The sequence below is a fragment of the Janthinobacterium sp. TPC_1 genome (assembly GCF_056037845.1).
In genome coordinates, this window is sequence record NZ_CP195157.1 from 171292 (window position 1) to 227280 (window position 55989).

Genomic DNA, 55989 nt, shown 5'->3' on the forward strand with positions numbered 1-55989 from the left:
AGCAAGCTCAAGCACCCGCACCGGCGGCCCGCCCAGCCAGCCCTGCCGCCACGCCGTCCCCCGCGCCCCAGGCGCCCGCCAGCGAAGCGAAGCCGGCGCAAGCGGGCACCGAACCGGCGGCCGGCAGCGAGCAGCCGCCCGCCCCGGTTGCCGAGGCGGCCAAACCAGCCAATGGCGATGCTTCCAGCACCGCGGCCGAGGCCAGCGTGCCCGCCGAAACCGCACCGCCAGCCGATCCGGCCGCCGACATGCTGGCCCTGGTAGGCAGCATCCAGCTGGCCATCCAGCCGCCGGCAGCCAAGGCCGTGCCGGAACAGCCCGCGCGCGCCGGCATCAAGGCCGATGCCAAGGGCCTGGCCACGGGGCCATTGCTGGCAGCCGGCCAGGGCAGCGGCAAGGCAGCCGCCGCCACGCCAGCGGACAGCGGCGACTTTGCCGCCAGCCTGGGCCAGGCCCAGGGCAAGGCAGTTGCCGGCAGCAGCCAGCCAGGCGCCAGCTTGCCAAGCGGCAAGGCCGAGGCAGGAAAACTGGCCATCGATGCCCAGTTGGCCGCCACCGCCAAGGCCGGCGCCGCCGTGGCCGAACCGATTCTCAAGGAAACGCCTGCCGACCTGAGCCGCCTGGCGGCCCAGTTGCAGCCGGGCGCACTGCAGCAGGCTGCCGCCGCCGTGGCCGTGCCGGCCGACAAGCTGACGGGCCGGGTCGGCACGCCGGCCTGGGACCAGCAGCTGGGGCAGAAAGTCGTGTGGATGGCGGCCGGTGGCGACCAGAGCGCCACCCTGACCCTGAATCCGCCCGACCTGGGCCCGGTGCAAGTGGTCCTGACCGTCACCAATGACCAGGCCGATGCCGCCTTCATGTCGGCCCAGCCCGAAGTACGGCAGGCGCTGGAAGCGGCCATGCCGCGCCTGCGCGAAATGATGAGTGAAGCGGGCATCGCCTTCGGCAGCGCCACCGTCTCGGCCGGCACGCCGGAACAGCAAAACCAGGGCGAGCGTGCCGCCTCTGGCGAGCGCCGCGGCAGTGGCCAGGGCGGCGGCGCAGCGGGTGGCGAAATCGCCATCGCGCCGGCGACCGGCACACGCGGGCGGCCCAGCCTGAGTGCCGTGGATACCTTTGCCTGAGGATAATTCGTCGTCCGCCAGCCGCTGGCGCGCCCCAAGGCGTAACTTTTCGTCTAAAAACAGCGAGTTGAGGGCGCTTCCGCCCTCTTTTCACTGCATCCTTCTGCGCAGAATTTGCCGATAATGACATAATGGCGTCGTGATCCACTTCCATGCACTCGAGTACCATTGAAAGCAAATCCAAAAATGAAAGCAGATCCGAAAGCAGATGCAGGCCTGGCCCCGGCCGGCGCCTCGAAAAAGAAGCTTCTGATCATCGTGCTGGCCTCGGTGCTGGTGGCTGGCGGCGTCGGTGGCGGTGCCGCCTGGTATTTCCTGCATGGCAAGGCCGATAAGGAAGAAGCGGCGCCCAGCAAGAAAAAACATGCCGCTTCCAAGGCAGGTCCGCCCGTTTTCGTGCCCATCGATGCCTTCACCGTCAACTTGCAGCCGGAAAATGGCGAGCAATACCTGCAAATCGCGTTTACCTTGCAGGCCAGCAGCCCGGAAGAAATGGACTTGATCAAGGTCAACATGCCGAAAGTGCGCAGCCGCTTGCTGCTGCTGCTGTCGGGCAAGAAAGCATCCGAACTCAATACCGTGGAAGGCAAGCAGCAACTGGCGGCCGAAATCATCAATCAGGTGAACCAGCCGTTCGAGGACAAAGGGCCGGAGCAGGACGTGACGGACGTATTATTTACCGCATTCATCATTCAATAAGCAGCCATGGCCGATAATTTCCTCTCCCAGGAAGAAGTCGATGCCCTTCTGAAGGGCGTCAACGGAGACCAGGACGACGCGCAGGCGCCGGAAGATGTCACGGGAGTTCGTACCTACAACCTGGCAACCCAGGAGCGCATCGTGCGCGGCCGGATGCCAACGTTGGAAATTATCAACGAGCGTTTCGCCCGCCTGCTGCGCGTGGGCCTGTTCAACTTCCTGCGCCGCAGCGCGGAAGTGTCGGTGGGCTCCGTGCGCGTGTCGAAATACAGCGAGTTCATCCGTAACCTGGTGGTGCCCACCAATCTGAACCTGGTGCACATGAAGCCGCTGCGCGGCACGGCCCTGATGGTCTTCGATCCGGGCCTCGTCTTCTTGCTGGTCGACAATCTGTTCGGCGGCGACGGACGTTTTCATACGCGCGTCGAGGGGCGCGACTTTACGCAGACGGAGCAGCGCATCATCCTGCGCATCCTCGACATCGTCTTCGAAGCCTATACCAAGTCGTGGGAGCCGGTCTTCCCCGTCGAGTTCGAATATATCCGTTCAGAAATGAACACGCAATTCGCCAACATCGCCACGCCGAACGAAGTGGTGGTGGCGTCCACGTTTACGGTGGAACTGGGCTCCGTTTCCGGGCAAATCCACTTCTGCATGCCGTATTCGATGATCGAGCCGATCCGCGACTCGCTGACCTCGAGCCTGCAGGGCGAGGCGCTGGAAGTGGACAAGCGCTGGATCCGCCTGATGACGCAGCAGATCCAGATCGCCGAAGTCGAGCTGGTGGCGTCGCTGGGCACGGCGCGCGTGTCGTTCGACGAGATTCTGAACATGAAGGTGGGCGACATCATCCCGCTGAATATTCCCGAACTGATCGCCGCCACCGTCGACGGCGTGCCCGTCATGGATTGCACGTATGGCGTGTTGAACGGACAATATGCGCTGAAGGTTGAAAAGTTATTGGCCAATTCCGATAACATGAGTAATCACTAAATAAATATCCGGGTCGCGTTGCGGCCCGCATCTGTACAACAGGAGAAACACATGTCTGACAACCAAGACGACCAAAGCGCGGAAGACGATTGGGGCGCGGCCATTGCCGAGCAGGCCAAGGCGGAAGCGGAAGCGCTGCAGAACCAGGCCGCCAATACGGCCAGCGCGGCCAGCGCCGCCGTGTTCAAGGACTTTTCCAAGCAGGCTTCGAAGTCGGAAACGCACAACGATATCGATTTCATCCTCGATATCCCCGTGCAGCTGACGGTCGAACTGGGCCGCACCAAGATCGCCATCAAGAACCTGCTGCAGCTGGCACAGGGTTCCGTGGTCGAGCTCGACGGCCTGGCCGGCGAACCGATGGACGTGCTGGTCAACGGCTGCCTGATCGCCCAGGGCGAAGTGGTGGTGGTGAATGACAAGTTCGGCATCCGCCTGACCGACATCATCACGCCTTCCGAACGCATCCGAAAACTCAATAAATGAAGCCTGGCCTGTTGATTTCCACCGTGCTGCCGCTCCTGGCGGCATGCAGCATTGCCCACGCGGAACCGGCAGCCGCGTCGGCGCCGGCGGCCAGCGCCGCCAGCGCCAGCGCGCCGGGCGAGGTTGCTGTTGATAAAGCTGCGGCTGTGCCCGCCGCTGCCGAGACGGCCCCCGCGCCTGCCGCCGCCCTGCCCGCCATGCCGCCCGGCGCCCCGATGACGATGGCGCCGACAAGCTCGGCCGGCAGCCTGCTGCAAACCATCCTGGCGCTCGTCTTCGTGCTGGCCCTGCTGATCGGCCTGGCCTGGTTCATGAAGCGCTATGGCCCGAAAGTGATGGGCGGCAACAGCAAGATGCGCGTCGTCAGCTCGCTCAACCTGGGCGGACGCGAACGCATCGTCCTCGTCGAAGTGGCCGACCAGTGGATCGTCGTCGGCGCCTCGCCCGGCAGGATCAATGCGCTGGCCACCATGCCGCGCCAGGAAGGCGAGTTGCCGCAACTGGCCACGGCGCAAAACGGCCCCGCGGCCGCCAATTTTTCCGAATGGCTGAAACAGACCATCGAAAAACGCAATGGGAAATAAGCAGGCAATGAAGCACGTGACGCGGACGCAAGCGCAGGTATTGAGCAATATCAAGACTCCCCTGACCTGGCTGCTGGCGGCAGCCGCCCTGGCCTTGCCGCTGTGGGCACTGGCCCAGCCGGGCATCCCCGCCTTCAGCAGCACGCCGGCGCCGGGCGGCGGCCAGAATTACTCGTTGCCGGTGCAGACGCTCATCCTGATGACGTCGCTCACCTTCCTGCCGGCGGCCTTGCTGATGATGACCTGCTTTACGCGCATCATCATCGTGCTGTCGCTGCTGCGCCAGGCCATCGGCACGCAATCGGCGCCGCCGAACCAGGTGCTGGTGGGCCTGGCCCTGTTTTTGACCCTGTTCGTCATGGGCCCCGTGTTCGACAAGATCTATACGGATGCGTATCAACCGTATCAGGAAAACAAGATCACCATGCAGCAGGCGATGGACAAGGGCGTCGATCCCCTGAAAACCTTCATGCTCAAGCAGACGCGCCAGGCCGACCTGGCCCTGTTCGCCAAGATGTCGCGCTCGCCGGCCCTGCAAGGCCCGGAAGACGTGCCGCTGCGCATCCTCGTGCCCGCCTTCGTCACCAGCGAGCTGAAAACGGCGTTCCAGATCGGCTTTGCCATCTTCATCCCGTTCCTGATCATCGACATGGTGGTCGCCAGCGTGCTGATGTCGATGGGTATGATGATGATGTCGCCGGCGACCATCTCGCTGCCGTTCAAGCTGATGCTGTTCGTGCTCGTCGATGGCTGGCAGTTGCTGCTGGGCTCGCTGTCACAGAGTTTTTACTAGGGGAAATAAATGACACCCGAAAGCGTCATGACCCTGGGCCGCCATGCGATGGAAATCACCCTGATGGTGGCCGCGCCCATGCTGCTGGTCGCCCTCATCATCGGCTTGATCGTGAGTATTTTCCAGGCGGCCACGCAGATCAACGAGGCGACCCTGTCCTTCATCCCCAAGCTGGTCGGCATTTTCGTCGCCCTCGTCGTGGCCGGCCCGTGGATGCTGTCCGTCATGCTCGACTATATGCGCCAGGTATTTACCGGCATTCCGAACCTGGTCGGCTAGGCATGGGGCCGCGGCATACGCCATGCTGACCCTGTCGAGCATCGAACTGAACACGTGGATCGCAGCACTGCTGTGGCCGCTTAGCCGCATCCTCGGCCTGATCGCGGCCGCCCCCCTGTTCGGCAACGCGTCCGTGCCGGCCACCGTCAAGGTGACCCTGGGCGCCCTGCTGGCCATGATCATCGCCCCCACCGTGCCGGCCTTGCCTGCCGTCAACCCGATGTCCTTGCCCGGCTTGCTGATCCTCACGCAAGAGATGGGTGGGCCTGGCCATGGGCTTTTCCATCCGCATCGTGTTTTCCGCCATCGAAATGGCCGGCGAGATCAGCAGCCTGACCATGGGCCTGGGCTTCGCCTCGTTCTTCGACCCGCAAACCAAGGGCAGGTCGTCCGCCATCAGCCAGTTCCTCGTCATGCTGGCCACGTTGATGTTTCTCACAGTCAATGGCCACCTGGTCTTGCTGGCGGCGCTGGCGGAAAGCTTCATCAGCCTGCCGATTTCATCGAGTCCCATCAGCGGCGGCGGTTTCCAGCAACTGGCCGCCTGGGGCGGGGAAATCTTCCGTTCCGGCCTGCAGATTTCGCTGCCCATCATCGCCGCCTTGCTGCTGACCAACGTGGCGCTGGGCATCTTGACGCGGGCCGCGCCGCAGCTGAACATCTTCGGTATCGGTTTTCCCGTCACCCTGGGCGTGGGCTTGCTGGTAATCAGCATGGTCCTGCCCTACCTGGCCACGCCCTTCCAGAACATGTTCCTGCGCGGCATAGAAACGGCGCGGCTGCTGCCGCGCGGCTTTGCCACGCGCGACCGGCCGCCGCCGCCCGCGCCGCCGAATCCCCTGCGCCCTGCGACACCGGCCAAACCGCTGCCGCCCGCGCCCTGATCAGGGCTGCCAGCCCAGTGCGTGGCGCAACAACAGCGCCGACAGCACGAACATGGTGACGCCGATCAAGCCATCGAGCACTTGCCAGGCGCGGGGCCGCGCAAACCATGGCGCCAGCCAGCGCGCGCCATAGCCCAGACAAGCAAACCACAGCAGACTGGCCGCGCTGGCGCCAGCAATAAACCAGCCGCGCAACGCGCCCGGTTGCTGCGCGCCAATACTTCCCACCAGCAATACCGTATCCAGATACACATGCGGGTTGAGCAAGGTAAACGCGGCCGCCTGGGCCAGCACGGCAACCAGTCCCAGTCCGCCCCCGCCCTCGGCGGCGCGCAACTGCTGCGGCCGGCGGGCGCGCCGCAGGGCTTGCCAACCGTAGATGGCCAGGAACACGGCACCGCCCAGCGCCAGCGCGCTGGCCAGCAAGGGGCGCTGCCCCAACGCATGGGCCATGCCCAGCACCCCGGCGCCGATCAGCGCCGCATCGGCCAGGGCGCAAAACAGCACGATGGCGCCCACATGTTCGCGGCGCAAGCCTTGCCGCAAGACAAAGGCATTTTGCGAGCCGATGGCGACGATGAGTCCCAGGCCCAGGGTCAAGCCCTGGAGAAAGATGGAAAAAGCGTATGGAGTCGTGGCGGAGAGTGTCATGCACGCATCTTGCCTGCCCGATAAAATGAAGGCAAACTATCTTTTCTGTTGCCAGTTAAGGAAAACTTCATCCATGCTCGACTATGCATCGCTCAGCGCCCTGGCTGCCGTGATCCGCGAAGGCAGTTTCGAGCGCGCGGCGCGCGCCTTGCACGTGACGCCATCGGCCATTTCGCAGCGCATCCGCCTGCTGGAAGAGCGCGTCGGCTGCGCGCTGGTGATACGCGACCAGCCCTGCCGCGCCACGGACACGGGCCGGCGCCTGTGCCGGCACGTGGACCAGGTGCAGCTGCTGGAACAGGATTTGCAGGGCGCCTTGCCGGCGCTGGCGCAGACAGCACTGGGCGTGCCGCGCGCCAGCGTGCCCGTCGCCGTGAATGCGGACAGCCTGGCCACCTGGCTGGCGCCCGCCATCGCCGCCTTCGGGGCCGCCCACCCGGTGCTGCTGCAAGTGGCCGTCGACGACCAGGACCACACGGCCGAATGGCTGCGCAGCGGCGCCGTGCTGGCCGCCGTCAGCGCCACGGCCCGGCCCGCATCGGGCTGCAACAGCCGCCCGCTGGGCGCCATGCGCTACCTGGCGGCCGCCAGTCCCGCCTTCCTGCAGCGGTATTTTGCCCAGGGCGTCGGTGCCGCCAGCCTGGCCTTGGCGCCCAGCCTCGTCTTCAATGCCAAGGACGAGCTGCAATCGCGCTGGGTGCGGCGCCTGTGCCACCGGCACGTGGAGCTGCCGCGCCATGCCCTGCCTTCTTCGCATGCCTTCGTCACGGCCGCCCTGGCCGGCATGGGCTGGGGCTTGCATCCGCAGGCGCTGATCCAGCCCCATCTTGATACGGGCGCGCTGCTCGAGCTGCTGCCGGATACGCCCCTCGATGTGCCGCTGCACTGGCACACGGCACGCGCCGCCTCCGGCCTGCTCGACGGCTTGAGCGCGGCCATCCTGGCCGCCGCCCGCACGGCCCTGCTGCCGCCCTGAGGACTGGCGTCAGGACTGGTCGCTGCTGAACGCGAAACGCCAGCGCCGCAGGTCGGCATTCAAACGCAACTGCTGATGCTTGACCAGGTAGCGCACGCCGACCAGCGCTGCCGCCAGGCCCGACAGCGCGGCGATACCCAGCGCCCAGCGCGGGCCGAAGGTGTCGGCCACCCAGCCCACGACGGGCGCGCCCAGCGGCGTGCCGCCGGCCGAGATGGCCAGCACGATGGCCATGACCCGGCCCCCCGCATGGCGGGCGCCGTCGACAGTTGCACGCTGCTGTTGACGCTGGTGGTAAAGGTTTGCGCAGCGATGCCGATGACCACCAGCATCATGCCGAACAGCCAGTAATTGGGCATCACGGCGGCCAGCGCGCAGGCCAGGCCGAACAGCGCCGCCGCTCCCAGCAGCAAGGCCAGCGTCGGCTGGCCCCGCCCCGCCGCCAGCAGGGCACCGGCCACGGAACCGCACGCCATGATGGAGCTGAGCACGCCATACTGGCTGGCGCCCGCATGGAAGGCCGTCACCGACATGGTCGAGAGGAAAATCGGGAAGTTCAGGCCGAAAGTGCCGATCAGGAACAGCATCAGCAAAATAGCCATCAGGTCGGGCCGCTGGCGCACATAGCGGAAACCCTCGCCCAGGCTGGCCCGGCTGGCCTTGACGCGCGGCGCGCGGCGCAGCAATTCCACGCGCAGCAGCAACAGCGAACCGATCACGGCGGCAAAACTGACGGCGTTGATGATGAAGAGACCCAGCCGCTGCCGACGCTGCTGATGAGTAATCCGGCCACGGCAGGGCCCAGCATGCGCGCCGCATTGAACGAGGTGGAATTGAGGGCCACGGCGTTGGTCAAATCTTCCTCGCCGACGATGTCGGCCACGAAAGTCTGGCGCACGGGCGCATCGAAGGCCGTCACGCAGCCCAGCAGGAAAGCAAACACATACACATGCCACAGTTGCACTAGCCCGCTGATGCACAAGATCCCGAGTCCCAGCGCCAGCAAGCCCATGGCCGCCTGCGTGCACAACAACAATTTCCTGCGATCGAGCAAGTCGGCCGCCATGCCCGTCAGGGGCAGCAACAGCAGTTGCGGGCCGAATTGCAAGGCCATGACGATGCCGACGGCGCTGGCATTGTGCTGCGTCAATTCGCTCAGCACCAGCCAATCCTGCGCCGTGCGCTGCATCCACGTGCCGATATTCGACACGAGGGCACCGCCGGCCCAGATACGGTAATTGGGATTGCGTAACGAACGGAATGTGTTGTTCATCTGGGCGTGCGGGCTCCTTGCCGGGGTCGTGGTGGAAAATTCAGCGGATCACTCCGCCAAGCGTTTGAGTAAGGCCACCGCTTTGTCCAGCTCGGTGACTTCGGCCGGCGTGAGCCGGGTTTCGATGGTGCGCGCCAGCCAGTCTTCGCGCGCGGCGCGGCTGGCCGCGATCCACGCGCGGCAACTGTCCGTCAGGGTCAATAGCGTTTGCCGGCCGTCGAGCGGATCGGGCGAACCCGTCACCATCCGCGCTGCCGTCAAGGCTTGCACGGTGGCGGCCATCGACTGGGGCCGCATGCCTTCGGCGCGCGCCAAGCTGCTGGCCGTGGCCGGGCCGTCGCGCTCAAGACGGCTGAGTACGGATGCCTGCGACATGCTGACGTCGCCCAGGTGCGCTTCCTCGCGCAGGCGGCGGCGCAGTTTGCCGACCAGGATGCGCAATTCACCGGCCAGTTGCAGAACTTGTTCGTGGTCTTCTTGCGGGGTGGTCATGGTAGCCGTGTGGTGGATCAACGGCCCCTACTATAACAGATATGCAGGTAGACTGCACAGTTTGCCTGCATATATTGTCAAGATGGCCATCTTGCGGACGCAAAAAAGCCGGGGCGGGAGATATCCTCCCTGCCCCGGCTTGCCGGTCAGCCCGCGATGCGGACCGCCTAGCTGATGTAATTGAACAGCGACAGGCCCGAGATCGAGGTAAAGGATTTCTGCGCCGCCTGCAGGGTGATCTGCTGCTGGCTGAACTGGGAAATCGCCTTCACCATGTCCAGGTCCTGCAAGCCCGACAGGGTGCTCGCATATTGCAGGTCGAGGTCGTCGCCGGCGCTGTCGAGCGTGTCGAGTTCCTTCAGGCGCGAACCGACTTCCGCGCGCACGGACAGCACATTGTCATAGGCCGTGTCGAGAATATCGTGCGCCGTGTTCAGGCTGGCCGTCAGGCGCGCCTGCCCTGCGTCGCCCGAGGCCGGCTGGCCCAGCGCGCGCCGATCAGGTTGGTAATCGTGGTAAAGATCGATTCCTTGCCGCTAGGCTCCAGGGTAAACTTGTCCAGGTCAGCCGGCTTGCCCGCCACATTGACTTGCTGGCCGTCAAAGTTGATGGCATCGCCCGATTTATAGGCCACCGGCACGGCGGGATTCGGGATGGTCTGGCCCAGGGTCACGTCCGTCACGGTATAGGTCGTTTTGGCATCCGTGCCCGTGCCCGTCACCTGGAAGTCGATCGAGTACTTATGCCCCGTCAACTTGGTAGGATCGGTGACGGTGCCGCCGGAAATAATGCCGGCGCCGCCGCGCGTGAAGTTGCCCGGATCGGCGGCCGTGGTGAACTTGCCGTTGCCCGTCAAATTGTTCTCGAACACGGTCGCGCCCGAGTCGCTGGTGGCCAGGTAGCGGGCCGAACCCACTTGCAGCTCGCGCTGGCCCTGGTCGCCCACGTAGGTGGCGCCGCCCGGCGTCTGGCTGAACGGCTGCGTCGTCGACTTGTAGCCGCCGAACAGATAGCCGCCCGCGTTGTCGGACGTGTTGGCGATGCCCATCAGGTCGGTCAGACGCCCCTTCAGTTCCGTCGCCAGGCTCTGGCGGTCGATATCCTTCAAGGCCGGATTGCCCGCCTTCAGCACCAGGTCCTGCACGTCGGCGATCAGCGAGGTGGTGCTGGCCAGCGCCAGCTCTTCCTGCGACAGGAAATTCTTGGCGTTCGAGCGGTTCGTCACGAATTGCGTATTGATCGATTGCGACTGCGTCACTTCCAGCGCGCGCGCCGAGGCGATCGGGTCGTCGGCCGGCGTCAGGTTGCGGCGATTCGCCGACAGTTGCATCTGGGTACGATTCAACGCGCCCTGCAGATTGTTCAGCTGCGTGCTGCCCGCGTCATAGATCATTTTGGTACTGATGCGCATGATGCTGCCCTTCCTGATGGCGGCGGACGCCAGGCGCCGCCGCTTGAATTATTAACGTCCGAGGCCGATGACCACGTCGAACAGGGTGCTGGCGATCTGCATGACCTTGCCGCAAGCCTGGTAGGCTTGCTGGTAGCGCAGCAGGTTGGCCGCCTCTTCATCGAGGTTGACGCCGGAAACGGCCTGCTGCTGCGTGCTGGTCTGCTGCAGCAAGGCCAGACTGGCCAGGCCACTGACCTGCACTTCGCGCGTCTTGTTGCCGACATAGCTGACGGTTTCCGCGTACGAACCCTGGAACGTGGCCTTGCCGCCGTCGAGAATGTTTTTCGTCTGCAAGCCCGCCAGCAAGGAAGCATTGCGGTTGTCGCCCACGCCGCCCGTGTTCGGCGCGATGGTGAATTTATCGCCCTGCGCCGGCACCCCCGTCATGTTGACGTTGATGCCGCCAAAGCTGAAGCTGTCGCCTTCCGTGTAGGGGATGTTCGCCGTGCCGGCCGGATACGTGGTGGTCGCGCCGTTCAAGCCTTTCACCGTCACGGCCTGGCCCGCGGGGAAGCCCGTCAGCGAGGTGGTCGCTTGTCATAGGTCAAGGTGACTGGCCCCGTCAAGGCGTTGCCCGGCGTTAAATAGGCTTTGTCCACGCTACCGGCACCGAGCTTGCCGCTGCCCGTGTTGCTGACGGGCGCGGCCGTGGTGATCGGCGCGCCGGCAGCCAGCTTGTTGCGGTCGGTAATCGCCACGGCCAGGTCGGCAGCGCCGTGGGCCGTCGGCCTGACCATGAAGTTGTCGCCTTCGGCAGCCGTGCCCGAGATCGAGAAATCCACGCCGTCGATGGTTTGCGGCACCGTTTGCGGATACGGGTTGATGGTCGTTTTCGCGCCGTCGCTCTGGCGCGTCACCACATAGTTCGTGCCGTCGTACTTCACGGCATAGTCGCTGGCCGTCAGCTTGGTCGGATCGCTGACCTTGGCCGACAGCGCGGTCGTGCTGGTCGCGTTGTTGCGGTAATCGGCGCCAATGACGGGGTCGGGCAGCTTGAAGAAGTCGCCCCCCAGGTCGCCATTCAAGTCCTGCCCAGCTTGTGCTGTTCATTGAAGCTGGACGCGAGCGCGATGGCCACCTTGCCCAGCGAATTCTGGATGCGGTCCAGGCTGCCGCTGCGGAATTCCAGCAAGCCGCCCAGCGCGCCGCCGCTCAAGGAACTTTCCGACAGCTTGGTGACGCTGGTGCCCGTCACATAGCCCACGTCCAGGCGGTGCGGGTCCGTCGGCGACGGCGTGACGGCCAGCTCGAAGTTCTTGTCGCCCACCACCAGCGGCTGGCCCGAGCCGATCGAAACGGTAATCGAGTTGCCTGCGCCAGGCTGAACCGTTGCCTTGACGTATTTGTTCAGCTCCGTGATCAGCTGGTCGCGCTGATCCAGCAAATCGTTGGGCTGATTGCTTTCATTCACTGTCAGGTTGGTAATCGAGGTATTCAGGTCCGCGATCTGCTTGGCGTAGGAGTTGATCACCTTCACGTTCGAGGTGATCTGCGAATTGACGCCTTCGCCGATTTCCGTCAGGCGCGCGCTGAGGCCCTGGAAGCGCGCCGTCAGCGAATTGGCGCTCGACAGCAATGCCTGGCGCGACGAGACGGACGAGGGGTTCGAGCTGAAATCCTGCACGCCCTTGAAGAAATCGGCCATCGCCGGCGACAGCCCGGCCGTGGGATCGGCCAGCATATTGTCGATCTGCGTGATCTGCGTGTAATACGCGTCGAGCGAACTGGTGGCCGACTGCGCGGCATTCACCTGGGCCGCCATGAAACCGTCGTACTGGCGCTTGACTTGCGATACCTCAGTACCATTGCCAACGAAGCCATAGCCGGCATTGTTGAACTGCGCCGTCTGCTGCAGCACCACCTGGCGGTTGTAACCGTCCACGTTGGCATTGGTGATGTTATGCCCGGTCGTCGACAGGCCCACCTGCGCTGCAAGCAAACCGCTCTTACCGATGCTGAGTAGATTCGAAGTCATGGTGTCTTATTGGTTACTGTCATGAGTATTAACGGCATCCGCGGACAAAACTTGAAGCGCCCGCGCTGCCTCAGGGTCAGGCGGGGGATTAGCCGACCAGCGAATGCTTGATGATTTTTGTCAGTTTGGCAGCGTAATTCGGGTCCGTCGCATAGCCGGCCTTTTGCAAGCCCTGGGCAAAGGTGCTGGCGTCGCCCGCGCTGGCCAGCACTTTTTCATAGCGTTTGTTGTTGGTAATCAACTGTGCATAATCCTTGAAGCTGTCCGCGTAGCTGTCGTAGGCGCGGAATTTCTCCACCTTGCGCTGCGCCTTGCCATTCACATATTCCGTCGTGACGGCTTCCGTGACCTTGCCCTTCCAGTCGGCGCTGGCCTTGATGCCGAACAGGTTGTGGCTGCTGCTGCCGTCGCGGCTGATGATTTCGCGCTTGCCCCAGCCCGTTTCCAGCGCCGCCTGGCCCAGCATGAATTTGGCCGGGATGCCGGTGGCGCGGCTGGCCTCTTCCGCATGCACGCCCAGCTTTTCCTGGAAGGCGCGCACATGCGGCGCCTGCGTGGCGTTGGCCTTGTCGCTGAGGGTCTTGCCGGCGCCGGCGGCGCTGCCCGCGCCTTCCGTCAGGGCGCCCTGCTGCTGGCGGAACGCGGCCAGCGCCTGCGCCATGCTGGAAGACCGGGGCGACGGCGCTTCGGCGCCATCGGCGGCCAGCGCCTGGTTCGACGACGACAGCTGGCGGATCAGCACGTCCGCCAGGCCCGTGCCCCGCTTGGCCAGGTTCTGGCTCGTCTGCTGGTCCAGCATCGAGGTGTACATCTTGCTTTGCTGGCTATCCATGATGCCGTCCTGCGGCGTGGCTTCGCGCATGCTTTTCATCATCATGTTGATGAACATGGCTTCGAATTGCGTGGCCGCCTCTTTCAGGGCGGCGGGGTCCTTCGCCTTGGCGGACTGGCGCAAGCCATCCATGCCCTTGACGTCGTAGGCGGCGGTTTTGCTGAGGTCGGTTTGGCTGATCATGGCGTGTCCATCAGATAATTTCGAGTTCGGCGCGCAGCGAACCGGCCGCCTTCATCGCCTGCAGGATGGCCAGCAAGTCTTGCGGCGAGGCGCCGATGGCGTTGAGGGCCTTGACCACATCGGACAGCGAAGCGCCGCCCTTGACCAGCATGACCTTGCCCGGTTCCTTCTTGATATCGATCTGCGCCGTCTGCGTGACCACCGTGCGTCCGCCCGACAGCGGCGCCGGCTGGCTCACCTGCGGCTCGACATTGATGGTGACGGACAGGTTGCCGTGCGAAATGGCGCACGTTTCCAGGGTCACGGACTGGTTCATGACGACGGAACCGGTGCGCGCATTCATGATGACCTTGGCCGCCAGGCGGGCCGGATTGACTTCGATGCTTTCCAGCTGGCCCAGGAAGGACACGCGCTGGTCGCTGCCGCTCGGCGACTGCACCTGGATCACGCGGCCGTCCAGCGCGGCGGCCGTGCCGGCGCCGTAGCGGCTGTTGATGGCGTCGACCACGCGGCTGGCGGTGGCGAAATCGGTGGCGTTCGTTCAATTCCAGGCGGATGGTGTTGTTGGCGCCCAGCGCCGAAGGCACGGTGCGCTCGACGGTGGCGCCGCCCGAGATGCGGCCCACGCTCAGGTGATTGATGACGACGGAGCTGCCGGCCGCCTGCGCGCCCACGCCGCCCACCAGCACGTTGCCCTGCGCCATGCCATACACCTGGCCATCGGCGCCCTTCAGCGGCGTCATCAATAAAGTGCCGCCGCGCAAGCTTTTCGCATTGCCCATCGACGACACGGTCACGTCGAGCAACTGGCCCGGCTGGGCAAACGCGGGCAAGGCCGTCGTCACCATCACGGCGGCCACGTTTTTCAGCTGCAAACTGGTGCCTTGCGGCAAGTTGATACCCTGCTGCTGCAGCATCGCCGCCACGCTCTGGATGGTAAACGGCGTCTGCGTGGTCTGGTCGCCGCTGCCGTCGAGGCCGACGACGAGGCCATAGCCCATCAGCTGATTCTGGCGCACGCCGGCGATGCTGGCCAGGTCCTTGATGCGTTCGGCCTGCGCCACGGGCGCCAGCAGGGAAATGGCCAGGCCGCAGATGGCGGCAATGCGGGGGAAAGTCAAGGTGGCCATGATCAGAATGGCAGCAGGCTGAGGAAGAAGCGCGAGGCCATCGAGGCCATTTCGGCGCGGTCGATCTGGCTGTTGGTGCGGTATTCGACGCGCGCTTCGGCCACCTGGGTCGATGGCACGACGTTGCCGGCGCCGATGGTGTCCGGATTGACCATGCCCGAGAAGCGGATGAATTCCGTGCCCTTGTTCATGGCGATCTGTTTCTCGCCGGCGACGATGAGATTACCGTTTGGCAAAACCTCGATCACCGTCACGCCGATCGTGCCGCTAAACGTGTTGCTGGCGGACTGGTTGTCGCCATCGGCAAATTTCGTCGCGCCATTTGCCGCCACGGTGCCGCCCAGGCGGCCCTGCAGCATGCCCGGCGTGCTGAAGCCCACGCTGCCCGACTTGTTGCCGGAACTGGCGCCCGCCTTGACGGCATTCGTGCGCTCGGTGATGGCGATCGTCATGGTGTCGCCCACGTGGCGCGCGCGGCGGTCTTCGAAGGCGGGCCGGTAGGTCGACGGCTGGTAGATGGAACCGTTGCTGACGACCACCGGTTCGGGCATCGGCGCGCGCGTGGAGGTCGGGTATTGCACGATGGACGTGGGCGTGATGGCGCAGCCGGACAGCAGGACTGCGGACAACAGGGCGATGATGGGGTATTGCATGGCGAACCTCCGCTGCCATCCGGCGGCGGATGGCATGACGACTATAAAAATTAAAGTTGCGACAATTTCTGCAGCATTTGATCGGATGTGGTGATGGCCTTGCTGTTGATCTCGTAGGCGCGCTGCGTCTGGATCATGTTGACCATTTCCTCGGCCACGTTGACGTTCGAGGTCTCGATATAGCCCTGCATCAGCACGCCGGCGCCGTTGGTGCCCGGGGTGTTGGTCTGCGCCACGCCGGAAGCGCCCGTTTCCATGTACAGTTTTTTTCGCCCTTCGATTCCAGGCCGGCGGGATTGACGAAAGTGGTCAGCTGCAGCGAGCCGATTTGCGATGGCGCAACGGTATCGGGCAAGGTGACGGAGACGGTGCCGTCGCGCGCCACGGTCAGGCTCAGCGCATTCGTCGGCACGGTGATGGCAGGCTGGATGACGAAGCCTTCGGAGGTGACGAGCTGGCCGTTGGCATCCGTCTGGAACGAGCCGTCGCGCGTGTAGGCGGTGGCGCCGTCCGGCATCAGCACCTGGAAAAAGCCCGTGCCGTTGACCATCACGTCGCGCGAATTGCCCGATGCCTGGGGATTGCCCTGGGTATGGATGCGTTCGGTAGCCACGGTGCGCACGCCCGTGCCGATCTGCAAGCCCGATGGCAGCTGGGTTTGCTGCGACGATTGCGCGCCCGGCTGGCGCACATTTTGATACAGCAAGTCTTCAAACACGGCGCGCGACTTCTTGAAGCCCGTGGTGCTGACGTTGGCCAGGTTATTTGGCGATCACGTCCATCTGCGTCTGCTGCGCTTCCAGGCCGGTCTTGGCTATCCAAAGTGAACGAATCATGATTTTTCTCCAATAACAGCGCTGGTCAGCCCTGTAGACTATTTCTATGTGACCATTATGCGTTGACCCCTATCAATTCAAAGCGAGGATCTGGGTGGCTTTCGCCGCGTTATTCTCGGCATTCTTCAACAGGCTCATTTGCGTTTCGAACTGGCGCGCCAGGGCGATCATGCTGACCATGGAGTCGACGGGGCTGACATTGCTGCCTTCCAGCGCACCGGTAGTCAGCTTGACGGCCTGGTCGGCCTGCGCCACCGTGCCATCCTTCAGGCGGAACAGGCCGTCGTCACCGCGCACCAGTTGCTGCTCGGGCGGGTTGACCAGCTTGATGCGTCCCAGCACTGTCGACGGGCCCGGCGGCACGTCGGTGGAAATCGTGCCCACCGTGCCGTCGCTGGCGATGGCCACCGTCACGCCGGGCGGAATCGCCATGGGACCCGTATCGCCCTGCACCATCAGGCCCGACTGCGTCTGCAGCATGCCGTTTTCATTGAGCTTCAGGGCGCCGTTGCGCGTGTAGGCTTCGGAACCGTCGGCCGACTGCACCGCGATCCAGCCGCCGTTTTCCACGGCCACGTCGAGCGCGCGGCCCGTGTGCTGCATCGGGCCTTGCGTGAAATCGGAACCGACCGTCGAATCGACGACGAAGGTGCGCGTCGGCATCATGCCATCGGCCACCACGGGCACGGCGCGGAACGAGTCGAGCTGGGCACGGAAACCCGTGCTGGTGGCGTTCGCCAGGTTGTTCGCCGTGGTCGCCTGCTTGTCCAGGATATGCTTGGCGCCCGAGCCGGCGGTGTAGATGAGACGGTCCATGTTTTATTTCTCCTGTTGCCTGAAACCCAAGGTAGAAACCGGGGTCGGACCCTGAGGGTCCGACCCCAGCCTTTCGCCGTTAGGGGTTCAATCCGTTAACGCAAGTTCACCAGAGTCTGTAAAACAGAATCCTGCGTCTTGATGGTCTGCGCATTCGCCTGGTAGGCGCGCTGGGCCGTGATCATGTTGACCAGTTCCGCCGTCAGGTCGACGTTCGACACTTCCACGGCCGAGGCGCGCAAGTTGCCCAGGGTACCCGTCTTCGGCTCGCCCGTGATGGGCTTGCCCGAGGCCGAGCTTTCCACCCAGGCGTTGTTACCCAGCGGCTCCAGGCCGTTCGGGTTGGTAAAGTTGCTCAACACCACCTGCCCCAGGGCGCGCGTTTTGCCATTGTTGTACTGGCCCTGGATGACGCCGTCGTCGCCCACGATGAACTGGCTCAGCTGGCCCGCCTTGTAGCCGTCCGCTTCCGTTTTCTTTTCCGCCGTGGCGGTGCCCAGCTGGGTCGATTTGCTGAAATCGACCTGGACCGACAGGGTCGGATTGGCACCCGTGGCCGGGAAGATCGGCAGGTTGACGGTGACGGGCAAGGTTTGCGGCGGCGTCAGGGCCAGCATGGCGGCCCGGTCCAGGCTGCCGACCGTATTGAAGACCAGCGAACCGGTCTTGACGGCGGGCACCGTGGTCACGGCGCGGATGGCGGCGTCGATCTGGTCGGGCGTGCGGCTCGAGTTGATGCCATTCGGCACGGCACTGCCGTAGGTGGCGGCGATGGCGGCCAGTTGCGCCGGCGTGGCGCCCGCGGCGGCGGCGGCGGCCGACACGGCGGCGCCGACCGCATTGCCATAGGCGACGGCGGCCGTCGTCACATTGGCCGGCACCAGCGGCACGGCCGTGGCGGCGGCCTGGTAGGCGGCGCGCGCGGCCAGCGAGGCAGGGTCCGTCTGCAGGGCGGCCGCGACCTTCATGCTGGTCACTTCCGTGCCGTCAACGGCCGAGTAGACGTCCCAGGTGTTGGTGCCCGTCTTGACGTAGAAATTCGACATGATGTGGGAATTGCCCAGCGAATCGAAGACTTCGACGGGGAATTGCTTGCTGTACGTGGTGTCATCAGTGAGCTTGAACGGCACGTGACCGTGGTCGGCATGGCCGTATTCGAATTGAGGTTGACTTGCGTGTCGACCTTGGTCGTTGCCTGGGGTTTCATGTCCGACTGGTCGATCTGCAGGGGCACGACGGCACCGGCGACGATCTTGCCGTTGGCGTCGGCCGCATAGCCGGTCAGCTGCGCCAGCTGGGCGTTGACGATGAAACCGCTCTTGTCGACCTGAAACTGGCCATTGCGCGAGTACTGGACGGCGCCGTTGACGCTGGTACGGAAGAAGCCGCCGCCATTGATGGCGATGTCGAGGGGGTTCGACGACGATTCCAGGTTGCCCTGGTTAAATTGCTGGGCGATTTGCGAGACCGACACGCCGATCCCCGCCTGGTTGCCGCCCACGCCATACAGCGAATTGGCATAAATGTCAGCGAACTGGGCCTGCGACTGCTTGAAACCGACGGTGGACGAGTTGGCGATGTTGTTACCGATGACGTCCAGCGATTTGGCGGCGCCATTCAAAGCCGCTCAGGCCTTGTTGGAAAGACATTGTGTTCTCCTGGTAGAAATTAGGGGGTGAGGGTCACGCTAAGGGGAAGCGGCTTACAGAATCTGTTTCACGTCGGCCATGGTGATGCTGCCCACGCCCGGGACATTCAATTTCACGCCCTTCGCGCCCGTCGACACGCTGGCGACCGAACCGAACATCAGCGCCGTTGCATCCTTGAGCTTGGTGCCGCCGCGCGTGGCTTCCACCGCGAAGGTATACGCGCCGTCGGCCAGCACGACCGGCTTGCCGTCCTTGTCGAGGTCGGCGGTGGAGCCGTTCCAGCCCAGCGGCAAGGTACCGGCAGGCTGCGCGCCCAGGTCGATGGAATGGACTTCCTTGCCATCCTTGTAGATGATGACCTTGACCTTGTCGGCGGCCGTGGCAAGGTCCACGCCCAGCAGCGCGGCGCTCTTGCTCAGGTTGATATCCTTGCCTGCCGTCAACACGCCGTGGCCGATGATGTTGGCCGCCTGCATGGATTCGGCTTGCTGGTAGCTGGCTTTCAAGCTTTCCACGGTGGTATTGAGCTTGTTGACGCCCGTCACCGTGGACAGCTGGGCCAGCTGGCTGGTCAATTGCGCATTGTCCAGCGGATTCATCGGATCCTGATTTTTCAGCTGGGTGACCAGCAGGGTGAGGAATTTGTTCGTTTCCGCTTCGACACTGCCTGCCGCGGCCGTCGTCTTCTTCGGATTCATCGTCGCCATCAGGTCGGTGGTGACGGAGGTCGTGGTATCGATGGTTGCCATAATGATCAGTCAGCCTTACTGGCCGAGGGTAAGGGTTTTCAGGAGCAGCGACTTGGCCGCGTTCATGGTTTCCACGTTGGTCTGGTACGAGCGCGAAGCGGACAGCATGTTGACCATCTCGTCGACCGTATTCACGTTGGGCATGGTGACGTAGCCCTTCTCGTCGGCCAGCGGGTTCTTCGGGTCGTATACCAGCTTCATCGGCGACGGGTCTTCGATCACCTTCTGCACCTTGACGGCCGTGGCGCCGTTGGCCATGGGCACGGCTTCGAACACCACCTGCTTGGCGCGGTAGGCTTCGCCCGTGGCGCTGGTGGCGCTGTCGGCATTGGCCAGGTTGCTGGCCACCGTGTTCAGGCGCTGCGCCTGGGCGCTCATGGCCGAACCGGAAACATTGAAGATATTAAATAGCGACATGATTATTGTCCTCCCTGAATGGCCGTCAGCATGCCCTTGATCTGCGAGTTGAGGAACGTGACGGCCGCCTCGTAGCGGATGGCATTGTCGGCAAAGGCGTTGCGTTCCAGGTCCATGTCGACCGTATTGCCATCGACGGCACCCTGGGCCGGCGCGCGGTACAGCAGCGGCGTGCCGTCGGCCAGGGTCTCGACCTTGCCGCCCGTGCTGCCGCCCACGGCGGCGGCCACGCCCTTGCCCGGCATATGCTGCGGCGCCGTGCCCTTCAGGGCCGGCGGCACGCCATCCTTGCGCGCCATCGCCCCCCTTCAGGGCGGCGGCGAAATCGACGTCGCGCGCCTTGTAGTTGGGCGTGTCGGCATTGGCGATATTCGAGGCGAGCAATTCCTGGCGCGTCGAGCGCAGGCTCAGCGCCGTCTCGTTGAAGCGCATGTAATCGTCGAGTTTCCCTATCATGTCAGGCTCCGGAAAGATCTGCCACTGGCGCCCAAGATGGCGGAAGGATGGCGGTATAGTGATGACAGGAAACATAGTACGGCGCCCGCCCGCAAGGCCATCGCCGGATCAGACCATACTTTTACCCCTTAATCGGCGCTTCGAACGGGGCGGCGCGCACTATCATGGCACTATTCCAGAGGCCTATCACCATGAAAACACCGCTCGCTTTCCTCTTTGCTCTTGCCGCCCTGACGCCGTTGGCGCAGGCGCAGAACGCCGGCCGGCAAACGCCGGAAGCGCTGCGCAACAGCGTGGAACAATTCCTGCAAGTGCAAAGCAACGGCTTGCCGGGCAAGGTGACGATCACCGTCGGCGCCGTCGATCCACGCCTGAACCTGGCCGCCTGCCCCGCGCCGCAAGCGTTCATGGCGCCGGGCGCCCGCGCCTGGGGCAAGACCACCGTGGGCGTGCGCTGCACGGCCCCGTCCAGCTGGACCATCTATCTGCAAGCGAACGTGGCCGTCGTGGGCGACTACGTGGCCAGCGCCGTGCCGCTGGCGCAAGGGCAAGCCATCGACGCCAGCCAGCTGGTGACGATGCAGGGCGACCTGGCCGCATTGCCGGCAGGCATCGCCACCGACATGGCCCAGGTGGTGGGCGCCAGCACGAATATTTCCTTGCCACCAGGCACGCCGATGCGCCTCGATACCCTGCGCCGCAAGCCGGTGGTGATGCAGGGCCAGCTGGTACGCGTCGTTTCCAGTGGCAACGGTTTCCAAGTGGCATCAGAAGGACGCGCCATCGGCAGCGCCGGCGATGGCCAGACGGTGCAGGTACGCACGCAGAGCGGCCAGCAGATCAGCGGCGTGGCGCGCGGGCTGGCGGGCTGGTGGAGGTGGCGTTCTAAACACGGATGGATAGCGATATTGTAGTCTGGCGCACTAAAGTTCCTGGATAAGATGCCGATAAGAAGTCATATCCCGGAGTTTTTTGACTTCGACCAGACGAGGATCACGCTGTGAAAATTACCGACAACACCATTAAAAGCAATCCCGGCCTGCCGGTGGCGCCCGCGAGCACTTCCGGCGCCCGGAATGCCGAGAAAGCCCAGGCAACACCGACGACGTCGGACAATGTACGCCTGTCGCCGCAAGGACAGGCATTAGCGGCCAGTGCAACTGCCGGCAGCGGCGCCGTGTTCGACACGAAAAAAGTCGAACGCATCAAGCTGGCGATCGCCGACGGCCAGTTCCAGGTCAATTCTGAAAAAGTGGCGGACGGGCTCCTCGACACAGTCAAGGACTTGCTGCACTCACGAAATAGATAGGTTCCCTCATGCAATCAGTGACTCCGTTTTCCAGCCTGCGCGACGAGCAACAGCTCATGACCACATTGCTGGCATTGATGAAAGAAGAACAGCGGCATCTGGTTGCGGCTGACATCGATGCAATCACGGAGCTCACCGTACGCAAGACGGCACTCGTCGGACAACTGAGCCAGCTGGCGGCGCAACGCCACCAGGCGCTGGCGGCAGCCGGCTTCACGGCCGCCGAAGCGGGCATGGAAGACTGGCTGCCCGGCGCCAATGAAGCCGAAGCGGCGCCCCTGTGGAAAGCCCTGCTCGAGACCACGCGCGAAGCCAAGGAACAAAACCGCCTGAACAGCCTGCTCGTCAACAAGCACATGGTTCATACGCAAGGCGCCCTGAACGCCATGCGCCCCCCGGCCCAGAGCGGCAATTTCTACGGCCCCAGCGGCCAGGCGACGACAAACACGGCCAGCCGCCGCGTCGTCATCGGCTAGTCCCCCTTCTTTGCCCGTTCAGCCGTGCGCGGGACGCCCCGTGTGCTGGCGGAATTTTGCCGCGATGGCCTGCCCCTTCGCCGCGGCGGCGGCTTGCTGCTCCGGCGTCAGTTCCGCCTGCAGCCAGTGCCAGTATTCATCCTGATACGGATTGGTGACGCCGGGCGCCAGGATATCGTCATACACGAGGCGCAGGGCCAGCAGGTAGCCATACGCTTGCGGCGCATCCTTCTGCACCACCTCGCCATCGCGCAGATACGCCATCATCAGGGTAGCCACGCTGGAGAGTTCAGCCTCGTCCGCCTGCGCCGTCAGCTGGGCGATGGCTTGCCGCTTCCACGCCTGCACCAGCGGGTCGTCGGGACGGTTGCGCAGGGCGCTGCGGTCGCCGAACGGCCCTTCCGACAGGAACAGGGTGGCCGCACCGGGCACGCCGCCTTGCGCGGCGCTGGCCAGGTAAGCCAGGCGATCGTCGCGCTGGCGCTGCGTCAGCCCCCCGCACAGCTGCTGCTGGGCGGCTTTTTCTTCCGCCGTCATCTCGCGTCCCAGCTCGAATTCCAGCCCCGGCAAGCGGTTTTCACGCTGGAAGACGATGCAGTCATCGATCAGGTTGAAGGCCGCATACGCGTCTTGCGCCCTGCCGCTGGCAGCCAGGCGTTCGAGCCGTTGCTCCAAGGAAACGACAACGGGCGCTTCAGCCGCAGGGACGGCGGCATCGATAGTCAAATACGATTCCAGGCTGCGTCCCGCCGGCGCGCTGGCGGCAGCGGTGGCAGATTCCGGCGCCCCGCCGCCGGGTGCGGGCCAGTACACGAGCGCCAGCACTGCCGCGATGGCAGCGGCGATGGCGATACTGGTGAATTTGACGTTCATGGTGAGGATGCGCGTGGACGGAAGCGCACGTTACCACAGGCCTGCGGCAGCGGGCCGCACGCCTGCGCACGCTCAGCCGCCGGCCTTTTTCGGCTGGTGGCCCAGCTTGGCCAGCGCGGCCATCACCGTCTCGACGTGGTCGCCCTGCACTTCGATCACGCCATCCTTGACCGTGCCGCCCGAGCCGCACTGCGTGCGCAGCTGCTTGCCCAGCAGGGCCAGCGCGATGGCGTCCAGCGGCAAGCCTTTCACCACGGTGACGCTTTTGCCGCCGCGGCCCTTGGTCTGGCGCGACACGCGCACCACGCCGTCGCCGATTGGTGCCGCCTTCGCTTGCGCCTGGCAGGCGCACTGCGCCAGCGGCTGGCGGCAGGCGGGGCACATGCGGCCCGTTTCAGTGGAATACACGAGACCGCCCAGGGAACTGCTTTTCATGATGAAGAGATAAAAAGGGAGAAGGCCGCGATTGTACCAAGCGCCGGGGTTCAGTTGGCGGGAGCCGGAGCAGGTGCTATGGGCGGCGTCGGCACTTCCGTCACCGTTTCCGGGATGCCCGACAAGATCGTCACGGCCACGCGGCGGTTGCGCGCACGCCCTTCCGGGGTTTCGTTGGGCGCCACGGGGATGTTGTCCGCGTGGCCGACGGCCGTCAGGCGCGTGGCCTTGACGCCGCTGGCGATGAACAAACGCACGACGGCGCTGGCGCGCGCGGCCGACAGTTCCCAGTTCGAGGCAAAGGTCGAATTGCTGATCGGCTGGACATCCGTATGCCCTTCCACCTGCACGTCGTGCGTGTCATCCTTGAGCAGCACGGCGACGGCGCGCAGGGCCTGGTCCGATTCCGCCGTCAAGCCCGCCGCACCCGGGTCGAACAGCACGCTGGCGTTGATTTCCACGCTGACGCCGCGGCTCGTCTGCGTCACGCGCACCTTGCCTTCCTTCACCAGCGGCGCCAGGGTGGATGTGAGGTCCTGCGCCAGGCGCGTCATGTGTTCGCGCTCGCGGCGGATGGCTTCCGTGCGGCGTTTCAGGGCGGGGTTTGGCAGCGGGATCGCTTGCGGCGCTTCCATGATGATGGGCGGCGCGCCCTTTTCCAGGCTGAAGGCCTGGCCGATGGCATTCTGGAAGACGCGGTATTTGCCTTCGTTGACTTGCGAAATCGCGTACATGACGACGAAAAAGGCGAACAGCAAGGTGATGAAGTCGGCGTACGAGATCAGCCAGCGGTCCTGGTTGTCCGGTTCCTCGTCATACTTCCTGCGCGCGCGCCGCATCATGGTCAGTGCTCGCTCAGTGCTCGTGAAGCAGGCTGGCGACGCGCTCTTCGATGATGCGCGTATGGTCGCCCGTGGCGATGTCGTACAGCACGGCGGCCGTGATTTCATACTGCAGCACGCGGCGCGAGACGATGGCCTTGAGTTTATTGGCCACCGGCAGGAACAGCAGGTTGGCCAGGCCCACGCCATAAATCGTCGAGACGAAGGCCACGGCGATGCCGCTGCCCAGCTTGCTCGGGTCGGTGAGGTTTTCCATGACGTGGATCAAGCCCAGCACGGCGCCCAGGATGCCGATGGTGGGCGAATAGCCGGCCGCCGATTCCCACACCTTGACGGCCTGGCGCTCGGCCATTTCATAGGCGGAGATTTCCACGTCGAGCAGCTGGCGCAGCTTGTCGGGCGCGATGCCGTCGACGATCATGCGCAAACCCTTGGCGTTGAAGCGGTCGGCCGTGTTTTCCATCAGGCGTTCGAGCGCCAGCGGGCCGTCGCGGCGCGCCGTCAGGCTCCATTGCCCGATGTCGCGCGCCAGCGCGGCGCGCGTGTCGGACGGCGGCAAGAACACCCAGCGCAGCATTTCCAGGCCGCGGACAAAAGTGCGCAGGCGCGTCTGCAGCAGCACGGCGCCGAAGGTGCCGACGATGACGATGGCGAAGGCGGCCGGCTGCAGCAGGGAGGCCATCTTGCCGCCTTCCAGTGCCTGGCCGACCAGCAGGCCCGCCAGCGCCAGCGCCAGCCCGATTACGCTGGACCAGTCCACGCCAGCTCCCTCAAGGTTGCGCGCAGGCGCGCGACGGCCTGGGTATGCAGCTGCGAGACGCGCGATTCCGATACGCCCATCACCGCGCCGATCTCCTTCAGGTTCAGCTCTTCTTCGTAATACAGACCCATGAGTATTTTCTCGCGTGGCGGCAGCGCGTCGATGGCATCGATCACGGATTGCCGGAAATCGGTGTCGAGCAGGGAACGCAAGGGGTCGCTGCCCTCGTCCACGCAGTGGCGGTCGAGGAAGCTGTCATTGCCGTCCGGATCATGAAAGTCTTCGTAGTACACCAGCTGGTGGCCGCCGCCGTCGCCCAGCATTTCCTGGTAGTCGGCCAGCGACATTTTCAGCAGTTTCGCCACTTCCGACTCCGTCGGCGGGTGGCCCAGTCTCTGCTGCAGGATGCTCATCGCCTCTTCGATCTTGCGCATGTTCTGGCGCATGCTGCGCGGCAGCCAGTCGCTGGTGCGCAATTCGTCGAGCATGGCGCCGCGGATGCGCAGCACGGCATACGTCTCGAACTGCGCGCCATGCGTCTCTTCATAGCGGGTAATGGCATCGAGCAGGCCGATCATGCCGGCCTGGATCAGGTCATCGACCTCGACCGAAGGCGGCAATTTCGCCTTCATATGGTGCGCCAGACGCTTCACCAGCGGAATATGCTCCGTCAGCAAATAGTCCTTGTTCGATTTCCCTTTGACCGTGTACATAGGCTGCTTATTGTTTTAACTGCTATCGTGTGCGGATGATGGAATCAGGCGCTGAACTGGTGCGGGCTCCCCGTCTGGTACAAGGTACCGCCGAGCACCGGCGCCGCCGAACGGGCCAGCCGCTCGGCCAGACCGCGAAACGCCACCGAGGCGCCCGCCAGCGGAAACGCATCGACCACGCTGCGGCCCAGACGCGCCGCGCGGTGCAGATACTCATCGGCAGGCACTGACCCCATCGAGGTCAGCTTCACGGCCAGGTAGCGGCTTGCCGCCTGCGCCATATTATCGTACACCACTTTTGCCTCGGATTCGGAAGCGCCGGTGACGAGAATGCCGAACGGACGGCGCCCCAGCTCCTGGCTCAGGCGCTTGATCAGGCAGTAGGCCGCCTTGATCGAGGTGGCACTGGTTGACACTTGCACCACGATATCCGACGAAGCCATCAGCGGCACGGGGAAGCAATCGCCCTCGTCGGCGACGACGCCGTCGACCAGCACGATGCCGCTCTGGCGCGCCAGCACCTCGAAAGTCTTGCCCAGGCGGCGCAGTTCATCGGCGCCCGCATAGTCCATGCTGTCCATCAGGTGGTTGCGCGCGCCCAGGCTGGCCACGCCGAAGCCTTGCGGCACCTGGTGGATGACCTGGTTCAAGCCGCACTGCTGGCGCGCCACGTCGCGCAGGCTGGCGCCGTGCGCCAGTCCCAGCCGTGCAGCCACGCCATCGCTGCCGCCGCTGGCGTCGAGCAGCAGCACGTCATTGCCGCCATAGACGAGCGAAGCGCCCAGGTTGACCAGCATGGCGCCCTTGTCGTCCTGCGGCGTGGCCGAGAGGAACGTCATGACGCGCGGCTGCGGGCCGGCCAGCATGCGGCGCAAGCCTTCGGCCTGGTCGAAATCGAAATTAGCCAAGGTGCACCCCGCGCGCTTCATTGTTGCGGGCGGCCGCCTGCGCCATCAGGAGCGGCAGTTCGGCATCGGAAAACTGCGTCGCCGCCGCATCGCGCTTGAGCTTGAAGGCGCGGTCGATCAGGTAGCCGCGGTCGGCCAGGTACAGGTCTTCCGGCACGCGCTGGCCGTTCGACACATAAAACAGGTTCAGCTTCTGGCGGATCACCACGTCGAGCACATTGCCGATCGAGGCCGCTTCATCAAGCTTGGTCATGATGCAGCCGGCCAGGCCGCTGCCCTGGTAGGCGCGCACCACTTCGTTCAGCGTTTCCTGCGTGGCCGTCGAGTTCAGGCACAGCAGGCGCTTCACGTCGGCGCCGGCGCCCGACAGCATGGCTACCTGCTCCGTCACCATCTGGTCGCGCTGGCTCACGCCCACCGTATCGATCAGCACCGTGTGCTTGTTTTTCAATTCTTTCAGGGCGATGCGCAAGTCCGCCTCGTCCTTCACCGAATGCACCATCACGCCGAGGATCTTGCCGTAGATGCGCAGCTGTTTCGTGCGCGCCGATACGATAGGCGTCCGTGGTGATCAGGGCCAGTTTTTCCGGGCCATGGCGCATCACGCAGCGCGCCGCCAGCTTGGCCGTGCTGGTGGTCTTGCCGACGCCGGTCGGGCCCACCAAGGCGAATACGCCGCCCTGCTCCAGCATGGCGTCTTCGTTAGCCACAGTATTGAGGTTGCGGCTCAGGACCGTCTTGATCCAGCGCATGCTTTGCGCGCCGTCGAGGCCGGCCGGCAGCTTGTCGATCAGGTAGCGCGCCAGGCTGGCCGAGAAGCCGGCGGCCAGCATTTCGCGCAGCACGACGGCTTTTTGCGGCTCGCGCTGCTGCGTCGAACCCCACGAGATTTCCGCCAGCTGGGTTTCCATCATGCCGCGCATGGCGCGGATTTCATTCATCATGCCGCTCATTTCGGCGGCGGCGTTTTCCTTGACGTGCGCCAGCGCGCTGGCCATCATCTGCTGCATGCGGGCCATGTCCACTGGCTCGGAGGCAGCCTGGCGCGGTGCGGCAGGACGTGGCGCGGCCGGGCGCTGGGCCGGGGCGGCCGCACGCTGCGGCGTGGCGAACTGGGTCTGCAACTGGGGACGGGGCTGGGCCATTTCGGAGGCGGCCGGCGGCGACGCCAGCGAAGCGGCATCGTCATTGGCCAGCGCGAGGATTTCCACCACGCCATCGGCCTGGCGGTTCGACAGGATCACGGCATCGGGGCCCAGCGCTTCGCGCACCTTGCGCAGCGCATCGCGCGACGAGGCGCCCGTAAATTTCTTCACATTCATGACCGGCCTCCCGGGGCGGGGGTGGCGCAATATGGGCTGAACTGTGTGACCATCATCGACTCCTGTTGCTTGAGTGCTGTCTTCCACATGGACACAGATCACCCGGACAGTTTCCATTATTAGCGATGCTTGGAGGAAATGATCGAAGGAACAGGACGGGAAAGTACCCGTTATTCAGTTTGCCAGTAGGAAATTGATGTTTATTTGACCAAAAGCAAGGGCTGGGAGGCTGGGGTCAGCCCCCCACTAACGCTAACCAAAGCTCCGCGCTAACGCTGGAGGGGGTCTGACCCCGGCACTAATGCTGTCGACTATTGCGCCCCCACCAGCGCCGTGACGCGGATCGTCTTGGTTTCCGGCACTTCCGCATGCGACAGCACTTTGAGCTGCGGCAAGGCGCGGCGCAGGAAGCGCGACAGCAAGGCGCGCAGCGGCGCCGGCACCAGCAGCACCGGCGTCAGTCCCAGCGCTTCCTGCTGCTGCGCGGCCAGGCCCGCCTGGTGCGCGATGGTGTCGGCCAGGCCCGGTTCGATGCCGGCGCCGTCGCCGCCATTGCCCATCGCTTGCATCAGCAAACGCTCCAGGCGGCTGTCGAGGGTCATCACGGACAGTTCGGCCGAGCCGGGGAACAGCTGCTGCACGATGGCGCGGCCCAGGGCCACGCGCACCAGCGCCGTCAGGTCGTTCGGGTCTTGCGTGCTGACCGTGTGCTCGGCCAGGGTTTCGATGATGGTGCGCATGTCGCGGATGTGCACGCCCTCGGCCAGCAGGTTCTGCAGCACCTTTTGCAGAGTCGACAACGACAGCATCTTCGGCACCAGGTCTTCCACCAGGCGCGGCGACTCCTTGCCCAGGTGGTCGAGCAGCGACTGCACCTCGGCGCGGCCCAGCAGCTCCGACGCGTGCGAGGTAATCAGATGGTTCAGGTGCGTGGCCACCACGGTGCCCGCATCGACCACCGTGTAGCCCATCGATTGCGCCTGGTCGCGCAGGCTGGCGTCGATCCAGGTGGCGGGCAAGCCAAAGGCGGGGTCGCTGGTGCTCAGGCCGGGCAAGGTGCCGCTGGCCATGCCGGGATTAATCGCCAGGAACTGGCCGTTGAACGCTTCGCCCACGCCCACTTCCACGCCCTTGAGGGTGATGCGGTAGGCCGACGGCTTCAATTCCAGGTTGTCGCGGATATGCACGGGTGGCGCCAGGAAGCCCACTTCCTGGGCGAATTTCTTGCGGATGCCTTTGATGCGTTTGAGTAATTCGCCGCCCTGGGTCTTGTCGACCAGGGGAATCAAACGGTAGCCCACTTCCAGGCCCAGGGTATCGACCGGCATGATGTCTTGCCAGCTGGCTTCTTCCTGCTCGGGCGCCACGGTCGCTTGCGGCACCTCGGCCGGCTTCTCGGCTGCCTCTTTTGCCTGCTCCCGCTTCTTGCTGATCAGATAGGCGGAACCGGCCAGCAGCGAGGCCAGCAGGATGAAGACCATGTTCGGCATGCCGGGGATCAGGCCCATGCCGCCGATGATGCCGGCGGTAATGTACAGCACTTGCGGTTTCGCAAACAACTGGCCCACCAGCTGGGTGCCGATGTCCTGTTCGCTGGCCACGCGCGAGACGACGATACCGGCCGCCGTGGAAATGATCAGCGAAGGAATCTGCGCCACCAGGCCGTCACCGATGGCCAGCAGGGTGTAATTCTTGAGCGCATCGGCAAAGCCCATGCGTGCTGCAGCAAACCCACCAGCAAGCCGCCGACGATATTGATGACGGTAACCATGATGCCGGCGATGGCGTCGCCGCGCACGTATTTGCTGGCACCGTCCATGGCGCCATAGAATTCCGCTTCCTGCGCCACTTCCGTGCGGCGGCGGCGCGCTTCGTCTTCGCCGATCAGGCCGGCGTTCAGGTCGGCATCGATGGCCATCTGTTTACCGGGCATGGCGTCCAGCGCGAAGCGGGCGCCCACCTCGGCGATACGGCCCGCGCCCTTGGTCACGACGGTAAAGTTGATGATCGTCAAAATGATAAACACCACGATACCGACCGTGTAGTTGCCGCCAATCAAGAAGTGACCGAACGCTTCGATCACTTTACCGGCCGCATCGGCGCCCGTATGGCCTTCCGTCAGCACCACGCGCGTGGAGGCCACGTTCAGCGACAGGCGCAGCATGGTCGAGACGAGCAAAATGGTCGGAAAAGCCATGAAATCGAGCGGCTTGACCGTGTACAGCGCCGTCAGCAGCACGATGATGGACAGCGCAATATTAAAGCTGAAGAAAATGTCGAGGATGAAGGCGGGCAGCGGCAGCACCATCATCGCCAGCAGCATGATGATGATGACCGGCGCGGCGATGCCCTTGCTGGCGTTGTTGCTCATTCCGCTGAGCCAGGCTGGCAATCTCAGGCCGTTCATGGTGTACTTCCTTTATTCTTGTCTGCCGCGCGGCTGCGGCTGCGGGCGGCGTCTGCGATGCGGGGTCGAGCGGGTCGAGCTCGGGCGGCACGTCGAGTTTTTTCGGCTTGTCGGGACGCTCGCCCTGGCCCTTGCCATAGCTGCGCAGCTGGAACACGTAGGCCAGCACTTCGGCCACGGCGCCGTACAGCGCCTCGGGAATCTCGTCGCCGATGTCCGTGTGCTTGTACAGCGCGCGCGCCAGGGCCGGCGCTTCCAGGATGGCGACCTTGTGTTCGCCAGCCAGTTCGCGGATCTTCGCCGCCACCTCGTCGATGCCCTTGGCCACCACCTGCGGCGCGCCGCGCGAATTTTCGCCGTATTTCAGCGCCACCGCATAGTGCGTCGGGTTGGTCACCACCACGTCGGCCGTCGGCACGTCGGCCATCATGCGGCGGCGCGACATTTCATGCTGCATCTGGCGGATCTTCGCCTTGATCTGCGGATTGCCGTCCGACTCCTTCGCCTCTTGCTTGACTTCCTGCAGTGACATTTTCATCTTGTTGGCGTAGTGCCACATCTGGTACGGGCCGTCGATGGCGGCGATCAGGCCCAGCGCGCCGACGATCAGCAAAAAGGCCGTGATCAGCAGGCTGATCAGATGAGCCGAGCCGGCGCGCAGGGATTCCACCGACAGGCCCAGCACGGCATCTTTTTGGTGCTGCATCACCATCCAGGCGACGACGCCGACGACGAGGGTCTTGGCGATGGCCTTGAGCAACTCCACCAGGGCATTCTTCGAAAACATATTGCCCAGGCCGCGAATCGGGTTGAGCTTGCCAAAATTGGGGGTGAACGCCTTGGAACTGAACAGCCAGCCGCCCACCAGCACGGGCGAGGCCAGGGCGACGAGCATGATGGCCAGCGCGTACGGCAGGCAAGTGAGCAGGACGGAACCCACGTCGTAGCCGATGCGCAACATCATCGCGTCGGGATTGAGTATCTGCTCCCGGTCCAGCGACAGGCCGGAAACCATGACGGCCGTCAGCCGCCGCACGATGGCGTCGCCGGCAAACCACAGGCAGCAGCCGGACGCCATCAACACAGTGAACGTTGCCACTTCACGCGATCGCGGAACGTCGCCTTCCTCACGCGCCTGCTCGAGGCGCTTCGGTGACGCGGCTTCGGTCTTTTCTGCGTCGCTGTCTTCCGACATCAATCAACTCCGGTGAAGTCCTGCAGCCTGGCTAGGCGCAATACGGACTGGGCATGACGCATTATCGGTTCAAGCGGGCCTATGCCATCGGCGGAACAGGGGCACAAATGCCCTGTATTTTCCTTTACTCTCCAGTAACCTTAACGGGACTTGCGCGCCTCAGCCTGTTTCACCGTCTGCTCTATCGCGCCAAACAGCGACTTGCCGTCATCGCCCAGCATTTCCAGCCGGACAACATCACCAAACAGCAAGTACGGCGTGCTGGCGACGCCATCGGCGATCATCTCCTGGTTACGCCGCTCAACGATGCTGGAAAATCCTTTTTTGACTTCCTTGTTGGCGATGCCGCCCGCGCTGACCACGCTGCCGGCGCGCGCGTTGCGCGTCTGGCATAGGTGGGCGAGCAATTGCGGGTAATTGAAGGCCATGTCGGCGCCCGCATGGGGCTGGCCCGTCAACTTGCCGTTCAAGCTGCAGCGCAGTGCGTAATGCACCTTGCCGCCGCGCCAGGCGTCGCCCAGCTCGTCGGGCGTGATGGCGACGGGAGAACAAGCCATGGCCGGTTTCGCCTGCAGGAAGCCGTAGCCGCCGGCTTGCTCGTCCGGCGCCAGGTTGCGCAAGGTGACGTCGTTGACCAGCATCAACAGCTTGATGTTCAGGTGCGCCTGATCGGGCGTGGAGCCCATGGCCACGTCGTCCGTGATGGCGGCGATACCCGCCTCATAATCGATGCCCCACTGCTCGTGCGCCAGGCAGATGTCGTCGTGGGCGCCGAGGAAATCGTCGCTGGCGCCCTGGTACATCCGTGGCGCGTCGCGCAGATTGGCGGGCACCTCCAGGCCGGCGGCCTTGCTGGCCCGCTCGATCTGCTGCAGGTAGGACGCGCCCGCCACGCGCAAGCTGCTGCGCGGCAAGGGCGCCATGCAGTTGGCGGGGTCGAATTCGAAGGCGCGATGGCCGCGGCCGCTATTGATGGTCTGGTACAGCAAGTCCAGCTGCGGGGAAATGAAACTCCAGTCGTCGAGCGCCTTTTGCAGGGTCGAAGCGATGCCGTCGGCCAGATGGGCCGTTTTCAGGTCGCGCGAGACGACCGCCAGCTGGCCATCGCGCGTGCCATCCTTCAGTGTAGCTAATTTCATGTACGGAAAACTTCGTCAAATGCGGGCAATAGGAGGCTAAAGACGCCAAAAAGCCGGGAAAACCCGGCTTCGGCGCTCAGGGGGAGTTATGCCAGGAGGGCGATCTGCCCGGGGGTCAGATAACACCACTCGCCTTCGGCGATGCCCAGCGATTCCAGGGTCAGGCTACCGATGGCGGAACGGTGCAGCGCGCTGCAATGATTGCCGGCGGCGGCCAGCATGCGCTTGACCTGGTGGTATTTGCCTTGCTCGAGCACGATTTCCAGCTGGTGCTCGCCGCGCTTGACGCAGACGAGGGCCGCCAGCGGGGCCGGTTCGTCATGCAATTGCACGCCAGCCAGCAACAGGGCCACCAGTTCATCGGTCACGGGCTCTTGCGTCGTGGCCTGGTAAATTTTCGGAACGTGACGCTTCGGCGACGATTGTGCATGGATAAACGGGCCATCGTCGGACATCAGCAGCATGCCGGTCGTATCGTGGTCGAGCCGGCCGACGGGCTGGACTTCGCGCCAGGTGAACTGTTCCGGCAGCAGGGTCAGCACGCCAGGATGATGGCTCGGTTTGCGCGAGCATTCGAAGTTGGCGGGCTTGTGCAGCGCCAGGTACAGGTGGGCGCGGTATACCCACTCTTCTTCAAACACGTGCAGCACCAGGCCGTCGGTCTCGACGGTGGTGCGGTAATTGGTCTGGGTGACGCCATCGATGACGACATCGCCATCTTCGATAAGGGAACGGCAATATTTACGGGTGCCAAAACCCTGCGATTGCAGGATGCGGTCTAGGGATAATTTACTCATGGGCGTGACTTTACCAGAAGCGGCTGGCAGCGTGAAGCGGCGGCGCCTGGCGTCCGCGCGGCGGCCCAGGCGGCACGAAACCATGGTGCACGCAGAAATACCAAAAAGAACAAGGTGAGATTTGGCGAGAAATGGCTAATTCCTTTGAGATATATCAAGCGCTCGGAATATCACATTGATAGACTGAAACTTCGTTAGGAATCCGCCTAACGTGCTTTAGGAATAATAACCAGGCAACGACTGACAAGGATATCGTATGAAGCACATCGACACCATTGCCTTAGAAGGCAGCATCGACGACATGCGCAACCGTATCGCCAGCGAACAGGGTGCCATGCATAAGGTACAACTCGGCGTGGCACGCTGGCGCGGCGCCCTGGCCACGCCAGCCCAGGAAGACCGGACGATGGAGGACACGCCCAGTCCCGCCAGCCAGGTGCGCTGGCATGCGGAGGCGCAATGCCATTTCATGTGCTGGCTGGAACAGGGCGGCTTTGCCCTGGCACAAGCGGAGTTCGATCAGGAATCGGCGCCCGTGACGGCGGGCTGCGCCGAGAACGACGAGCTTGCTTCAAAGGAAGGATTGGCGCAGCTTACGCAAGCCGCCAGCCCAGCCTTGCCTGCGCACTGCAACGACTGTCCCGCCTGAAGCAAGCGCCCAGCCACCATGCCCTGCCCTTGCATGCATGCCACAAGCACACCCTGGCCAGCCAATGCAGCCAACGCGGCCCAGCACCATGCCGCAACGCCCATCACCCTTATGCGCCATGCACAAACGATGCACAAAAGGAAACGGCGGCATTGCGCCGCCGTTCCCAAGCCCCATCGGGACTTTAGTGAGGAATGTAAATTCACTCAAAACCACATCTGCGATGCGGCAAGTAGTTCCAAGACCTGCCAATCAAGTTAGTACTGACAACATAGTTGATATATCGCCCCTCCTTGAAAAGAACTACGCTTTCACTATAGCCCAAGCAGCCCCATTTTCAAGCCAATTTACCACCTTATTGAAAATCATTCTCGACTGGCTTGCCTGCCAGTCAAGTGTCATGTCCTCAGCGCAACGCCGGTTGCGACTGCTGCACGGCCGCCTTCATGGCCCCCGCGCCCATGGCGGCGCCAAATTTCTTCAGCACCCGTTCCGGCAAACCTTCATGCTGCGTATAGTCGACGATGTCTTCCGCCTTGACGACGTCGCGCGCCACGCTGTCGACCGTGCCGAAATCGTCGGCCAGGCCCATTTCCACGGCTTTCGCGCCCGTCCAGTACAGGCCCGAGAAGGTATCGGCCGTTTCCTTCAGGCGCTTGCCCCGTCCCGTGCGCACCACGTCGATGAATTGCTGGTGGATTTCATTGAGCATGCCTTGCGCATACGCCTTGTGCTTGTCCGTCAGGGGACTGAACGGATCCATGAAGCCCTTGTTCTCGCCCGCCGTCAGCAGACGCCGCTCGACGCCCACCTTTTCCATCACGCCCGTGAAGCCGAAGCCATCCATCAGCACGCCGATGGAACCGACCACGCTGGCCTTGTTGACGTAGATGCGGTCGGCGGCGGCGGCGATGTAGTAGCCGCCCGAGGCGCACATTTCATCGACCACCACATATAAGGGCTTGTCCGGATAGCCCTTGCGCAGGCGCTGCATCTCGTCGACGATCATGCCCGCCTGCACGGGACTGCCGCCCGGACTATTAATATGCAGCACCACGGCCACGGAACCGGCATCGGAAAACGCCTTGTCCAGCGCGGGGATGACGACGGCGGCCGAGCCGCTGCCTTCGGATTCGATAGCGCCGCTGATGTCGATCAGGGCCGTGTGGCGGCCCAGGGTTTCGCTGTCATCGGCCGTGTTGTAGTCATAAAACACCCACAAGGCGAACAGCACGATCAGCAGGCCGAAGACCTTGAAAAAGATGCTCCAGCGGCGGTGCGCGCGTTGTTCTTGCAGAGTGGCAAATACCAGCTTTTCCAGCACGTCGCGCTCCCAGTTCCCCGCAGGGGCACCGTGGCCGGCGGCCGGCGCGCTGCTGTCCAGCTTGTCATTCGTGTTATCGCTCATGGTTCACTTTGCTTAATTAACGGAAGGCCTGCACCCGGCTTCAGGCCGGCAGCGGCTGGACATAGTCATCTGGCTGCCAGTACAGCTGGCCGTCGCGCTCGGTAACGGGTATCGGGCGCAAGCGGCCGCCCTTGCAGGGACCGCCGGCGCAGTAGCCGCTTTCCGGCACATAGATGGCGCCATGCGTCGAACACATCAGGTACAAGCCGCTGGACTCGAAAAACTCGCCTTCAGCCCAGTCCAGCTCGATCGGCACGTGGGCGCAGCGGTTCAGGTAGCCATACGCCTTGCCGCCGTGGCGCACGACAAAGCCCGTCGTCGCTTCGCCGCCGGCCGAGACGGGAAAGCGCACGCCCTTGCCGCCATCGGCCACGGCGCCGGCGGCGCAAATGAATACTTCGACAACTTCGTTCATCATGCGTGCTCGCTCAGCCATTGGTGCAGATCGGCCACCGTGGCGGCCGAATACAGGGGATTGCAAGCCTGCAACTGCTCGACGGGATGCGCTCCATACTCTACGGCAATACCCGCCGCGCCTGCATTGCTTGCCATCAATAAATCATGACTGGTGTCGCCGATCATCACGGTGCGGCGCATATCCTGGCCCAGTTCGCGCGTCAACTCCTGCAGCATGGCCGGATGGGGCTTGGAGAAAGTTTCGTCTGCGCAGCGCGTCGCATCGAACAGGGACAGCAGCTTGACGGCATTCAGCGACCGGTTCAGGCCGACGCGGCTCTTGCCCGTGGCGACGGCAAGGAAGTATCCCTGCTGCGAGAGTTCCAGCAGCATTTCATGCACGCCCGGAAACAGGGCCAGCTCATGGTCGCGCGACAGATAGTGATAACGGTAGCGCTCGGCCATGCGCGCATGGAATTTCGGCTCCACATCGGGCATCGCCAGCTGCATGGCTTCCTGCAAGCCCAGGCCGATCACGTGCGAGGCCTGCAACTCGGTGGGAACAGGCAAGCCCAGGTCTTTGGCCGAAGCCTGGATGCACTTGACGATGGTCGAGGTACTGTCTATCAGGGTGCCGTCCCAATCGAAGACGATCAGATCAAATTGCTTTCTTGCCATGTTTTCCGACGACAACGCCGCCGGCTCCTTGAGAATGAATGATGGCGACTGACTACCTTGTGGGTAGCATCCCCGCACGCGTTTGATAACTATCGCGCGGCAACGGCCAATGGTTTGCCCAAGCTTACCAAGAAACGCTCGCATTCGGCAGCCAGCGGTGCGTTCAAGGTCATCGTCTTGCCCGTTTCCGGATGCGTAAACGTGATCTGGTGCGCATGCAGGAACATGCGCTTCAGGGCGCCGCGCGTGCTGTCGGCCTTCAACAGGGCACGGTTGAGGGCAAAGTCGCCATATTTATCGTCGCCGGCGATGGGGAAACCGGACGAAGACAGGTGCACGCGGATCTGGTGCGTGCGTCCCGTCTTCAATTCCGCTTCCAGCAAGGCGAAGTTGTGATATTTATGCAACAGTGAAAATACCGTGTGCGAGGCCAGGCCATCGGCCTGCACGGCCACCCGGCGCTCGCCTTCGGCCGTCGTATATTTATGCAATGGCAACTTGATATGCTGGCGCGCATTCTTCCAGTCGCCGGCCACCAGCACCAGGTAGCTTGTCGGTGACGCCGTCGCGCATCTGCTCGTGTAAATTCGTCAACGCCGAACGCTTCTTTGCCAGCAACAGCAAGCCGGACGTGTCGCGGTCCAGGCGGTGCACCAGTTCCAAAAACTTGGCGTCGGGGCGCGAGGCGCGCAATTGCTCGATCACGCCGAACGAGACGCCCGAGCCGCCGTGCACGGCCACGCCGGCCGGCTTGTCGATGACGAGCAGCTGCGCATCCTCGAAAATAATCTTGAATTCGGCGGCCGGCGCGCCCGTGGGCGCCTTTTCGGCCACGCGCACGGGTGGAATGCGCACCACGTCGCCGGCGGCGAGACGGTACAACTGATCGATACGGCCTTTATTTACCCGCACTTCTCCCGATCGCAAGATCCGGTAGATGTGGCTTTTAGGCACTCCCTTGCACACTCTTAATAAGTAGTTGTCGATGCGCTGGCCTGCTTCTTCCTCGGCGATCGTTACGAATTGGGCTTGCGGCTGAACCGGGGGTGTTGTTGGGGGGAACAACATCATTTTGACTCTTCATTTACTATGTCTTCCCAGAAATCTCTCTAAGTCCTTCATTTTGAATATATAATTGTTTTTGCTGCGGCCCTGGCTGCTGCGAGTGTAAGAATAAAAGCACATTTTACACAGGGGCGTCTCCACCGGCCTCGCCAAATTGCAAATTCGGTGGAAAAAAATGTATATGCACCATCCCTGCGCGAATCAAGGTTGCACCGTAGTTGTAATCGGATAAGGCGTGGAGATGCTGAAGTGAGTGTGGGATTATAAGGATAAGTACCCGTTAGCGCGACTTATCGAGTCGGGCTCGCGGGTTGATGAAGTTGATAACGCTTGCCGTTTTCGCCAAACCCCGTATGTGGCCAAATACTGAGGGTTGTCGATGATAGGCTGAGGCCAAGCCTCGCCATCGCGATCCCTGTAATGAGCCGGCTAACGATTTTGGCTCTGAATTTGCTGACCACTTGCATTCTCTGCCCCCGATGCAGTTCATTCTCATCCGGGCTGTTTCAGATGAGTTGCAAGTGTCCTGTGCACTCGGCATGACGATTGACCTCACCGCGCCTGTTGCGGCCGTAACGCATATCTCGTACGCGTTGTTGCTCCGCACGCCTGGCATTTCCCCCGCCAGCACTCCCGTTCTCGCATATATCCCTGTACTTTCGCCGCTTCCCCGGAAGCGGCTTTGAGATGGCCTACGGGTCGCGGAGTTATAAAAATGAAACGCATGTTGTTTAATGCCACGCAGCAAGAAGAACTGCGCGTAGCGATTGTCGACGGACAAAAACTGATCGACATCGATATCGAGACAGCCGGGCGCGAACAGCGCAAATCCAACATCTACAAGGGCGTCATCACGCGCATCGAGCCTTCGCTCGAAGCGTGCTTCGTCAGCTATGGCGAAGACCGCCACGGCTTCCTGCCTTTCAAGGAAGTTGCCCGCACGTATTTCCGCGAAGGCGTCGACGTGCGCAATGCGTCCGTCAAGGAAGCGCTGCGCGAAGGCCAGGAAATCATGGTGCAGGTGGAAAAGGAAGAGCGCGGCAACAAGGGCGCCGCCCTGACCTCGTTCGTCTCGCTGGCCGGCCGCTACCTGGTCTTGATGCCGAACAACCCGCGTGGCGGTGGCGTATCGCGCCGCGTGGAAGGGGAAGAGCGCCAGGAATTGCGCGAAACCATGGATAAACTGGACTTGCCTGCTGGCATGTCCGTCATTGCCCGCACCGCCGGCATCGGCCGCAACGTCGATGAACTGCAGTGGGACTTGAATTACCTGATGCAACTGTGGCGCGCCATCGAAGGCGCCGGCAAGTCGGCCAACGGCGCCTTCCTGATCTACCAGGAATCGTCGCTCGTCATCCGCGCCATCCGCGACTACTTCCAGCCCGACATCGGCGAGATCCTGATCGACACCGACGAGATCTACGACCAGGCGCACCAGTTCATGAGCCACGTGATGCCCGACATGGTGCACCGCGTAAAACGCTACAGCGACGACGTGCCGCTGTTCTCGCGCTTCCAGATCGAACACCAGATTGAAACGGCGTACAGCCGCACCGTGCCGCTGCCATCGGGCGGCGCCATCGTCATCGACCATACCGAAGCGCTGGTTTCCGTCGACGTCAACTCGGCCCGCGCCACGCGCGGTTCGGACATCGAGACGACCGCCTTCAACACCAACTGCGAAGCGGCCGAAGAAGTGGCCCGCCAGCTGCGTTTGCGCGATTTGGGCGGCTTGATCGTCATCGACTTCATCGACATGGAAGTGGCAAAAAATCAACGCGAAGTGGAACAGCGCCTGAAAGATGCGCTGCACCATGACCGTGCCCGTGTACAAATGGGCAAGATTTCCCGCTTCGGCCTGATGGAACTGTCGCGCCAGCGCCTGCGCCCTTCGCTGTCCGAAGGCTCGCACGTGACGTGCCCGCGCTGCTCCGGCACCGGTCACATCCGCGATACGGAATCGTCCGCCCTGCAGGTGCTGCGCATCATCCAGGAAGAAGCGATGAAGGAAAACTCGGCCACCATCCACGTGCAGGTACCCGTGGACGTGGGCGCCTTCCTGCTCAACGAAAAGCGCGGCGAAGTACTCAAAATCGAGAACCGCCACCGCATCGCCGTGATCCTGATCCCGAACAAGCATCTGGAAACGCCGCACTACAAACTGGAACGCATCAAGCACGACGATCCGCGTCTGGAAGACAGCCAGGCCAGCTACAACCTGGCCGAAAGCGCTGAAACCGACATGGCTTACAGCAAGCGCCAGAAGGAAGAAGCCAAGCCGCGCCAGGAAGCCGTCGTCAAGACGATCACCCCTGACCAGCCGGCACCGCTGGTCGAGCGCAAGCCCGTCGAAGCGAAACCCGCTCCGGTGGCCGCGCCTGCCGCACCGCAAGGCCTGATCGCCAAGATCATCAGCTTCTTCACCGGCGCCCCGGCACCGGTGGCGCCAGCGCCCGCCCCAGTCGCACCGGCCAAGCCGGCCGGCACCGACCGCGGCGACCGCAACAGCCGTGGCCCGCGTGGCCGTGGCCGCAACGGCAAGCCTGGCCGCGAAGAGCGCGAACCAGGCCAGGGCCGTCCAGCCCAGGACGATGCAGCGAAAGAAGCGGAAGCACTGGAAAAGGCGGCCCGTCCGCCTCGCCCGCCGCGTCCGCCACGCGAACCGCGTGAAGCGCGCGATCCGAGCGACGCAACGGCCGCGCCACGCGAACGGGGCGAGCGCCCTGAACGCGCGGAACGTCCTGAGCGCGCCGAGCGCCCGGAACGCGCCGAGCGTCCGCCACGCCAGCCACGCGAAGGCCGCGAACCACGCGCCGACAAGGCTGTTGTTGCTGAAGTGAAAGCTGACGAACTGGCATTGGTCGGCGCCAGCGCCAGCGCAATCAACGTGGTCGTGGCGTCAAACGGCCCGGACGCGGATGCCGCGCCAACGAGCTTGCTGAAAGCACCGGCGAATGCCGGCCCTGAAGGCGAAGAGAACGCGACGACGTGGAAGGCGAAGAACCGCGCCGCCGCCGCCGTCGTGGTGGCCGCAACCGCAACCGCCGCGACCGTGAAACGGGCGAGCTGATCGAATCGGCAAACGGCGAGAACGAAGGCCAGGACGCGCCAGTGATCAGCTTTACGGTTGCTCCGGCGCCGGAAGCTGCAACTGATGGCGCACCAGTCGCCGTCGTGGCTGCCGCCGCTGTCGTCGCCGTCGCTGCGCCAGTGGAAGCTGCCGCCGTGGAAGTGGTCGAAGTAGTCGAAGTCGCCAAGGTGGTCGATATCGCCAAGGCCGAAGAAGCCGCTCCTGCCGCTGAAGCCACGCCAGCTGCTGAAGTGATCGTGCCGCAAGCCCCTGTCGAGGCCGTCGTTGCTGCAGCGCAAGCTGAACCAGCCGCTGCCGAACCAGCACCTGCTGCCGAGTACAGCTTTGCCGAGAAAGCGGAAGCTGCACCAGCTCCAGCTCCAGCTCCAGCTCCAGCTCCAGCGGAAATCATCGTCGAAGCCGTGCCTGTTGCCGTCGTGGAAGCCGCACCGGTGGTGGAAGCCGCACCGCTGGTGGAAGCCATCGCCGTGATCGAGGACGCACCGGCACCAGCCGCTGAGGCAGCACCTGCCGTCGTGGAAGCCGCTGCCGTGGCTGCCGCACCGGCACCAGCCCCTGTCGCTGCTCCTGCACCTGCTCCGGCACCTGTCGTCGCTCCCGCTCCAGCACCAGTGGCCGCGCCGCTGGACTTGAACGCGGTGCTCGGCTCGGCCGGCCTGACCCTGGCTGCCACCGATCCGGAAAAACTGCGCCTGGCGCAGGAAGCGGCCGCCAAGGCAGTCGCTCCGGTCCGCAAGCCGCGCGAACGCAAGCCATTGCCGCCGCAATCGGATGAGCCGTTGATCCAGGTCAACACGCAGCGTCCATAAGCGCGCCGGGTTCGCCCAGCCGCCAATGATGAAAGGGGGAGCTCAGGCTTCCCCTTTTTTACGTCCTCTCACTTTGCCAGCCAGCCGCCATGCACGACAACGCCAACCTGCCCCCTCCCGACCCCGTCAGCCTGCGCAGCGCCTTCTGGTACTGGCTCAAGCTGGGCTGCGTCAGCTTTGGCGGCCCGGCCGGGCAAATCGCCATGATGCATGCGGAACTGGTGGAAAAGCGGCGCTGGATTTCCGAGCAGCGTTTCCTGCACGCCCTCAATTACTGCATGCTGCTGCCGGGGCCGGAAGCGACCCAGCTGGCCATCTACATCGGCTGGCTGCTGCACCGCACGCGCGGCGCCCTGGTGGCGGGCCTGCTGTTTTTACTGCCCTCGCTGCTGGTGCTGATCGTCCTGTCCTGGCTGTACATGGCGTATGGCCACGTGGCCGCCATCGCCGGCATCCTGTACGGCATCAAGCCGGCCGTCGTCGCCATCGTGCTGGCGGCCGCCTGGCGCCTGGGCCGGCGCACCTTGCGCAGCCCCGCCCTGATGGCCATCGCGGCGGCGGCATTTGCCGCCATCGCCGTGCTACGGCTGCCATTTCCCTTGATCGTGCTCGCTGCCGCCCTGCTGGGCATGGCGGGCGGGCGCTGGCTGCCGGCCCATTTCCAGGCCGGCGGCACGCAACATGGCGGCGCGGCCCGCTACGGCCCCGCCCTGATCGATGACGATACGCCCACGCCGGAGCACGCGCAGTTCAAATGGCCGCGCCTGCTTGGCACGGCCGCCGTGGGCCTGGCGCTGGCCTTCCTCGCCTGGCTGGGCCTGGCGCTGGCGGGCGGCGCGGACCAGCCGCTGGCGCAGATGGGCGTGTTTTTCAGCAAGGCGGCCCTGCTGACGTTCGGCGGCGCGTATGCCGTGCTGCCCTACCTGGTGCAGGGCGCCGCCGACCATTACCACTGGATCACGAGCGCGCAGATGATGGATGGCCTGGCCCTGGGCGAAACGACGCCCGGCCCCCTGATCATGATCGTCGCCTTCATCGGCTTTGTCGGCGGCTGGAGCCACGCCGTGCTGGCGGCAACCTGTGGCTGGCGGGCGTGTGCGGCGCGCTCGTCGCCAGCTGGTTCACTTTCCTGCCCTCGTTCATCTTCATCCTGGCCGGCGCGCCGCTGGTGGAAGCGTCGCGCGGCAATTTGCGCCTGAGCGCGCCCCTGAGCGCCATTTCGGCGGCCGTGGTGGGCGTCATCGCCAGCCTGGCGCTGTTCTTTGGCCGCCACGTCTTCTGGCTAGAAAATCCGCTGCCGCACTGGGACTGGCTGGCGATTGCCATCGCGCTGGCGGCCGGCGTGGCGCTGCTCAGGTTTCAAATGGGAACCATCAAATTGCTGCTCGCCTGTGCCATCTTCGGCCTCGTGCTATCGTATCTGCCTTGAACGACTTAACGTAAGTGGTATCACCTTTCATGGCTGACAAGATTATCTACCTCGCCGAAGCCCGCAATGGGGCACCGGCGATCCCCGCGCGGCTGGAAAGCCCCAGCGGCAGCGTGGCCGACAGCCTGGGCCGGCCCCTGCATGACTTGCGCATCTCGATTACCGACCGCTGCAATTTCCGTTGCGTATATTGCATGCCGAAGGACGTGTTCGACAAGAACCACGTGTACCTGCCGCACACGGATTTGCTGTCGTTCGAGGAAATCACGCGCATCGCGCGCCTGTTCGTCGCGCACGGCGTCGAAAAGATCCGCCTGACGGGCGGCGAACCGCTGCTGCGCAAGAATATCGAAAAGCTCATCGCCATGCTGGCCGCCCTGCGCACGCCGTCGGGCCAGCCGCTGGACCTGACCCTGACGACCAATGGTTCCTTGCTGGCGCGCAAGGCGCAAGCCTTGAAGGACGCGGGCCTGAACCGCGTCACCGTCTCGCTCGATTCGCTCGACGACGCCACCTTCAAGCGCATGAACGACGTCGATTTCGCCGTGGCCGACGTGCTGCACGGCATCGATGCCGCCCATGCGGCGGGACTGGGCCCGATCAAGATCAACATGGTCGTCAAGGCCGGCATGAACGAGCAGAAATCGTGCCCATGGCGCGCCACTTCAAGGGCACGCCGTACATCCTGCGCTTCATCGAATACATGGACGTGGGCGCCTCGAACGGCTGGAACTTGCAGGAAGTCATCCCGTCCGCCGAGGTCGTGCGGCGCATCGCCGCGCACATGCCCTTGCTGCCCATCAACCCGAACTACACGGGCGAGACGGCGGCGCGCTGGCGCTACATGGACGGCGGCGGCGAAATCGGCCTCATTTCCAGCGTCACGCAAGCGTTCTGCAGCGATTGCAGCCGCGCCCGCCTCTCGACCGAGGGCAAGCTGTACACGTGTCTGTTCGCCAGCAGCGGCCACGACTTGCGCAGCCTGCTGCGCGGCGGCCACAGCGACGCGGAAATTTCCTCGGCCGTGGCCCAGCTGTGGCGCGGCCGCGGCGACCGCTATTCGCAATTGCGCACCAGCCAGACGGATTTGACGGGCGGCGCGCTTGAGCACGGTAAAAAGAAAGTGGAAATGTCGTACATCGGCGGCGGCTGAATCGGGCGCGGCGCATGCCCGCCGCTGCTACCATGGCGCATGCACCCATTTTTCTACCTGACATGATCAACAAACACGACATTACCGGCCTGATCCTGGCCGGCGGCCTCGGCACGCGCATGGGCCAGCGCGACAAGGGCATGCTGCCCCTGCACGGCCAGCCCCTGGCGCGCCACGTGCTGCAGCGCCTGGCGCCGCAAGTGGGCCAGCTGGCCATCAGCGTCCACGCCGATGCGGGCGATTACGCGCGCTTCGGCCTGCCCGTGTGGCCCGACGCGCTGCCGGGCCAGCTGGGCCCGCTGGCCGGCTTGCACAGCGGCATGCGGCACGCCGGCACGCCCTACCTGCTGACCGTGCCGTGCGACTCGCCCCTGCTGCCGCCCGACCTGGCAGCGCGCCTGGCGGCCGGCCTGGTCGACAACGATGCCGACCTGGCCATCGCCGTCACCGAAGAGCTCGATCCAGCGACGGGATCGACGGTGCGCCGCCCCATCCCGTCTTTTGCCTGGTAAAAACATCGGCCCTGCCCCAGCTCGATGCCTACCTGCGCGGCGGGGAGCGCCGCATGCGCACCTGGCACGGTCCCCTGAAACTGGCCGAAGTGCTGTTCGACGATGGCGGCGCGTTCGGCAACATCAATACGCCGGACGAGCTGGCCGCCCTGCAGGCGCGCGGATTGAGCGTGCCGATGGCGCAAGCGATCCTGGCCGGCACCGTCGCGCCCGTCGCCGGGATCGAGGAATTGCCGTTGCCGCAAGCGTTCGAGCGCATCCTGGCAGCCGACATCATTTCTCCCATCAGCGTGCCCGCGCACGACAATTCCGCCATGGATGGCTATGCGCTTTACGGGGCTGACCTTGGGGCTGACCTTGGCGGCGACGCGCCAGTGACTTTGGCCGTGGTCGACACCATCCTGGCGGGCCGCCCCGGCACCGTCAAAGTGGGGCGCGGGCAATGCGCGCGCATCATGACGGGCGCCGTCATGCCCGACGGCTGCGACAGCGTGGTGCCGCAGGAACTCGTGCTTCAAGCCAATGAAACCAGTATCACACTGGCGCCGGACTGCATCCGCCCCGGCGACAACCGCCGTTTCAAGGGCGAAGACTTGATGCAGGGCCAACCGGCCTTGCTGCAGGGCAAGCGCCTGGGCCCGGCGGAACTGGGCCTGCTGGCCTCGCTGGGCATCGCCACGGTGCCCGTGCGCCGCCGCCTGCGCGTGGCCTTCTTTTCCACGGGCGACGAATTGCGCTCGCTCGGCGAACCACTGGATGCCGGCTGCATCTACGACAGCAACCGCTACACCCTGCTGGGCATGCTGACCCGCCTCGGCTGCGAGGTACTCGACATGGGCATCGTCAAGGACAATCCGCAAGCGCTGGAAGCGGCCCTGCGCGGCGCCTGCGCCTCGGCCGACGTCATCATCACCTCGGGCGGCGTGTCCAGCGGCGCGGCCGATTTTACGCGCGAGATCCTGGCGCGCCTCGGCGAAGTGGCCTTCTGGCAGATCAACATGCGTCCGGGCCGCCCCATGGCCTTTGGCCGGATTGCCAGCGAGGGCGACACGGCCTTGCTGCTGGGCCTGCCCGGCAACCCCGTGGCCGTGATGGCGGCGTTTTATTTCCTCGCCCGCCCCACCCTGCTGCGCCTGATGGGCGCCGATGCGGAAGCGTCCAGCCTGCCGCTGCTGCAAGTGGCGGCGCAAGCCCCGATCCGCAAGAAGCGGGGCCGCACGGAGTACCAGCGCGGCATCGTCGAGCGCGATGCGGACGGGCGCCAGCACGTGCGCGTGACGGGGGCGCAAGGCTCGGGCATCCTGCGCTCGATGACGCAAGCCAATTGCATGATCGTGCTGCATGAAGCGCAAGGCCACGTGGCGGCCGGCGACCTGGTCGATATCGTGCTGTTCCATGGATTGACCTGATGAAACATCTACTTCTGGCGCTGGCCCTGCTGCCGGGCATGGCGGCGTACGCTGGCGAAGTCCACAGCAATGGCTACACGGTGCGCTTCGACGAGCGCATCGAAACGGCACCGGGCGACTTGCACGGCGCCAGCGTGGGCCGCATCAGCATCGTGCGCGCCGCCGATCAAGGTCTCGCGTGGCAGGAAAACACGCCCTTGCAGCCGGGCTGCGGCGCGATTGCGGCCGTCACCGTCCTCAACGACAGCTATGTGGCCCTGTGCGGCCACCTGGGCGGGCGCCATTACACGCAAAAGATCATTTTCATGCAAGGCAACTCGCCCGCCATGGCGAGCGTGGACCAGTTCGATTCGCCCAGCGCCGTGCGCGTGGAGCGCGACGGATCGCTGGCCGTCGACGTCCTGCGGCGCGACCTGTTTCCAGGCGAGCTGACGGGTCCGCATTACTTTCCCACCGTGTACCGCTTGCACCACGACGACGCCACGTTCGGTTTCGTCCCCAGCTTTGATGGCGATGCCGCCGGGCGCTACTGGCAGCACTACCGCGCCACGCGCCAGGCGGCGCCAGCGGCGGGCGTGCTGCCGGAACTGCTGGCATCGCTGCTGGCCGCGCAGGCTGGCAAGCAGCCCATCTGCACCGAGCTGGCCACGCTCGCCGCGGACCTGCAGCGTGACGGCCAGCCGCGCGATGCACAAGCTGCGCGCACCGTGATGCTCGCCTGGCTGCACAAGTTGCCGGCCATCGGCTATCCCCGCTTCGACGCACCTGCCTGCCGGGGCACTTTCTAGCGCGACAGGCGATCGGCGCTGCGGCGCCAGTCCGCTCAACATCGTTCCTCCAGCACCACGACGGCCCGCCCAGCGCGGGCCGCTCGCATTGCCCCTTCGCAATCAATTTGCCTGCGCGGCAACTACCCCGCTATCGAGATAAAAATATTAATCATTTCTTTAAATAACATATAAATAAACACAACACTAATTGCAATAATTTTATTTATTTGTTGATACCACAGTTTCTTCGGTGATAACATTCGAACTCACATAAAAATTCAATTTTGATATTGTTTTCACGAGGAAACTAATAATGAGACACCGTTCATGGATCGCGGGCGCCGGCATGCTGGGAGCGGCTTGCCTGCTTGGCATGTTGTCCCTGGCGCCGCTGCCCGCTTATGCCAAAGGGGCCCCACGGGCCGACGTGCTGGAACATTGCAGCTGGAACCGCCCGGGCGCCGACCCGTTCATGGGAGATGTTGTTGCCGCAGTGGACAGGTACCCGGACATCGCGCCGCAGGTGCGCGAAGCATTGAAGGCGCGCATGCGCGCGCGCCAGTACGATGAAATCGTCGTCATCAGCCGCGACGCCATCCGCGGCAAGGGCAATTACGATGCGCGCATCAGCGACATGCATTTCGGGCCGGGCCGCGTCTGCCGCAATGTCACGCGCGCAGGCTGGAGCGAGCAGATGCAGGAAAGGGGGCTCGTGTACTGCGTGCAGGGCGCCTGCATCCTCGTGCCCACCGTGTGCCGCAATGTCAGCCGCATCACGCAGGCGGCGGCCGGGCCGCGCGCGCTGCTGGCACGGCGCCGGGCGGGGCCACGCCGGGCGGTACTGCGCCAGTAGCCGCAGCGCCACCGCCGGCGGGCGTGCCCGTCATCGAACACCCCGCCGGTGCGCATGGCGGCTCGTTCACGGGCGTGCCGCCGGCCGTGGTGGCCAGCGTGCCCGTGCTGGTCTTCGACATCGTGCGCACGGGCGGCGACACGCTGCTGCCGTCGGGCATCGGCGAGGGGCGCAACGGCGGCGGACCGCCACCGCGCGGCAGCAGCATCATCGAGTCCTATGTTCCCCCCGTCATCCGGCCCTCGCTGCCGCCCACCGACCTGTCCGTCCTGCCGGCCGTGCCGGAACCGCAAACGTGGGCCATGCTGCTGGCGGGACTGGCGCTGATCGCTTACAGCGCGCTGCGCCGCCGTACTGCACGGCCGGCCTGAGGCGGCGCGCTACTCGCCGTCGCCGTCCGCCTTACCCAGCAGCAAGGCGGCCGCTTCGCCCGGCAAGGCTTCCACGGATTTCAATTTGCGCGCCATCTGCCGGCTGCGCACTTCCGCGCTTTCGATATTCTTCGCCGCTTTTTCCAGGGTCAGCCGGGTTTGCGACAGCACGTCGCCGAACTTGCCGAATTCCGTCTTGACGGCGCCCAGCACCTGCCACACTTCGGACGAGCGCTTTTCCAGCGCCAGCGTGCGGAAACCCATCTGCAGGCTGTTGAGCAAGGCCGTCAAGGTGGAGGGCCCGGCGATGCTGACCCGGTGCACGCGCTGCAATTCGTCGGCCAGGCCCGGGCGGCGCAACACTTCCGCATACAAGCCTTCCGTGGGCAAAAACAAAATGGCGAAATCCGTCGTCAGCGGCGGCGCCAGGTATTTGTCCGCGATGGTCTTTGCCTCGCCCCGCACGGCCCGTTCCAGCTCGCGTCCGGCCTGGGCCACGCCGTCGGCATCGGCCCGCTCGGCCGCCTCGACCAGGCGCTCGTACTGTTCCTTGGGGAACTTCGCGTCGATCGGCATCCACACGGGCGGCCCGCCATCGGAGAGACCCGGCAGTTTCAGGGCGAATTCCACGCGCGCGCCGCTGCCCGGCACCGTTTCCACGTTCTTCGCATACTGGTCGACAGTGAGTACCTGCTCCAGCAGCATTTCCAGCTGCACTTCGCCCCACGTTCCCCGCGTCTTCACATTGGTGAGCACCCGCTTCAGGTCGCCCACGCCCAGCGCCAGCTGCTGCATCTCGCCGAGGCCCTGGTGGACTTTTTCCAGCCGTTCCGACACTTGCTGGAACGAGGCACTGAGCCGCGTTTCCAGCGTCGCGTGCAGTTTCTCGTCGACCGTCTTGCGCATCTCTTCCAGGCGCGCGCCATTGTCGGCCTGCAAGTCGCGGATCTTGTTTTCCAGGGTGGCGCGCACTTCCAGCATGCGCTGCGCATTCGATTCCGTCAGCTGGGACAAGGTTTGATTCGTGCTGTCGGCGAAGCGCGCCAGGCTTTGCGCCTGTTCCTCTCGCCCGACCTTGCCCTGCGCCTGCATCTGCGTGCGCAGGCTGTCGAGCTGCTGCAGGGTTGCCGCCTGGAATTGCGCCAGGCCGGCCGCCAGGTCTTGCCGCGTGGCTTGCGCCGACGCCTGCAATTGCAGCCGCACTTCGCGCTCGACCCGGTCGATGCGTTCCAGGCTTTGCTGCTGGTGCTGCTGCACCAGGGCCAAGGTGGTGGCGCCATCGCCAGCCGCGCCACGCGGGCGCAGCAGCAGCAAGATCAATAAAACGATGGCGGCGATGGCGGCGCCCAGCAGGCTGTAGAACTCGATTGGGCTCATGGGATCAGTCAGGTTTGTTGCGCATCCAGTCGGCCGTCTGATAGAACGATTCCATCAGGCGCACGCGCAAGGATTCTTCGATGCCCGTGTCTTCCATGGCCCAGGCCATGGCGCGCAGCCACTGGTCGCGCTCGCTGGTGCCGATGGCGTAGGGCAAATGACGGGCGCGCAGGCGCGGGTGGCCGAATTTCTCGATATACAAGTCCGGGCCGCCCATCCAGCCCGTCAGGAAGAAATACAGCTTGTCGCGCGAGCCATCCGTCGAGGGCGGATGCATGACGCGGATGCCGGCGAACTCGGCTTCGAGCTCCATCAGATCATAAAAACGGTCGACCATTTCGCGCAGCACGGGGGCGCCGCCGATGGTCTCGTACAGGGTGGGGGCAGTGGTATCAGTCATGGCCGCCATGATAACGCAAGCGCTGGCGGCCCACGCGGCGCCGGCCAGATCTGCCTCAATAAATGGCAATATACTTGACTGATCAAGCTTTTATCAACTACCATGCAATTTTAAAACAGGGACAAGACGAACATGCCAACCGCTACAGACACCGATTTGCTGCGCAATACCAACTTCCGCTGGCTGCTGGGCGGCGGCCTCGTTTCCATGCTGGGCGACCAGTTCAGCATGCTGGCCCTGCCCTGGCTGGTGCTGAGCCTGACGGGTGATAGCCTCAGCCTGGGCATCGCCGTGGCCCTGATGGGCGCCCCGCGCGCCGTGCTGATTTTGCTGGGCGGCACCATCGCCGACCGCCATTCGCCCCGGCGCGTGCTGCTGCTGAGCAAATATGCGAATGCCGCTATCCTGCTGGCGCTGGCGGTACTGCTGTGGCTGGACCAGGCCAGCGTGGCGCTCGCGTATGCGGCCGCGCTGGCGCTGGGCATCGCCTCCGCCTTCGCCATTCCCGCCGGCACGGCCATCCTGCCGCAAGCCGTGCCGCCGCAAACGCTGCAAAAAGCCAACGGCTTGCAGATGGGCACACGCCAGTTGTCGCTGCTGGCCGGCCCCCTGCTGGCGGCGCTCGTGCTGGGCGCCCGCGATGGCGGGCAGCACACCCCCATGGCGGCGCTGGCCGCCGCGTTTGCCATCGATGCGCTGACGTTTGTGTTTTCCGCCTGGACCTTGCGCCAAGTCAAGCTGCGGCCGCTGGCAGCGGCAGCCGCGACGCAGGGCATGTGGCGCGACATGGCGGCGGCGGGCCTGGCCATGGTGTGGCGCGACCTTCCCCTGCGCAGCTGTTATGCCTACTGGGCGGTGGTGGCCTTCTTCGTCATGGGCCCGCTGCAAGTGGCCTTGCCTGTGCTGGCCAGCGAACGCCTGCACGGCGCCGCGGCGCTGGGCCTGCTGATGGGTGCGCATGGCGCGGGCACCCTGGCCGGCATGCTGGCGTCCGGCCTGGGCGGCACCTGGCTGCGCCGCCATTTCGGCGCCACCCTGCTGCTCGCCGACGCCGTCGTGGCTTGCCTGCTGATGGCGCTGGGACAAATCAGCACGGCCTGGCACGGCGCGGCCCTGCTGGCCATGACAGGGTTGCTGGGCGGCTATGTGCAGGTGGCCATCTTTACGTGGATACAGCGGCGCGTGGCGCCCGCCATGCTGGGCCGGGCGATGGCGCTGTTCATGGGCATCTTCCTGGGCCTGGCTCCGCTGTCGGCGGCGGCCACGGGCGCGCTGCTGCGCCACCTGAGCGTGGGCGAGCTGTTCTGCGGCGGCGGCGCCCTGCTGCTGGCCGCCGCCGTGGCTGCCGCCCTGTGGACGGACATCCCCCGCATCGCCGGCACCCCTTCGATATCTTCACCTTGAGAAAGTTCTACCATGGATAAAACACGACAAACGGCCCTGAAAGCGGCCTACCGGCAACAAACGCCCGCGCTGGGCATCATCGCGCTGCAGCACCTGCCCAGCGGGCGCACCCTGCTCGAACGCAGCCGCAACGCGCCTGGCGCGCTGAACCGCCACCGCTTCGAACTCGCGCTGGGCACGCACCGCAATGCGTGCCTGCAGGCGGACTGGCGGCGCGACGGCGAAGCGGCCTTCCGCTTTGATCTGCTCGACGCCGTCACGGTGCCCGACGATCCCGCCTTCGATGCGGACGCCGAGCTCGACGCCCTGCTGGCACTGCACCTGGAACAACTGCAGGAGCGGGGCCAGGCCCTGTATTGAGCCGCCATGCTTTACACTTGCGCACTCTCAAGCACTTCGCAGCCAATTGAAAGGACGTCATGATGGATCACCCTCTCCCGCCGCCGGACGGCGCCGTCGCGCTGGACTTCTGCCTGCGCCTGGCGCGCGCCCAGGCCGTGCTGGTACGCCGCTTCGACAGCATCCTGGGCAACCTGCATGGCCTCAGTTTCAGCGATTACCAATTGCTGTACCACCTGCAGCGGGCGCCCGGCGGCCGCCTGCGCCGCATCGACCTGGCCGAACGCCTGGCGCTGACGGCGTCCGGCATCACGCGCTCGCTGCTGCCGCTGGAAAAGATCGGCCTGGTGGCGCGCCAGGCCGATGCGCGCGATGCCCGCGTCGGCTATGCCGTCATCACCGAGGCGGGGCAAGCCCTGCTGATCCACGCCGATGCGACGGCGCAGGCGCTGGGCCAGGAATTGCTGGGCAGCGCCAGCGCGGAGCAACTGGCCCCGCTGTCCCAGTTGCTGGCCAACATAGCCGGCAGCCAGCCCGGCAACGGCTGACGCGTCCCCTTACACCAGCGCCAGCCTGCGCAGGCGCCGCGTGGACGGCCACTGCTCCACGCCCGTTTCGGCGCGGACGGCGGCGCAGCCCGCCAGCACCCGCTTGATGGCCGCCGCGTCGAGCCCCGCATTGAGGGTCAGGCGCACGAGGGCGCGGTTCTTCGCCGTGGCCGGCGCGCAAAACATGGCGCCGAAAATACCTTGCCGTTCCAGCGCCTGGCGCAGGGCCAGGGTGGCCGGTTCGCCGCCCGCCTCCAGCGCCACGATCTGCTCCGTGCCGTCGCTGACGTTGTAGCCGAGCTCGCGCAAGCCTTCGCGCACCTGCAGCGTATGGCGCCGCAAGGCGGCGCGGCGCCCATCGGCGGCCATGATGAAATCGAGCGCCGCCCCCAGCCAGGCCAGTTCATGCGCCAGCAGGCAGGAACTGAAGATGGCGGGGCGCGATTCGGACAAAAAATATCCCTTGAAGCGGCTGGAACAGCTGATGAAGCCGGCGCGCCCGGCAAACGCCTTGGCCAGCGAAGCCGTGCGGAAATGCACGCGGTGTCCCAGCCCCCATTCCTCCACCAGGCCGGCGCCCTGCGGGCCATGCGTGCCCAGCGAGTGCGACTCGTCGACCACCACCACGCAATCGCTGCGCTCGGCGATGTCGAGCAATTCCAGCAGCGGCACCAGGCTGCCGTTGGTGCTGTACAGGGCATCGACGACGATCACGCCGCGGCCATGCTTTTCCACCTGCCGCCGCAAATGCGTCATGTCGTTGTGCAAAAAGGCGACGGCCTGGGCCTGGGCCGACAGCACGCCTTCCCACAGCGACGCATGGGCCTGCATATCGAGGTAGACGGGAATGCCGGGGCCGGCGATACACTGCAGCAAGCCGACGTTGGCCGCCATGCCGGACTGCGCCAGGATGCCATCCTCGCAGCCCATGTAGCGGGCCAGCCGGCTTTCCAGCCGGTGCTGCTCGCTGCCTTCCTGCAAGTACACGGCCGACATCAGCATGCCGCCCGCGTTCGCCTGCAGGGATGCCACCTGGGCCGCCACCAGCGCCGGCTCGGCCGCGATGGACAGGTAATCATTACCCGCCAGAAAGATGGCATCGGCCGGCGTGGGTTGCCAGGCATGCGGATGCTGGCCGCCCAGCAATTGTTCGATGCGCGTGACGTGATGCGCATCCATGCGCCGCACGATGTAATCGGGCAGGCAGTGTTCAGCGCGGACAAACGACGGGGTGTGCAGGCTGGTCATCATGGTCATGAGTTTTCTCCTAGGGAAATGTTTGTTGCAAATTAAAACCTTGACCGTGTTGCCAACCCGTCCATTGACGTATATCAATGTCCAGTCAGATAGTCGTTCAACCAGGAAAAATTACGCGATGATGACGTTCTGGAAAGCATCAAGGCAGAGTCATGACGCAGCAATGGCAAGGACGATGGACATACTGGCGGCAACGCGTGCGCCAGACACTGCTCCATTCGCTGCTGCATGAGCGCGCACCGCATGAGCACCTGGCCACCCGGGTTGCCATGCTGGCCGCCGTGGGCACGGTGGCCATGCCGCTGTACTACCTGCTGTGGCAGTTTTTTTTCCCGCAAGCCTATGAAAACCTGACCCTGCGCCTGACGGGCGTGGGCATCTGCCTGGCGGGCCTGTTCGCGCGCCGCTTTTCGGCCCGCTGGCTGTCGCGCTACCTGCTGTTCGCCCTCAGCTACATCCTGCCGTTCTTCTTTACCTTCATGTTCCTGATGAACCATGCGTCGTCCATCTGGAGCGAATCGCTGCTGATCGGCCTGGTGGTGCTGTTTCATTTCGAGACAAGACTGGCGTGCCGCGCCTACCTGATCGGCACGGGCGCCGCCTGCCTGGCCGTCATCGTGCAGGGCGAAGGCGGCTTCCTGCTGCAGCCCACGGTGCTGCAGCAGCTGCCCGTGCACTGGTTCACCATCGCCGCGCTCTCCGTCGTGAAAGTGGGCGGCAAGGTGCTGGAACAGGAGCGCCTGTCGGGTCTGGCCGCCGGGCTCGGTTCCGTGGCGCACGAGCTGCGCACGCCGCTGACCAGCGTGGAGGCGAACGTGCGCGGCATGCGCCGCCTGCTGCCGCAACTGGCCGGCGAGACCGAGGCCATGCCGCCCCTGCAGGAGGCGCTGTCGCGCATCCAGTTCGAGGTGCGCCACATGCAGCACATGATCGACCTGTTCCTCCTCAGCGCCAGCGCCGTCAACCGCAACCTGGAACCGAGCCAGGTGCTGTCGATGCTGGACATGGTGCATTCCGTGCTCAAGCGCTATCCGTTTACCGGCAACAAGCAGCGCGCCAGCGTCACGCTGGACGTGCGCGCCGACTTCCAGTTCGCGGGACAGGACGAACTGTGCGTGGTGATCCTGCTCAACCTGCTGAGAAATGCGCTGAAAGCCGTGCAGCGGGCCGGCAAGGGCCGCGTGCGCATCATCATCGACGGCGCCCGCCCCGTGCCCCGCCTGCTGGTCATCGACACGGGCTGCGGCATCGCGAAAAACCGCCTGCCGCTGATCTTCGAGCGTTTTTATTCGTATCCCGTGCACAACGGCAGCGGCATCGGCCTGGCCCTGTGCCGGCAGATCGCCCACGCCTGGCAGGCGCGCATCCGCTGCGTGTCGCGCGAGCATGCGTATGCGATCTTCATCCTGGAATTTCCCCAGCCCGTGCCTGCCCGCTTCCAACCCATTTCCTAGCAAGGTGACGCATGCAACTGCCCGTCTACACCCATCCGACCCTCACCGTGCTGATCGATGACAGCGATTCCTTTCTGAAAAGCATGGCTTTCCAGCTCGATCCCGCGCTGGCGCGCAAGACCTTCCACGATACGAGCACGGCGCTGCACTGGCTGCAGCAAACGCACCAGCGCGTCGCCATGCCCCTGCATGTGAATTTCGACCTGCACAGCACGGCGCCCAACGACTGCAATGTCGCCATCGACATCGAGCGCATCTGGCGCATCAGCGGCCAGGCCCAGCGCTTTGCCGTGCCGTCCGTGTGCTGGTGGTCGATTATTCGATGCCGCAGATGAATGGCCTGGAATTCTGCCAGGCCGTGCGCGACTTGCCGTGCAAGAAGATTCTATTTACGGGGGCGGCCGATGAAAAGATGGCCGTGACGGCCTTCAACCGGGGCTTGATCGACCGCTACATCAAGAAGAGCGACGACGATGCGCTCGACATTCTGGAACAGGAAATCGTCAGCCTGCAGCGCGAATTTTTCCTGCAGCAGTCGGACACCGTGCGCGACCTGCTGTTGCTGCATGACTATAGTTTCCTGCAAGACGAAGCGCTGGCCGCCGTGGTGCACGAGCTGTGCCAGCGCCATGGCTTTGTCGAGTTTTACATCTTCCCCAATCCCAGCGGCATCCTGTTTTTCACGCGCGACGGCCACGCCAGGCTGATGATCATCGAGACGGAACGCAGCCTGCACACGCAGTATGAAATGGCGCGCGACAGCGACGCGCCCGAATCCTTGCTGCTGGCGCTGCTGGAAATGCGCGTGATTCCCTACTTTTCCGACGCCGACAGCGATGGCATGTACGCGGCGCACATCGGCGAAAACTGGTTCCGCTACTGCGCCGCGCCCACCATCTGCCTGGGCCGCGTGACGTATTTCTGGGCCCTGTTCGACGTGCCGGCGCACCAGCTGGGCCAGCCGATTCTGTCCTACGCACAATTTTTACGCGCGCAGGCGGGCGACAGCGTGGGCGCTTAGTTAGTTGGCAAACTAGCTTTCCCGCAAGGTCTGCAGC

50 protein-coding genes and 15 pseudogenes (2 of these 65 cut by a window edge) are annotated in these 55989 nt (G+C 64.4%); 27 read left to right on the forward strand and 38 right to left on the reverse strand.

What is annotated here, in order from left to right; genetic code table 11:
• The 8 genes and pseudogenes from ACQVLG_RS00815 to fliR all read left to right on the forward strand — a co-directional run.
• Nucleotides 1–1124, forward strand: partial view of a flagellar hook-length control protein FliK gene (locus tag ACQVLG_RS00815; RefSeq protein ID WP_474292445.1) — the 3' portion only. The gene continues 157 nt to the left of window position 1, outside the view; the window shows 1124 of its 1281 coding nt (coding positions 158–1281); its start codon lies off the left edge, out of view; it ends in the stop codon at nt 1122–1124.
• Nucleotides 1125–1310: 186 nt separating this feature from the next.
• On the forward strand, nt 1311–1823 hold the full coding sequence (gene fliL / locus ACQVLG_RS00820; protein WP_230539669.1) for a flagellar basal body-associated protein FliL: 513 nt from the start codon (nt 1311–1313) through the stop codon (nt 1821–1823).
• A gap of 6 nt (nt 1824–1829) precedes the next feature.
• Nucleotides 1830–2816 (forward strand): flagellar motor switch protein FliM, encoded by a 987-nt coding sequence (gene fliM, locus ACQVLG_RS00825; protein ID WP_230539670.1) that lies wholly within the window; start codon nt 1830–1832, stop codon nt 2814–2816.
• A 51-nt stretch (nt 2817–2867) separates the two neighbouring features.
• Complete coding sequence (fliN, locus tag ACQVLG_RS00830; RefSeq protein ID WP_034754038.1) at nt 2868–3302, forward strand: flagellar motor switch protein FliN; 435 nt, start codon at nt 2868–2870, stop codon at nt 3300–3302.
• Nucleotides 3299–3886 carry a flagellar biosynthetic protein FliO gene (gene fliO, locus ACQVLG_RS00835; protein WP_474292447.1) on the forward strand — a complete coding sequence of 196 codons (588 nt, stop codon included), beginning with the start codon at nt 3299–3301 and terminating at the stop codon, nt 3884–3886. Before fliN ends, fliO begins: the two co-directional genes overlap by 4 nt.
• A gap of 7 nt (nt 3887–3893) precedes the next feature.
• Nucleotides 3894–4679, forward strand: coding sequence for a flagellar type III secretion system pore protein FliP (fliP, locus tag ACQVLG_RS00840; RefSeq protein ID WP_230539672.1), 786 nt, complete (start codon nt 3894–3896; stop codon nt 4677–4679).
• 9 nt (nt 4680–4688) lie between these two features.
• Nucleotides 4689–4958, forward strand: a complete 270-nt coding sequence (gene fliQ, locus ACQVLG_RS00845) for a flagellar biosynthesis protein FliQ (RefSeq protein ID WP_035821365.1) — start codon at nt 4689–4691, stop codon at nt 4956–4958.
• Nucleotides 4959–4980: 22 nt separating this feature from the next.
• Nucleotides 4981–5842, forward strand: a pseudogene (fliR, locus tag ACQVLG_RS00850) (flagellar biosynthetic protein FliR).
• On the opposite strand, the gene ACQVLG_RS00855 reads toward fliR, so the two are convergent.
• Entirely contained in the window at nt 5843–6493 is a 651-nt protein-coding gene (locus tag ACQVLG_RS00855; RefSeq protein ID WP_474292450.1) for a LysE/ArgO family amino acid transporter, read from the reverse strand. It lies immediately after the preceding pseudogene.
• A gap of 73 nt (nt 6494–6566) precedes the next feature.
• Here ACQVLG_RS00855 and ACQVLG_RS00860 point away from each other — a divergent pair, with 73 nt between their 5' ends.
• Nucleotides 6567–7469 carry a LysR family transcriptional regulator ArgP gene (locus ACQVLG_RS00860; RefSeq protein ID WP_474292451.1) on the forward strand — a complete coding sequence of 301 codons (903 nt, stop codon included), beginning with the start codon at nt 6567–6569 and terminating at the stop codon, nt 7467–7469.
• Between the two features lie 9 nt (nt 7470–7478).
• Here ACQVLG_RS00860 and ACQVLG_RS00865 read toward each other — a convergent pair.
• From ACQVLG_RS00865 to flgB, 18 genes and pseudogenes are all read right to left on the reverse strand, one after another.
• A pseudogene (locus ACQVLG_RS00865) lies at nt 7479–8742 on the reverse strand (MFS transporter).
• A 48-nt stretch (nt 8743–8790) separates the two neighbouring features.
• The gene (locus tag ACQVLG_RS00870) at nt 8791–9234 is read right to left on the reverse strand and encodes a MarR family winged helix-turn-helix transcriptional regulator (protein ID WP_230539677.1); all 444 of its coding nucleotides are present in this window, start codon (nt 9232–9234) and stop codon (nt 8791–8793) included.
• A 167-nt stretch (nt 9235–9401) separates the two neighbouring features.
• Nucleotides 9402–9629 (reverse strand): hypothetical protein, encoded by a 228-nt coding sequence (locus ACQVLG_RS00875; protein ID WP_474292453.1) that lies wholly within the window; start codon nt 9627–9629, stop codon nt 9402–9404.
• Between the two features lie 50 nt (nt 9630–9679).
• Nucleotides 9680–10645, reverse strand: coding sequence for a flagellar hook-associated protein FlgL (gene flgL / locus ACQVLG_RS00880; protein ID WP_474292454.1), 966 nt, complete (start codon nt 10643–10645; stop codon nt 9680–9682).
• Nucleotides 10646–10696: 51 nt separating this feature from the next.
• A complete protein-coding gene (locus tag ACQVLG_RS00885) occupies nt 10697–11182 on the reverse strand; it encodes a flagellar basal body rod C-terminal domain-containing protein (protein WP_474292455.1) in 486 nt (161 codons plus the stop codon).
• A gap of 23 nt (nt 11183–11205) precedes the next feature.
• A complete protein-coding gene (locus tag ACQVLG_RS00890; protein ID WP_474292456.1) occupies nt 11206–11712 on the reverse strand; it encodes a hypothetical protein in 507 nt (168 codons plus the stop codon).
• Entirely contained in the window at nt 11709–12662 is a 954-nt protein-coding gene (gene flgK / locus ACQVLG_RS00895; RefSeq protein ID WP_474292457.1) for a flagellar hook-associated protein FlgK, read from the reverse strand. The genes ACQVLG_RS00890 and flgK overlap by 4 nt, the downstream gene beginning before the upstream one ends.
• Before the next feature lie 88 nt (nt 12663–12750).
• Nucleotides 12751–13677 carry a flagellar assembly peptidoglycan hydrolase FlgJ gene (flgJ, locus tag ACQVLG_RS00900; RefSeq protein WP_474292459.1) on the reverse strand — a complete coding sequence of 309 codons (927 nt, stop codon included), beginning with the start codon at nt 13675–13677 and terminating at the stop codon, nt 12751–12753.
• Nucleotides 13678–13687: 10 nt separating this feature from the next.
• Nucleotides 13688–14807, reverse strand: a pseudogene (locus tag ACQVLG_RS00905) (flagellar basal body P-ring protein FlgI).
• A 2-nt stretch (nt 14808–14809) separates the two neighbouring features.
• The gene (locus ACQVLG_RS00910) at nt 14810–15460 is read right to left on the reverse strand and encodes a flagellar basal body L-ring protein FlgH (protein ID WP_474292461.1); all 651 of its coding nucleotides are present in this window, start codon (nt 15458–15460) and stop codon (nt 14810–14812) included.
• A 50-nt stretch (nt 15461–15510) separates the two neighbouring features.
• Nucleotides 15511–16296: pseudogene (gene flgG, locus ACQVLG_RS00915) on the reverse strand (flagellar basal-body rod protein FlgG).
• A 72-nt stretch (nt 16297–16368) separates the two neighbouring features.
• On the reverse strand, nt 16369–17112 hold the full coding sequence (locus ACQVLG_RS00920) for a flagellar basal body rod protein FlgF (protein WP_035821385.1): 744 nt from the start codon (nt 17110–17112) through the stop codon (nt 16369–16371).
• Nucleotides 17113–17207: 95 nt separating this feature from the next.
• Nucleotides 17208–17297, reverse strand: coding sequence for a flagellar basal body rod C-terminal domain-containing protein (locus ACQVLG_RS00925; protein ID WP_474295867.1), 90 nt, complete (start codon nt 17295–17297; stop codon nt 17208–17210).
• 27 nt (nt 17298–17324) lie between these two features.
• Nucleotides 17325–18179 (reverse strand): annotated as a pseudogene (locus ACQVLG_RS00930) (flagellar hook-basal body complex protein); the annotation flags it as partial.
• Complete coding sequence (locus ACQVLG_RS00935; protein ID WP_474292463.1) at nt 18086–18733, reverse strand: flagellar hook-basal body complex protein; 648 nt, start codon at nt 18731–18733, stop codon at nt 18086–18088. The pseudogene ACQVLG_RS00930 and the gene ACQVLG_RS00935, both read right to left, overlap by 94 nt.
• Before the next feature lie 81 nt (nt 18734–18814).
• A complete protein-coding gene (locus ACQVLG_RS00940) occupies nt 18815–19510 on the reverse strand; it encodes a flagellar hook assembly protein FlgD (protein ID WP_230539685.1) in 696 nt (231 codons plus the stop codon).
• Nucleotides 19511–19525: 15 nt separating this feature from the next.
• On the reverse strand, nt 19526–19927 hold the full coding sequence (flgC, locus tag ACQVLG_RS00945; RefSeq protein WP_071075845.1) for a flagellar basal body rod protein FlgC: 402 nt from the start codon (nt 19925–19927) through the stop codon (nt 19526–19528).
• 2 nt (nt 19928–19929) lie between these two features.
• A pseudogene (gene flgB, locus ACQVLG_RS00950) lies at nt 19930–20383 on the reverse strand (flagellar basal body rod protein FlgB).
• 191 nt (nt 20384–20574) lie between these two features.
• Here flgB and flgA point away from each other — a divergent pair.
• The 3 genes and pseudogenes from flgA (at nt 20575) to ACQVLG_RS00965 (ending at nt 22168) form a co-directional block, all read left to right on the forward strand.
• A pseudogene (gene flgA, locus ACQVLG_RS00955) lies at nt 20575–21272 on the forward strand (flagellar basal body P-ring formation chaperone FlgA).
• Between the two features lie 111 nt (nt 21273–21383).
• Nucleotides 21384–21692 carry a flagellar biosynthesis anti-sigma factor FlgM gene (gene flgM, locus ACQVLG_RS00960; protein ID WP_034787161.1) on the forward strand — a complete coding sequence of 103 codons (309 nt, stop codon included), beginning with the start codon at nt 21384–21386 and terminating at the stop codon, nt 21690–21692.
• Nucleotides 21693–21700: 8 nt separating this feature from the next.
• On the forward strand, nt 21701–22168 hold the full coding sequence (locus ACQVLG_RS00965) for a flagella synthesis protein FlgN (RefSeq protein WP_474292464.1): 468 nt from the start codon (nt 21701–21703) through the stop codon (nt 22166–22168).
• 18 nt (nt 22169–22186) lie between these two features.
• Here ACQVLG_RS00965 and ACQVLG_RS00970 read toward each other — a convergent pair whose 3' ends face one another.
• From ACQVLG_RS00970 to ACQVLG_RS01020, 11 genes and pseudogenes are all read right to left on the reverse strand, one after another.
• Nucleotides 22187–23041 carry a hypothetical protein gene (locus ACQVLG_RS00970; RefSeq protein ID WP_474292466.1) on the reverse strand — a complete coding sequence of 285 codons (855 nt, stop codon included), beginning with the start codon at nt 23039–23041 and terminating at the stop codon, nt 22187–22189.
• Between the two features lie 72 nt (nt 23042–23113).
• Nucleotides 23114–23476: a translation initiation factor Sui1 gene (locus tag ACQVLG_RS00975; protein WP_230539689.1), complete on the reverse strand. Its 363-nt coding sequence runs from the start codon at nt 23474–23476 to the stop codon at nt 23114–23116.
• 50 nt (nt 23477–23526) lie between these two features.
• Nucleotides 23527–24315, reverse strand: a complete 789-nt coding sequence (motD, locus tag ACQVLG_RS00980) for a flagellar motor protein MotD (protein WP_230539979.1) — start codon at nt 24313–24315, stop codon at nt 23527–23529.
• A gap of 16 nt (nt 24316–24331) precedes the next feature.
• Nucleotides 24332–25078, reverse strand: coding sequence for a flagellar motor protein (locus tag ACQVLG_RS00985; RefSeq protein WP_099377957.1), 747 nt, complete (start codon nt 25076–25078; stop codon nt 24332–24334).
• Nucleotides 25060–25791, reverse strand: coding sequence for an RNA polymerase sigma factor FliA (locus tag ACQVLG_RS00990; protein WP_230539690.1), 732 nt, complete (start codon nt 25789–25791; stop codon nt 25060–25062). The genes ACQVLG_RS00985 and ACQVLG_RS00990 overlap by 19 nt, the downstream gene beginning before the upstream one ends.
• 44 nt (nt 25792–25835) lie before the next feature.
• Nucleotides 25836–26699, reverse strand: a complete 864-nt coding sequence (locus ACQVLG_RS00995) for a MinD/ParA family ATP-binding protein (RefSeq protein WP_474292469.1) — start codon at nt 26697–26699, stop codon at nt 25836–25838.
• Nucleotides 26692–28021: pseudogene (gene flhF / locus ACQVLG_RS01000) on the reverse strand (flagellar biosynthesis protein FlhF). Before flhF ends, ACQVLG_RS00995 begins: the two are co-directional and overlap by 8 nt.
• A gap of 311 nt (nt 28022–28332) precedes the next feature.
• Nucleotides 28333–30392, reverse strand: a pseudogene (gene flhA, locus ACQVLG_RS01005) (flagellar biosynthesis protein FlhA).
• Nucleotides 30280–31623 carry a flagellar biosynthesis protein FlhB gene (gene flhB, locus ACQVLG_RS01010; protein ID WP_474292471.1) on the reverse strand — a complete coding sequence of 448 codons (1344 nt, stop codon included), beginning with the start codon at nt 31621–31623 and terminating at the stop codon, nt 30280–30282. The pseudogene flhA and the gene flhB overlap by 113 nt, the downstream one beginning before the upstream one ends.
• Before the next feature lie 140 nt (nt 31624–31763).
• Nucleotides 31764–32762 carry a fumarylacetoacetate hydrolase family protein gene (locus ACQVLG_RS01015; protein ID WP_474292473.1) on the reverse strand — a complete coding sequence of 333 codons (999 nt, stop codon included), beginning with the start codon at nt 32760–32762 and terminating at the stop codon, nt 31764–31766.
• An 86-nt stretch (nt 32763–32848) separates the two neighbouring features.
• Nucleotides 32849–33559 (reverse strand): pseudouridine synthase, encoded by a 711-nt coding sequence (locus tag ACQVLG_RS01020; protein ID WP_474292474.1) that lies wholly within the window; start codon nt 33557–33559, stop codon nt 32849–32851.
• Nucleotides 33560–33815: 256 nt separating this feature from the next.
• Here ACQVLG_RS01020 and ACQVLG_RS01025 point away from each other — a divergent pair, with 256 nt between their 5' ends.
• Nucleotides 33816–34208 carry a hypothetical protein gene (locus ACQVLG_RS01025; RefSeq protein ID WP_474292476.1) on the forward strand — a complete coding sequence of 131 codons (393 nt, stop codon included), beginning with the start codon at nt 33816–33818 and terminating at the stop codon, nt 34206–34208.
• A 406-nt stretch (nt 34209–34614) separates the two neighbouring features.
• Here the strand turns inward: ACQVLG_RS01025 and ACQVLG_RS01030 are convergent, their stop codons facing one another.
• The 4 genes and pseudogenes from ACQVLG_RS01030 to ACQVLG_RS01045 all read right to left on the reverse strand — a co-directional run bounded on the left by ACQVLG_RS01030 (nt 34615) and on the right by ACQVLG_RS01045 (nt 37774).
• Entirely contained in the window at nt 34615–35616 is a 1002-nt protein-coding gene (locus tag ACQVLG_RS01030; protein ID WP_474292478.1) for a S49 family peptidase, read from the reverse strand.
• Nucleotides 35617–35656: 40 nt separating this feature from the next.
• Entirely contained in the window at nt 35657–36034 is a 378-nt protein-coding gene (locus ACQVLG_RS01035) for a Rieske (2Fe-2S) protein (RefSeq protein ID WP_474292480.1), read from the reverse strand.
• The gene (locus ACQVLG_RS01040) at nt 36031–36690 is read right to left on the reverse strand and encodes an HAD-IIIA family hydrolase (protein ID WP_474292481.1); all 660 of its coding nucleotides are present in this window, start codon (nt 36688–36690) and stop codon (nt 36031–36033) included. The genes ACQVLG_RS01035 and ACQVLG_RS01040 overlap by 4 nt, the downstream gene beginning before the upstream one ends.
• Before the next feature lie 89 nt (nt 36691–36779).
• Nucleotides 36780–37774, reverse strand: a pseudogene (locus tag ACQVLG_RS01045) (RluA family pseudouridine synthase).
• Nucleotides 37775–38470: 696 nt separating this feature from the next.
• Here ACQVLG_RS01045 and ACQVLG_RS01050 point away from each other — a divergent pair.
• The 8 genes and pseudogenes from ACQVLG_RS01050 to ACQVLG_RS01085 form a co-directional block, all read left to right on the forward strand.
• Nucleotides 38471–41655: pseudogene (locus tag ACQVLG_RS01050) on the forward strand (Rne/Rng family ribonuclease).
• 89 nt (nt 41656–41744) lie between these two features.
• Nucleotides 41745–43084: pseudogene (chrA, locus tag ACQVLG_RS01055) on the forward strand (chromate efflux transporter).
• A 29-nt stretch (nt 43085–43113) separates the two neighbouring features.
• A pseudogene (gene moaA / locus ACQVLG_RS01060) lies at nt 43114–44237 on the forward strand (GTP 3',8-cyclase MoaA).
• 62 nt (nt 44238–44299) lie between these two features.
• On the forward strand, nt 44300–44749 hold the full coding sequence (mobA, locus tag ACQVLG_RS01065) for a molybdenum cofactor guanylyltransferase MobA (protein WP_474292482.1): 450 nt from the start codon (nt 44300–44302) through the stop codon (nt 44747–44749).
• A 53-nt stretch (nt 44750–44802) separates the two neighbouring features.
• Nucleotides 44803–46158, forward strand: coding sequence for a molybdopterin molybdotransferase MoeA (gene moeA / locus ACQVLG_RS01070; RefSeq protein ID WP_474292484.1), 1356 nt, complete (start codon nt 44803–44805; stop codon nt 46156–46158).
• Entirely contained in the window at nt 46158–46946 is a 789-nt protein-coding gene (locus tag ACQVLG_RS01075) for a hypothetical protein (RefSeq protein WP_474292486.1), read from the forward strand. Before moeA ends, ACQVLG_RS01075 begins: the two co-directional genes overlap by 1 nt.
• Nucleotides 46947–47241: 295 nt before the next feature.
• The gene (locus ACQVLG_RS01080; protein ID WP_474292488.1) at nt 47242–47781 is read left to right on the forward strand and encodes an MHFG family PEP-CTERM protein; all 540 of its coding nucleotides are present in this window, start codon (nt 47242–47244) and stop codon (nt 47779–47781) included.
• A 257-nt stretch (nt 47782–48038) separates the two neighbouring features.
• Nucleotides 48039–48152 (forward strand): annotated as a pseudogene (locus tag ACQVLG_RS01085) (PEPxxWA-CTERM sorting domain-containing protein); the annotation flags it as partial.
• A 9-nt stretch (nt 48153–48161) separates the two neighbouring features.
• On the opposite strand, the gene ACQVLG_RS01090 reads toward ACQVLG_RS01085, so the two are convergent.
• Together ACQVLG_RS01090 and ACQVLG_RS01095 are read right to left on the reverse strand one after the other, a co-directional pair.
• Nucleotides 48162–49529: a DNA recombination protein RmuC gene (locus tag ACQVLG_RS01090; protein ID WP_474292490.1), complete on the reverse strand. Its 1368-nt coding sequence runs from the start codon at nt 49527–49529 to the stop codon at nt 48162–48164.
• Between the two features lie 4 nt (nt 49530–49533).
• Entirely contained in the window at nt 49534–49929 is a 396-nt protein-coding gene (locus tag ACQVLG_RS01095) for a group II truncated hemoglobin (protein ID WP_034785429.1), read from the reverse strand.
• Nucleotides 49930–50061: 132 nt separating this feature from the next.
• Between ACQVLG_RS01095 and ACQVLG_RS01100 the strand changes: the two genes are divergently transcribed.
• The 3 genes from ACQVLG_RS01100 (at nt 50062) to ACQVLG_RS01110 (ending at nt 52220) form a co-directional block, all read left to right on the forward strand.
• The gene (locus ACQVLG_RS01100) at nt 50062–51333 is read left to right on the forward strand and encodes an MFS transporter (protein ID WP_474292491.1); all 1272 of its coding nucleotides are present in this window, start codon (nt 50062–50064) and stop codon (nt 51331–51333) included.
• A 12-nt stretch (nt 51334–51345) separates the two neighbouring features.
• Nucleotides 51346–51693, forward strand: a complete 348-nt coding sequence (locus ACQVLG_RS01105; protein ID WP_474292492.1) for a GIY-YIG nuclease family protein — start codon at nt 51346–51348, stop codon at nt 51691–51693.
• Nucleotides 51694–51755: 62 nt separating this feature from the next.
• Nucleotides 51756–52220 (forward strand): MarR family winged helix-turn-helix transcriptional regulator, encoded by a 465-nt coding sequence (locus ACQVLG_RS01110; RefSeq protein ID WP_474292493.1) that lies wholly within the window; start codon nt 51756–51758, stop codon nt 52218–52220.
• Nucleotides 52221–52229: 9 nt separating this feature from the next.
• On the opposite strand, the gene cqsA is transcribed toward ACQVLG_RS01110, so the two are convergent.
• The gene (gene cqsA, locus ACQVLG_RS01115; RefSeq protein WP_474292494.1) at nt 52230–53477 is read right to left on the reverse strand and encodes an alpha-hydroxyketone-type quorum-sensing autoinducer synthase; all 1248 of its coding nucleotides are present in this window, start codon (nt 53475–53477) and stop codon (nt 52230–52232) included.
• A gap of 197 nt (nt 53478–53674) precedes the next feature.
• Between cqsA and ACQVLG_RS01120 the strand changes: the two genes are divergently transcribed.
• From ACQVLG_RS01120 to ACQVLG_RS01130, 3 genes are read left to right on the forward strand one after another with little or no spacing between them, the layout of a single operon-like run.
• A complete protein-coding gene (locus ACQVLG_RS01120; RefSeq protein ID WP_230539711.1) occupies nt 53675–54931 on the forward strand; it encodes a sensor histidine kinase in 1257 nt (418 codons plus the stop codon).
• 11 nt (nt 54932–54942) lie between these two features.
• A complete protein-coding gene (locus ACQVLG_RS01125) occupies nt 54943–55266 on the forward strand; it encodes a hypothetical protein (RefSeq protein ID WP_474292495.1) in 324 nt (107 codons plus the stop codon).
• Entirely contained in the window at nt 55233–55952 is a 720-nt protein-coding gene (locus ACQVLG_RS01130) for a response regulator (RefSeq protein WP_474292496.1), read from the forward strand. Before ACQVLG_RS01125 ends, ACQVLG_RS01130 begins: the two co-directional genes overlap by 34 nt.
• Before the next feature lie 12 nt (nt 55953–55964).
• Here the strand turns inward: ACQVLG_RS01130 and ACQVLG_RS01135 are convergent.
• Nucleotides 55965–55989: pseudogene (locus ACQVLG_RS01135) on the reverse strand (ABC transporter permease); it runs 2511 nt beyond the window's last position.

What these genes read in the sequence shown, in the direction of transcription:
- cqsA (WP_474292494.1), bottom strand. Translation starts at nt 53,477, where the DNA reads ATGACCATGATGACCAGCCTGCACACCCCGTCGTTTGTCCGCGCTGAA.
- flgC (WP_071075845.1), bottom strand. Translation starts at nt 19,927, where the DNA reads ATGTCGCTATTTAATATCTTCAATGTTTCCGGTTCGGCCATGAGCGCC.
- ACQVLG_RS01030 (WP_474292478.1), bottom strand. Translation starts at nt 35,616, where the DNA reads ATGAGCGATAACACGAATGACAAGCTGGACAGCAGCGCGCCGGCCGCC.
- ACQVLG_RS01025 (WP_474292476.1), top strand. Translation starts at nt 33,816, where the DNA reads ATGAAGCACATCGACACCATTGCCTTAGAAGGCAGCATCGACGACATG.
- ACQVLG_RS01020 (WP_474292474.1), bottom strand. Translation starts at nt 33,559, where the DNA reads ATGAGTAAATTATCCCTAGACCGCATCCTGCAATCGCAGGGTTTTGGC.
- ACQVLG_RS01105 (WP_474292492.1), top strand. Translation starts at nt 51,346, where the DNA reads ATGGATAAAACACGACAAACGGCCCTGAAAGCGGCCTACCGGCAACAA.
- ACQVLG_RS01095 (WP_034785429.1), bottom strand. Translation starts at nt 49,929, where the DNA reads ATGACTGATACCACTGCCCCCACCCTGTACGAGACCATCGGCGGCGCC.
- flgK (WP_474292457.1), bottom strand. Translation starts at nt 12,662, where the DNA reads ATGACTTCGAATCTACTCAGCATCGGTAAGAGCGGTTTGCTTGCAGCG.
- ACQVLG_RS01015 (WP_474292473.1), bottom strand. Translation starts at nt 32,762, where the DNA reads ATGAAATTAGCTACACTGAAGGATGGCACGCGCGATGGCCAGCTGGCG.
- ACQVLG_RS00860 (WP_474292451.1), top strand. Translation starts at nt 6,567, where the DNA reads ATGCTCGACTATGCATCGCTCAGCGCCCTGGCTGCCGTGATCCGCGAA.
- ACQVLG_RS00870 (WP_230539677.1), bottom strand. Translation starts at nt 9,234, where the DNA reads ATGACCACCCCGCAAGAAGACCACGAACAAGTTCTGCAACTGGCCGGT.
- flhB (WP_474292471.1), bottom strand. Translation starts at nt 31,623, where the DNA reads ATGTCGGAAGACAGCGACGCAGAAAAGACCGAAGCCGCGTCACCGAAG.
- ACQVLG_RS01040 (WP_474292481.1), bottom strand. Translation starts at nt 36,690, where the DNA reads ATGGCAAGAAAGCAATTTGATCTGATCGTCTTCGATTGGGACGGCACC.
- ACQVLG_RS01090 (WP_474292490.1), bottom strand. Translation starts at nt 49,529, where the DNA reads ATGAGCCCAATCGAGTTCTACAGCCTGCTGGGCGCCGCCATCGCCGCC.
- fliQ (WP_035821365.1), top strand. Translation starts at nt 4,689, where the DNA reads ATGACACCCGAAAGCGTCATGACCCTGGGCCGCCATGCGATGGAAATC.
- moeA (WP_474292484.1), top strand. Translation starts at nt 44,803, where the DNA reads ATGCGCACCTGGCACGGTCCCCTGAAACTGGCCGAAGTGCTGTTCGAC.
- ACQVLG_RS00990 (WP_230539690.1), bottom strand. Translation starts at nt 25,791, where the DNA reads ATGTACACGGTCAAAGGGAAATCGAACAAGGACTATTTGCTGACGGAG.
- mobA (WP_474292482.1), top strand. Translation starts at nt 44,300, where the DNA reads ATGATCAACAAACACGACATTACCGGCCTGATCCTGGCCGGCGGCCTC.
- ACQVLG_RS00975 (WP_230539689.1), bottom strand. Translation starts at nt 23,476, where the DNA reads ATGAAAAGCAGTTCCCTGGGCGGTCTCGTGTATTCCACTGAAACGGGC.
- motD (WP_230539979.1), bottom strand. Translation starts at nt 24,315, where the DNA reads ATGCGGCGCGCGCGCAGGAAGTATGACGAGGAACCGGACAACCAGGAC.
- ACQVLG_RS01075 (WP_474292486.1), top strand. Translation starts at nt 46,158, where the DNA reads ATGAAACATCTACTTCTGGCGCTGGCCCTGCTGCCGGGCATGGCGGCG.
- ACQVLG_RS01080 (WP_474292488.1), top strand. Translation starts at nt 47,242, where the DNA reads ATGAGACACCGTTCATGGATCGCGGGCGCCGGCATGCTGGGAGCGGCT.
- fliO (WP_474292447.1), top strand. Translation starts at nt 3,299, where the DNA reads ATGAAGCCTGGCCTGTTGATTTCCACCGTGCTGCCGCTCCTGGCGGCA.
- ACQVLG_RS00910 (WP_474292461.1), bottom strand. Translation starts at nt 15,460, where the DNA reads ATGCAATACCCCATCATCGCCCTGTTGTCCGCAGTCCTGCTGTCCGGC.
- ACQVLG_RS00920 (WP_035821385.1), bottom strand. Translation starts at nt 17,112, where the DNA reads ATGGACCGTCTCATCTACACCGCCGGCTCGGGCGCCAAGCATATCCTG.
- flgL (WP_474292454.1), bottom strand. Translation starts at nt 10,645, where the DNA reads ATGCGCATCAGTACCAAAATGATCTATGACGCGGGCAGCACGCAGCTG.
- ACQVLG_RS01100 (WP_474292491.1), top strand. Translation starts at nt 50,062, where the DNA reads ATGCCAACCGCTACAGACACCGATTTGCTGCGCAATACCAACTTCCGC.
- ACQVLG_RS01110 (WP_474292493.1), top strand. Translation starts at nt 51,756, where the DNA reads ATGGATCACCCTCTCCCGCCGCCGGACGGCGCCGTCGCGCTGGACTTC.
- fliP (WP_230539672.1), top strand. Translation starts at nt 3,894, where the DNA reads ATGAAGCACGTGACGCGGACGCAAGCGCAGGTATTGAGCAATATCAAG.
- ACQVLG_RS00965 (WP_474292464.1), top strand. Translation starts at nt 21,701, where the DNA reads ATGCAATCAGTGACTCCGTTTTCCAGCCTGCGCGACGAGCAACAGCTC.
- ACQVLG_RS00940 (WP_230539685.1), bottom strand. Translation starts at nt 19,510, where the DNA reads ATGGCAACCATCGATACCACGACCTCCGTCACCACCGACCTGATGGCG.
- fliL (WP_230539669.1), top strand. Translation starts at nt 1,311, where the DNA reads ATGAAAGCAGATCCGAAAGCAGATGCAGGCCTGGCCCCGGCCGGCGCC.
- ACQVLG_RS01035 (WP_474292480.1), bottom strand. Translation starts at nt 36,034, where the DNA reads ATGATGAACGAAGTTGTCGAAGTATTCATTTGCGCCGCCGGCGCCGTG.
- ACQVLG_RS00925 (WP_474295867.1), bottom strand. Translation starts at nt 17,297, where the DNA reads ATGATCACGGCCCAGCGCGCCTACCAGGCGAATGCGCAGACCATCAAG.
- ACQVLG_RS00970 (WP_474292466.1), bottom strand. Translation starts at nt 23,041, where the DNA reads ATGAACGTCAAATTCACCAGTATCGCCATCGCCGCTGCCATCGCGGCA.
- flgJ (WP_474292459.1), bottom strand. Translation starts at nt 13,677, where the DNA reads ATGATCAGCCAAACCGACCTCAGCAAAACCGCCGCCTACGACGTCAAG.
- fliM (WP_230539670.1), top strand. Translation starts at nt 1,830, where the DNA reads ATGGCCGATAATTTCCTCTCCCAGGAAGAAGTCGATGCCCTTCTGAAG.
- ACQVLG_RS00855 (WP_474292450.1), bottom strand. Translation starts at nt 6,493, where the DNA reads ATGACACTCTCCGCCACGACTCCATACGCTTTTTCCATCTTTCTCCAG.
- ACQVLG_RS01125 (WP_474292495.1), top strand. Translation starts at nt 54,943, where the DNA reads ATGCAACTGCCCGTCTACACCCATCCGACCCTCACCGTGCTGATCGAT.
- fliN (WP_034754038.1), top strand. Translation starts at nt 2,868, where the DNA reads ATGTCTGACAACCAAGACGACCAAAGCGCGGAAGACGATTGGGGCGCG.